This is a genomic window from Collinsella aerofaciens, from assembly GCF_015548375.1.
Taxonomy (GTDB): Bacteria; Actinomycetota; Coriobacteriia; order Coriobacteriales; family Coriobacteriaceae; genus Collinsella; species Collinsella aerofaciens_AB.
Map to the genome: position 1 here is coordinate 57,155 of NZ_JADMWW010000002.1, position 57,671 is coordinate 114,825.

The window sequence follows — 57,671 nt, forward strand, 5'->3', positions numbered from 1 at the left end:
CGTCAAAACTACGAAACGACACGCCTGCAGCACCAACCGAGCCTGCAAGTATCGCCTGGCTAAAGCCGTGCAGGTTTGCCTCCGCATTGGTACGACGAGCTTGAAAGTAAATAGCCTTCTTGCCTTGGATGAACTCTGTGATAAGGCGCGTTTTACCCACACGACGGCGGCCGTAAATCACAGGCATCTCAAAGGAGTCCGTGCCATACAGTCGATTGAGCTCGGACATTTCCGCTGTTCTTCCGACAAACATAGACCATCCTTCCTTTACGTTATAGCTAGCTATATTATACCTTCCTATAATATAGCTAGCTATAACGTAATTCGACAAGCGGCGCACACGAAAGGGGCGGTACACCACCGCACGTGGACCGTTCCGGAAAATGCATCCCGTTCTGGAGCCAAAAACTGGGCCGTAGTTTCCGCCAAGCATCCCATCCGGAAAGCGTGTCCCGTTCTGAGCCTGAATTCTGGGATGCACTTTCCGCTGAAGCTTCTACCGGAAAATGCATCCCATTCCGAGCGCTCATTCCGGGACACAGCTTCCGCATGCGGCCCCGTTGGGAAAGTTCATCCCGCTCTGAGGGCTCGTTCCGAGATGCAATTTCCGCTTGAGGCCCGATCCGGAAACGGTATCCCACTCTGGAGCCGAAATCTGGGACACAGTTTCCGCTTGAGGGCTGTTCCGGAAAGCGCGTCCCGTTCCGAGCGGCAATTCCGGGTCACGGTTTCCTCAGGTACAAGACGACGATCCTCCGCCCTTATCACATGCCTTCAAATATGCGATCCAGAAACACAAAACAGCAGATAGAATGCTCTTTTTCAAAAAGTACACGTCCCGAAACTTACCAAGACTTCATATCCAGCTACCGTTCACGGTCGCCGATTACCGCCCACCGATTCAAACAAGAAATATGTCGCCAAAAGCAGGTCATCTACCTGCATGGTTAGATTTTGGTCAGCTTTTGGTCAGCTGAGCGGCAAGTTCCAGCTGATACGTTTTTGCTACCCAAAAGGAGGCGGTAGCTCATGACCCATTGTAATGACCAGCTCATCGACCAACTGCTCACTCAAGCCGAACAAGAGGGGCGCTGTCTGATTCCCCCGAGCGCGGCGATCCGAAAAGCGCTCCTTCGGCGCATCGGCAGCGCGGTCGTCTCTCCCATGCCGGGTTTGTTCGCGCGCAAAATGCGCTGGGATGAGCTCAACCGGGCGCAGCGTCATTGCGAGATTATTCGCGCCCTTGCGATCATCCACCCCGATTGGACGTTCTGCTCGTTTTCGGCAGCTTGCCTGCTGAGGCTCGAGGTCTCGTGGCGACACCTGAATGTCGTGCATGTTTGCAGCTCGACAAAGCCGTCGGCTCGTCCGGGCGCACATATTCAGCGACACCAGATTGAGCCGGCCGGAGCAATACGCAGAGCCGGCATATCGGTGACGCCGCCCATCCAAACGGCCACAGATTGCCTGCTGCAAACTGGTTTTGCCGACGGCATGCCCATTGCCGATTCGGCGATCTCAAAGCTCGGCCTTGCGCCGGAACAGCTGATGGAGGCCGTTGAGCAACGAGCGGCTGCCCGCAATGGTCGCGCGATCCACACCGCCCTCGCAACGCTTCGATATGCCGACGCCCGCGCCGAGAGCGGCGGGGAATCGGTCGCCCGAGCCGTCATGATCGAGACGGGCTTTGCGCCCGACTGGCTTCAATACGAGCTGACGGACCCCTTCGATTCGGCCAAGCCCATACGAACGGACTTTGCCTGGGAGCGCCAGGCGCGGGAACTCACGCTGGGCGAGCTCGACGGGCTCATCAAATATACCGACCAGACCATGCTGGCCGGACGCACCACCGCCGAGGCGCTCGTTGCCGAACGACAGCGCGAGGCACACCTATCGCTCTACGGTCACCCTCTGCTGCGCTTTACCATGAGCGAAGTCCGCTCGGCAGGACTGCTCGCGAAAAAGCTGCAGACGGCAGGCATCCGGCAGACCGCGCTGCCGACATGGCTCAACGACGTGGAGCTGTAGGGGCCGCTGAACGGCGACTCGCCGCGTCGCATCTTGCCAATCTGGGACATGCTTTCCCAGCAGCCACGCTGGCGGAAAGTGCGTCCCAGTCTGGACGCTCAAAACGGGATGCACTTTCCGGATGGTAGGCCTAACGGAAAGCGTGTCCCAGAATGAACGCTCAAACTGGGATGCAGTTTCCAAGTGAACGACAACCGGAAAGTGTGTCCCATTCCAGGCGCGGATTCCGGGATGCACTTTCCGTTTGAAGCTCCAACCGGAAAGCGCATCCCATTCTGGAGCCGAAATCTGGGACGCAGTTTCCGTATGCGGAGGTGCTTCAAGCAAAAGGCCCCGGCTCACGATGGAGCTGGGGCCAAAGGCGCAGCTTATACAGTTGATGGCAAGCGCAGGCGGCAGTCAGCAATGGCTGTCCGCGCTCTACTCTACCCGCGGTGACGAGCGCGGCTGTACGGCGTATCCACCATGGGCAGATCCGGACGCAGCTTGCCGTCGAATGCGTGGTAGGCGTTCTGCACGGCGGGCGCCGTGGGGATCGTTGCGATCTCGCCGATGCCCTTACCGCCGTATGCCACGGGCAACAGCTCGTCCTTCTCCACGTAAATGGCGTGGATATCCGGAATCTCGGGCGCACGGAACAGCCCGAGCGTGCCGTACCTTGCCTGGGGTACGCAGTCCTTGAGCGGCCAGTCCTCGGTAAGCGCATAGCCCATACCCATGAGCACGCCGCCTTCGATCTGACCCTGGATGGAGATGGGGTTGACCACCTTGCCGGAATCGTGCGCGGCATAGACCTCGCTCACGCGGCCGTCATCATCCAAAATGACCACATGCGTGGCAAAGCCGTAGCAGATGTGGCTCTTGGGGTTGGGAACATCCGCACCCAGCTTGTCGGTCGGCTCCAGGTACACGTAGCCAAACTCGCATCCCTCGAGTGCCTTGATGGCGGCCGCGGGATCCTGAGGATGCATACCCTGGCCGGCGACGAGTTCCTGTGTACGCAGCTGATAGGCGTGACCGTCGTCGTACTCGATCTTGACGCCGTCGCCATGCGCACTCACGGGAGCATCGGGCGCGGGCTTGCCGGCCTCGATGTCAAGCATGGCATCGCGCAGCAGGAAGGCGGCGCCGCGCACGGCCTCGCCGGTCACGACCGTCTGACGCGAACCAGACGTGGTGCCGGAGTCGGGAGCGTTCTCGGTGGAGCACTCGCCGTTGGCGATGCAGCTCAGCGGCAGGCCGCATGCCTCGGCAACGTCCTGCAAAAAGACGGTGTTGCAGCCCTGGCCGATGTCGGACGTGGCGGCATAGACCACGGCCACGCCGTTCTCGATGCGGATCTTGCAGCGGCCGGCATCGGGCAGGCCCACGCCCACGCCGGCGTTCTTCATGGCGCAGGCGATACCGGCGTGTCCGGGATGCGCATAGTAGGCATCCTTGACCTCGAGCAGCGTCTCCTTCAGCGCCGTGGAGCAATCGGCGATCTGGCCGTTGGGCAAAACCTCACCCGGCTCGATGGCATTACGGTAACGAATCTCCCACGGATCCAGGCCGACCTTCTCTGCCAGCAGGTCGATCAGGCTCTCGAGCGCAAACTCGGACTGGCAAACGCCAAAGCCGCGGTACGCGCCGGCGGGCGGGTTGTTGGTGTAGTAGCCAAAACCGCGAATGTCGGTGTTCTGGTACTTGTAGGGGCCGACGGCATGCGTGCAGGCGCGCTCGAGCACCGGGCCGCACAGCGACGCGTAGGCGCCGGTGTCAAAGTTGATCTCGCAGTCCAGACCGGTAAAGTTGCCCTCGGCGTCGCAGCCCAGCGTAAAGGTGCCGTCCATGGCGTGGCGCTTGGGATGGAACGCGAGCGACTCGGCACGTGTGAGCTTGCACTTCACAGGACGCTGGAGCTTATAGGCAGCAAGCGCGGCCAGGTGCTGGATCGAAACGTCCTCCTTGCCGCCAAAACCGCCGCCCACAAGCATGGTCTCGACAACCACACGCTCGGGCTCGTTGTCCCAGCCAAACATGTGGGCGCACTCTTTGCGCGTATCGTAGGCACCCTGGTCGGTCGACTGCACCTTGACGCCGTTCTTGTACGGGAAGGCGACGGCGCACTCGGGCTCCAAGAAGGCATGCTCGGTAAAGGGCGTGGTAAAGCGCTGCGTCACGGTGAACGCGCTCTCCGCTAGCGCCTTGGCGGCGTCGCCGCGCGTCACGTGACGGCTCTGGCACACGTTGTCCTTGAGTTCCACCGTGTTGCCAAAGGCAAAGAAACTGTCATGCAGGCGCGGGGCGTCGGCAGCCCTAGCCTCGACAATGTTGCGCACGGGCTCCAGCGGCTCGTAATCAATCTTTACGAGCTTCTTAGCCTTCTCGAGCGTCGCCTCGTCCTCGGCAACCACCAGCACGATGGCGTCACCCACGCAGCGGGTGATATCGCCCTGGGCGATCATGACATCCCAGTCCTGGATAAGGTGGCCGACCTGGTTGACCGGCACGTCCTCGGCGCGCAGGATGCCCACCACACCGGGCAGGGCCTCGGCCTTGGAGGTATCAATGGAGAGCACGCGGGCGCGCGGATACTTGGAGCGCACGGCGCTAGCATAGGTCAGGCCCGGCTGATCGAGCTCGTCGATGTCGTCGGGATACTTGCCCTCGCCGAGCACCTTCTTGCGCACGTCGATGCGGAAGGCGCGCTTGCCCACACCGTAGTCGTCGCCGCGCTCCAGGTCCTCGTCGATCTGCTTTTCGCCGCGGAGCACCGCAGCTGCCAGCGAAATGCCCTCGATGATCTTCTTGTAGCCGGTGCAGCGGCAGACGTTACCGCGAATGGCGTACTTGATCTGCTCCTCGGTGGGCTCGGGGTCCTCAGCAATGAGCGCCGCGCCCGCCATGACCATGCCGGGGATGCAAAAACCGCACTGCACGGCGCCCACGGCACCAAAGGCGTACACAAAGGCCTCGCGCACGTCCTCGGGCAGGCCCTCGACGGTCACGATGTTGCGACCGGCGGCAAGAGCGGTGGTCAGTACGCACGCCTTGACGGCCGCACCGTCCACATGGATGGTGCAGGTGCCGCAAGCGCCTTCGGAGCAGCCATCCTTGGCGGAATGGATATGCAGGTCGTCGCGCAGGTAGCGCAGCAGCGGTTTATTCTCCGTCGTCGTGCGCTCGACGCCGTTAACGGTAAAAGTGAATTCCTGTGCCATGGTGATTCCCTTCTACACGCCGGCGGCGATGCCGGTGCGGTCGTGGATGGCGCCATGCGGGCAGACGACGGCGCACATGCCGCACGACAGGCAGTCCACGCCGTCGATATGGGCGCAGTTGTCCTCGATGCGGATAGCGCCGGCAGGGCACTTTTTAGCGCACATGCCGCAACCGATGCAGCTCGTGTCGCAGATCTTGCGAGCGATGGCGCCCTTATCGGTGTTGTTGCAGCGCACCAGAATGTTCTGGTAGCCGGGAACGAAGGCAATCACGCGCTGCGGGCACGCCATGCCGCACAGGCCACAGCCCGTGCACTTGGAGCGATCCACGCGGGCGATGCCATCGACCAGCGCAATGGCGCCGTAGGGGCAGGCCGTGACGCAGGCGCCACAGCCAATGCAGCCTTCGCTGCAGCGGGCGTCGCCGCCTGCGGAAGCGCAACCACTTCCGCAGGCAACGTAGGCCACGTTATGTTGAATGGATTTGGCCATAAGAGACTCGCCTATTTCTTAAGAAGGTACGAATAGTTGTCGCGCACGGCCCTGATGGTCAGGCGGACGGCCTCGGGAAGACCGGTGTTGACGGCATCGACCGAGACGGTGCGGACCGTGCCGGCGACGCGAACCTTAAAGTGGTCCTCGTCCACGGCCAGGAAGCCCTCGTTCTCGGAGTTCTCCATGTCCTGCTCGCTCCAGAACAGGGTGAGCTTGTCCTTGTAGGGACGACCCTCCTGGTAGGGGCAGAACACGGCGCAGTTACCGCATTCGTTGCACATGCCGTCGACATGGACGACCTGATGCTTGGCCAGGCCCGGCACCTTAATTGCCACGTTGGCGCGGTTGGGGCACACATCGCAGCAGACCTCGCACACCAAGCCGCAGCCCAGGCAGCGGGTCTTGGTGCAGTTGCGCTTGTCGCGGCACAGCGACCCCTTGCGCTCGTAGCAGGTGTCCTCGCGGCCGGCCTGCTCGTTGCAGTCGGCGTACTTGTTAAAGTCCACGCCGGCGATGGCGCGGGCGACCTCGGCGGCGTCGGCGATAGCCTCGACCACGGTGGCCGGACCGCGACGGCAGTCACCGGCAGCCCAAACGCCCTCGACGCCGGTGGAGGTGGCGGCAAGGCGGCCGCGACGGTCGTGCTCGACGCCCGCGGCGTCGTACAGGCTGGCATCGATGCCCTCGCCCACGGCGCAGATCACCGTGGTGGCGGGAAGCTCGACGGTCTCGCCCGTGGCGACGGGGCTGCGGCGGCCGCTTGCATCCGGCTCGCCAAGCCCCATAACGTCGCAGGTCAGCACGGCGCCGTTGAGTGCCTTGGGCGCCAGCAGCTCGCAGAACTCAACGCCGTCGGCAAGAGCAAGATCAAGCTCTTCCTCGTCGGCGGGCATCTGCTTCTTGGTGCGACGATACACCAGACGCACGTTCTTCACACCAGCCAGGCGCTTGGCCACGCGAGCCGCATCCATAGCGGTGTTACCGGCGCCAATGACTACGACATCCTCGCCCAGCTCGAGCTTCTCGCCCTTCTTGGCGGCCTCGAGGAACTCCAGCACGTCGAGCTCGGCACCCTCGCCCAAGCCCGCAGAGCCGGGCATCCAGGCACCGGTGGCCACGACCACGTTGGTAAAGCCCTGGGCCTTGAGCTCTTCAATGGAATCCACGCGAGCATTGAGCTGTACCTTGGCGCCAAAGGCCAAGCAGAGCTCGGCATCGTGAGAGATATCGTCACTGGCGATACGGAACTCGGGGATCACGTGACGGACCACGCCGCCGAGCGAATCGCGGGCCTCGAAGATGGTGACGGGCACGCCGGCACGCGTCAGGAAGAACGCCGTCGCCAGGCCGGCCGGGCCGCCGCCGATAACGGCAACGTTGCGCTCGCCGTCGTTGGCGATGGCCTGGGCGCGCAGCTTGGGCAGCACGGCCGTCATGGCCTCGCGGGCGGCCTTGAGCTTGCTGGCGCGGATCTGGGCGCCCTCGGGCTCGTAGAACGCACGCTCGCAGGCACGGCCGCAGGGATGCGGGCAGATGGTACCGGTGATGAACGGCAGGGCGTTGCGCTCGATGATGATGTTGAGTGCGTCCTCGTAGCGGCCCTCGTCAACAGCCGCCAGATAGGCGGGAATATCCTGCTGGATGGGGCAGCTCGTGCGGCACGGCGTGGTAAAGCAGTCGGAAAGCGGGCTCTTGCCGGCGACCTTGCGGTCGGGCAGCGGGCGCAGCGGCTTCTTGTAGAGCGGGTTGGTGAGCGAGTCGGTCTGGATCGCAGTCACGGCCTCGAGAGAGACGCCCGCGAACGGCTTGCCATCCAGGTCGGTAAACTCGCCAGCCATCTGGCTAAAGCGCTCGTAGCCACCAGGCTTGAGTACGTCGGTCGCCAGGGTGACGGGCCAAATGCCGGCATCGTACAGGGCGCGGATGTTGTAGACCGTAGCACCGCCAGAGTAGCTAATGCGCAGCTTGCCATCGAACTGCTCGGTAATGCGACGGGCGGCCTCGATGGTCAGCGAGAACAGCGAACGGCCGGACATGTACATCTCGGTGGAGGGCAGCTCGTTCCTCGTCACGTCGACGGGGAACGTGTTGGTCAGCTTGACGCCAAACTCCAGGCCGCGCTCGGCACACAGGGCAATCAGACGCTCAAACATGGGCACAGCGTCGACCCACTGCAGATCCTCGCGGAAGTGCGTGTCATCGAAGACGATGTAGTCGAAGCCCAGCTCGTTGAGGCGCTGGCGAGCAAACTCATAGCCCAGCAGCGTGGGGTTGCACTTGATGTAGGTGTTGAGACCCTTCTCGGTAATCAGATAGGTCGCGATGCGCTCGATCTCCGCCGGCGGGCAGCCATGCAGCGTGGACTCGGTAATGGAGTTGGAGACGCGCGCCGGGATGGACTCGACAAACGCGGCATCGACATTCTCAAACTTGTCCAGGTTAGCGAGCGCCCACGTGCGGCACTCGTTCCAAACCTCGGAGCCGCTGGCGTCCTTCATGCCCTCAATGTACGCATCGACCTTGGGGCTCTTGATGCCCTCGAGGTCATAACCCACGGACATGTTGAAGACAAAACCATCCGGGCTGCCCAGGCCGTACTCGCGAGCGATCAGGTGGCAGGCAAACCATGCCTTCACGTACTCGGCAAAGGCCTGCGGAACCTCGAGCTCGGTCGACCACTCGCAGTTGTAGCACTCGTCCTGCGCCACGATGCAGGGCTTGTTCACACACTTGGAGAGCTCCTCGCCGTCCATAACCTGAACGGTCTTGAGCTCAAAGAAGCGGGAACCGGCCACGTAGGATGCCACGATGTTCTGGGCCAGCTGCGTATTGGGACCGGCGGCCGGGCCAAACGGAGTCTCGATGCGCTCGTCAAAAATGGGAAGCGCGCCCTCCTGGTTGGTCGTGACCATCTTGCGCACGCCAAAGACGGCGCCCTGAGTCTTGTGCTCCTCGATGATCCAGTTCATCAGCTGCGAAAACGGGATCGGCCTCATGATGTCGCTCATAATGAGCTCCTCTCTGTAACGCCCGGCGAGACCGCGCGACGGGCGCAAATACGGTGTAGCGCTAGCACAGCGCCGGCGACCCCGCGGAGGCCGCCTATACGCGCGTCGAACGCGGCGAAACATCCGACGCGCGTGAATCTACTTGTAATTAGTAGGTGCGTTCGTTGAGCGTGCTCCAGAGCTTCTTGGACTCAGCCATGGTCCACGCGTTGATCTTGTCCTCATCAATGCCAACGAACTCGCGATCCTTGTACAGGACGCGGCCGTTGATGATGGTGGTGCGGCAGTTTTTGCCCATCATGCCAAAGAGCATGTGGCCGTCGATGTTCTCCTCGCTCAGCGGCGTAAAGGGCTTGTAGTCCATGACGATGACGTCGGCGGCAGCGCCGGCCTCGAGCACACCGAGCTTGCGATCGAAGTACTTGCTGGCCATCTTGGCGTTGTTCTCGAACAGCATCGTCATTGCCTCGCACCAGCCCACGTTGGGCATAGCGGCGTTGTGACGCTGAATGATCAGGAAGACCTTGAGGCTCTCGAGCATATCGTGGGTGTAGGCATCGGTGCCCATGCACACGGGGATGCCGCGGCGGAAGAACTCGAGCACGGGGGCGCAGCCTACGGCGTTGCCCATATTGGATTCTGGGTTGTTGACGAGCCAGGTGCCGGACTCCTTGACGATATCCATCTCGGCAGGCGTCACGTGGATGCAGTGGCCGAGCATGGTGTCGGGACCCAGCAGGTTGTGCTGCAGCAGGCGCTCGACGGGGCTGATACCACCGCGGTTGAGGCGGGAATCCCACACGTCGTTCATGCCCTCGCACACATGGATGTGGAAGCCGGTCAGGCCGTTGTTGGCCTCGGCCATCTTATCCATGGTCTCGTCCGAAAGTGTAAAGGTGGCATGTCCGCCAAACATGGCAGCGATCATGTGGTTGTCGTTGTCGCGACGCTCCTTGGCGGCCCACTGGGCAAATTCGGCGTTCTCGGCAATGGCCTGGTCGCATTTTTCCTGGCCGCGGCGATCGGAGACCTCGTAGCACAGGCACGAACGCATGCCCAGCTCCTGAGCTGCATCCTTAATGGTAAAGAGGCTTCCCGGGATCTCGCAGAAGCTCGCGTGGTGATCGAAGATCGTGGTAACGCCATCGCGGATGGAATCCAGAATCGTGGCATAGGCGCTGGCCTTGGTGCCGTCGAGCGTCAGGTTGTCGTCGATCTTCCACCACTGCTGCTCAAGATTCTCCAGGAAGTTGGTGGGGTTGCAGCCCTTAATGGCGAGGCCGCGGGCTAGACCCGAGTAGATGTGGGTGTGGCAGTTGATGAGTCCGGGCATGATGAGGTTGCCCCGGGCATCGACGTACTCGGCATCCGGGTACTTGGCCTTGAGCTCGCACTCGGGACCTACTTCGACGATCGTATCTCCGTCAATGGCGACCGCACCGTTTGGAATGAACGGGGCCTGAGCATTGCGGGTAAAGACGGAACCGTTAGCGACCAGAAGCATAAATGCTCCCTTCAACATCAGGGGCGGGGTTTGACACCTCTGACATGGCGGAGTGCGAAGCGCCGGCCTACACCGGAAACGGGCCCTCTCCCGTCAACGCTTCACCAAAGGGACAAACCCTTTGAAGTGCGGCTTGGCACCGCATGACGTCGGCGGACGAGGCGATGCGCCCGCCGACGAATAGCACCGAATTGGTTACTTCTTGCTCTCGGGCAAGACCAGATCCACGGCAGCGTCCTTGGCAGCATCGATGTGCTGAGCCACGACCGGCGTCTGCGGAAGGATCAGGTTAAGGACAATGGCCATGATGGCGGTGGGGGTTACGGCATTGGAGCCGATGACGGTGGGCACCCAGGTGGGCATACCCTCACCGGCAAGGCAACCGCTGGCCATCCAGATACCCAGGCCAAAGACGACGGAGGTACCGACGATGGTGGTGGTGCGCTGCGTGAGGCCCTCGCGGGTGAACATGCGCACGCCGTTCATGGTGATGGTGCCAAAGACGCCGACGGTCGCGCCGCCGATGACGGGCTGCGGGATAGCGGAAAGGACGGCAGAGAGCTGCGGGAACAGGCCGGCGATGGCAAAGACGGCCGCGATGATCACAAAGACCCACTTGTTGACGACCTTGTTGGAGCAGATGATGCCCACGTTCTGGCCAAGGGCGCTGGTGGGAAGACCGCCCAGCAGGCCGCCGACCATAGAGGTGAGGCCCTGGGACACGATAGCGCCGGAGAGCTCGCGCTCGGTGGGCATACGGTCGATGGAGCCCAGGCAGGCGGCAGAGACGTCGCCGATAACCTGGATGGCAACCATGGGGAACACGACGGCAAGGGTAATGCAGACCTCGGGATCAAACTCGAGCGCATAGGGCATGAGCTTGGGAAGGGCGAAGACCTGGGCGGTGGCGACGCTGGAGAAGTCGATCATGCCAAAGGGGATGGAGACGATCATACCAACGATCATGCCAAAGAACACGGATCCCAGCTTGAGCGTGCCCTTGCCAAAGTTGGCGAGCGCAAAGACCACGGCGAAGGTGATAAGAGCGACGCACCAGGCCTGCGGGGTGCCCCACAGCGGCGTACCCATACCGCCGGCCATATACTTGACAGCCGTGGGATAGAGAGAGACGCCAATGGAGAAGATGACCGTACCGGTCACGACAGGCGGGAACAGCCACTTGATCTTGCTGTAGGCCAGACCAAAGAGGACCGCGACGGCGCCGCCGACGATCTCGCCACCCAGCAGCGCACCAAAGCTAAAGCCCGAGGCACCCATGGCCTGCAGGGCCGGCAGAAACGCGAACGAAACGCCCATGACGATGGGCAGGCCGCCGCCGATGCGACGGAAGGGAGCGAAGGCCTGAAGGGCCGTGTCGATCGCCGAAAGAATGAGCGCGACCTGGATGATGTCGGTGCTCTGCTGGCTATTAAAGCCGTAGACGCCGGCCATGATGACCGCCGGGGTAATGATGCCGGCAAACGATGCCAGTACGTGCTGAAGGGCACACGGGATCATTTCCTTAACGGGAGGCATACCTTCGCGAGTGAACAGGGCTTCAGTGCCGTTCGTAACCGTCTCCTGGGTCATTTGACCACCAATCCTCGAAGTAGTTGTTTTCGCATCTAACGCTCTATTGTGACGCAGTGCGGGGTTGAGGTTGTGCCTTCATTGCATATCGTATTAAAGATGATTCTCATTCTCAATAATAATTTTTTGTTATCAGACTATTCTTCAGCTGAAATAACGCATTTCCGCAGGTCAGGAAAGTATCTGGTCAAAATAACATCTAACTTTTCTTTTGGTCGACCGTTTACCGCCAAATTCCTACCGTTCGTCTGTATTACGCAATGTACCTGCGAATATGCGAGATGGTGGGCAGCGTGTTACCATGAGAAAAAATTGTTATGAACATTTCCGTTTTCACCCAAAGGAGTTGCCCGTGAACGAGACCGTACGCCGCTTTTTGCCGATGGTCGATTTTCTGGAGCAGATACTCGGCAAAAACAGCGAAATCGTGCTGCACGATTTCTCGGATCCCGACCACGCCATCGTCGATATTCGCAACGGCATCGTGAGCGGCCGCAAGGTCGGCGGTCCCGCCACCGATCTGGCACTCAAGATCATGCACGACGCCAAGTATCGCGACCTGCCGTTTATTACGGGCTACGAGGGGCGCGGTGCCGGCGGCAAGACGTTGGAGTCGGCGACGTACTTTATCCGCGAGGATGACGAGATCGTCGGTATGCTCTGCGTCAACACCGACCTCTCGACCGTACGCTCCATCAACGCCATGGCGCAGCAGCTCATGGCGTGCTTCGACGCAGCGCCGACGCGCACGGAGCCCGCCCCTATCGAGGTCGAAAGCCTTTCGGAGTCCACCCAGGAGCTCATCGACCGCAGCATTGCCGAGTTGCTGAGCGCGCGCGGGCTGGATGTAGCGTCGCTTGGTCAGAACGACCGCGTGGACGTCATTCGCCACCTCAACGGCAACGGGGTGTTCATGCTCAAGGGCGCCGTGGCCTGCGCTGCCACCGCGTTGGGCATCTCGGAGCCCAGCGTGTACCGCTACCTGCAAAAAGTCCGCAAGGAGGGCTAACGAGCAAAATGGAGCGCGGGCAGTCTTTTTGGCTCCACAAGCGATCCGCCACTTGACAAAAGACCCTGCAGTTCACACGCTGCAGGGTCTTTTTGCATGCCATGTTTAGTTGTGGTCAACGCCTTAGAGAGCGGCGACGACCTCGATCTCGACCAGACCGCCGGCCGGAAGGGCGGCAACCTGGAAAGCGCTGCGCGCGGGGAACGGAGCCTCGAACTTGGAGGCGTAGATCTCGTTCACGGCAGCGAAGTCGGCAATGTCGGCCAGGTAGACCGTGGTCTTGACGACATCGGCAAACGTAGCGCCGGCGGCAGTCAGCAGGGCCTCGACGTTAGCAAGGGACTGCTTGGCCTGGGCCTCGACGCCCTCGGGCATCTTGCCAGTTGTGGGGTCGATGCCCAGCTGGCCGGACAGGAACACCATGTTGCCGGTCTGGATACCGGGGGAATACGGTCCGATGGCTGCGGGTGCGTTATCGGAAGACACGACGGTCTTGCTCATGTTTTTCTCCTTACGATCAGATAGAGAGCGTGAGCGCGGCGTTCGCACCGGGAGGCACAATTCGGTCTGAACACCGCGCTTGATTTGGGATAGTACTCAAGGTTTCTGTTTGATGCAAGAATATTATCAGCTGGAGAGAATATTTTATCGCCCAACGGCGCCCGTTGGCAGCTGAACGGTTCTCCACGGGGTCAGCCAGCCTAAGCTGCTGAAGACTTTATCCCGCTTGGAGCACGGGCATCGCCTGCCGCAACGGCACCACTATACTTTTGAATATCTGAGCATTTTGAAAGGCAGGATATGACCGCAACCGCCAGTCGAACCACCAACCGCAGACCCGAGCTTTTGGCGCCCGCCGGAGGGCCCGAGCCCTTTGCCGCCGCGCTCGCTGCCGGGGCAGACGCCATCTACTGCGGCATGGGCAGCTTCAACGCCCGCCGCAAGGCAACCAACTTTACCGACGAGGCCTTTGAGCAAGCCTGCCGCGCCGCGCATCTAGCCGGGTCGCGCGTCTACGTCACGGTAAACATCGTCATCAAGCAGTCTGAGATGGGCGATGCGCTGCAACTCATCCATCGCTGCTCCACGCTGGGCGCCGACGCCTTCATTATCCAGGACTGGGGTCTGTTCTTTGAGGTCAAGCGCACCATGCCCGGCATCGAGACACACATCTCGACCCAGGCGAACATCCACGACGACCGCGGAACCCTTTGGTGCCGTGAGCAGGGCGCCGACCGCGTGACTCTCTCGCGCGAGCTCTCCATCGACGAGATCGCCGCCATTCACAACGCCGCGCCCGATGTGGACCTTGAGGTCTTTAGCCACGGTGCCATCTGCTTTTGCTACTCGGGTCTGTGCCTGCTGTCGAGCTTTGCCATGGCTGGCCGCTCGGCCAACCGCGGCATGTGCGCCCAGCCCTGCCGCCTACCCTACAAGCTAATTGACGAGAACGGCCGCTCGCTCTCCCCTGCCGGACGCGAGCGCGCGCTGTGCCCGCGCGACACCAACACTTCGCAGCTTGTTCGCCGTCTGTATGACGCCGGCGCCGCATCGCTCAAGCTCGAGGGCCGCATGAAGGCCCCCGATTACGTGTATTCCATCGTCGACGTGTATCGTCATCAGATTGATGACATGCTGGCCGATGTTTCGACCTCTAAGGATGAGGATGCGGCCCGCCAGCGACAGCTCAAGCGCTGCTTTAACCGCGACTTTACGCACGCCTACCAAGACGGTACCTCGGGTGACGAGATGATGAGCTACGAGCGCTCCAACAACCGCGGCCAGATCGTGGGCACGGTGCTGGGCAGCCGCCCGGCCAACCGCGATGTGCGCGGCCTCAAGCCCGACGACCGCCGTCGGCGCGCCGCCATCGCCCGCATTGAGTTGTTTGAGCCCGTGGGCAAGGGCGACCTGCTGGAGCTTCGTCACGACAATGAGTTTGACCAGTTCCTGACCACCATTGCCGCCGATGATGCCGCCGCCGGTGACATCATCGAGTGCCGCGTGCCTCGCAGCATGCCCGAGGGCTGCCGCGTGCGCGTGATTCGAAGCCAGCGCGCCATTGACGCTGCCGGCGCCGCGCTCAAGCGCGATGTGCTGCGCCGCCGCGCCGTTGATGTAACCGTTGTGGCGCGTTTGGGCGAACCGTTTGCCGTCACGCTTACTTGCTGCGACGCCCCTTCGCTTACGGCCACGGCCACGGGCTTTACCGTCGAGGCCGCCAAGACCCGCGCGGTCGAGGCGTCCGATCTGGTAGAGCATGTGGGCCGCATGGGGTCCTCGCCCTTTGAGTCCGCGAGCTTTGATGTGGCGCTCGATAAGGGCTGCGGCATGGGCTTCTCCGCTGTGCACAAGGTGCGCGCCGCCGCCTGCAAGGCGCTGGAGGAGGCCATTCTGGCACCGTATGACGAGCGTGCCCGCACGCTCGAGCTGCCGGTGCTCGACAAATGTACGCGGCCCATGCCCGAGCACTACCGCGACGAGCCGCAGATCTGCGCCACCGTCACCTCGCTCGAGGCCGCCGAGGCAGCGCGAGCGGAGGGTGCAACGCGCATCTACATGACCACCGACGCGCTCGATGCGGCCGAGCTCTCCCCCGCCGATGCGTTTGAGCAGGGCATCGTGCCCGTGCTCGACGAGGTCTGCCGTGCCGTTGACCACGAGCGCGTCGACCCGTGGGTTGTTGCCGGCGCCACGGTCGCTATTGGCAACATCTCTGAGCTTGCCCTGGCCGCCCAGGTTGGCGCCACGGCCGAGATTCGCTCTTGCCTGCCGGTGCACAACACGCCCTGCATGGAGGCGCTTGCCGAGCGCGGGGCCGGTGCGTTTTGGCTCTCGCCCGAGATCACGCTCGACGAGATTGTCTCGTTCGGCGCCGCCGCGCCCGCGACTCTGGGCATCACCGTCTTTGGCCGCCCACGCGTCATGACAAGCGAGCATTGCATTCTGCAGGTTGCCAACGGCTGCATCCACGATTGCGCCAACTGCCGCCTGCGTGCCCGCAAGCTCTCGCTCAAGAATATCGACGGCAAGGTCATGCCCGTACGCACCGACATCCATGGCCGCTCTCGCTTGTACGATGCTTACCCCATCGACCTCACGCCGCAGGTACCGCAGTTGCTCGACGCCGGCGTCCGTCGTCTTATGGTCGACGGAACCTTGCTCGAGGCCGATGAGATTGGCCGTGCCGTCGCTCGCGTCCGTCGCGCCGTCGAGGCGGCTCAAGCCGGCCGCAAGCCCGCCGCCCGCCTGCGCGGCGCCACCTCGGGCTGCATGTTTGTGGGAATTAGCTAATCGAAAGGCTTACACGTGAACGAAGAACCTCAAGTCCTCTACTGCGACGCCTGGCTCATGGCTATCGATAAGCCTGCCGGCATGATCGTCCACGGTGACGGCACCGGCGAGCGCACACTTACCGACTACGCCAGCGACCTGCTGCTGGCGATGGGCGACGGCTTTGCCGCGACCGACATGCAACCGCTCAACCGCTTGGACCGCGACACCACCGGCGTGGTGTTGTTCTCGCTCGACAAGCGGACGCAGCCCGCTTTTGACCAGATGGTCATCGACCACGCATTCGAAAAGCACTATCTGGCGCTCGCCGAGGGCAAGATCGACTGGAACGAAAAGCTCATCGACAAGCCCATCGCCCGCGACCGCCACGACAGCCGCAAGATGCGCGTCGGCGCCAGCGGCAAGCCGTCTCAGACGCGCGTGAAGGTGCTCAAGCGCCTTAAGAGCCGCCGAGGCCTGCCCACGCGCTCGTATATCGATGTCGAGCTGCTCACCGGCCGCAAGCACCAAATCCGTGTGCACCTGGCAAACGAGCATCATCCCCTGGTTGGCGACGACCTATACGGAACGCCGCGCCCCTGCGGCCTGATGCTCCACGCCCACAGCGTGTCCTTCACGCATCCCGTAACCGGCGAGCACATCCACATCGAAGCCCCCTGCCCCTGGGAGCCCTAAACCACCACAATGGGGACAGGCACCTTTGTGGTGGTTTTGCCGCAATGGCCCAGCCACGGTCCCAAAACGTCTCGATCTGTAACAGTTAGAACCCATTTTCCGGCCTATCTGTTACAAATCGAGACATTCGAATCCCCCTCAAGGGAAAATCTCAATCTGTAACAATAACTCGGCAAAATCGGCCCAAGATGTTACAGATTGAGATATTCGGATCCCACCGGAGAAATCATCTCGATCTGTAACATCTGGAGCCCGCATTTTGACCTTCCTGTTACAGATTGAGACGTTATGGGACCAACAGGAAAAATATCTCAGCTTGTAACATCTGGAACCCATATCCCTCTCTTCCTGTTACAGATCGAGACAAATCCCCAAACAGCAAAAGGCGGCAACGTCCCTGGTGGACGTTGCCGCCTTTCCATTGGCAAGACCCTTCCGCTCCCGCTACTCGGTAGCCTTGTCGAGAGGCTTCTTAAGGAAGCTCAGAACCAAGCAGCCGACCACAGCGCCGATAGCAAGGGCCAACAGGTACTGCACCGGGTTCGTGATGACCGCGATAACCCAGGCGCCACCGTGCGGAGCGGGGCTCGCGCAACCAAAGAGCATCGACAGACCGCCGGCGGTCGCAGATCCCAGGATGCAGGCGGGCAACACGCGAAGCGGATCGGCCGCGGCAAAGGGAATGGCACCCTCGGTGATAAACGACAGACCCATGATGTAGTTCACCAGGCCTGCCTTGCGATCGGCCTCGGTCCAGCGGTTCTTAAAGAACGTCGTGGAGAGCGCGATGACCAGCGGCGGTACCATACCGCCCGCCATGACGGCAGCCATGATCATATTGCCCTGCAGCGTTTGCTCGGCAAGGGCCGCGGTGCCAAAGACATATGCGGCCTTGTTGATGGGACCACCCATGTCGGTCGCCTGCATGCCGGCGCAGATAATGCCCAAAAGAACGATACTCGTGCCCGAAAGACCGTTGAGCGCGCCGCTAATGGCGGTGTTGATAACGCCCATAATCGGGTTAACGGCCATCATAAAGAGACTCGTAAAGAGAATGCCCAGCACGGGGTAGATGAGCATGGGCTTGATACCGTCGAGCGACTCGGGTAGCACGCTTGCAGCCTTCTTGAGCGCATTGACGATAATGCCGGCGGCAAAACCGACCAGCAGCGCGCCCAAAAAGCCAGCAGAGACAAGCTGAGCCTGGGCATCGGCATCCATTGCCGTGGTGAGATAGCCCAACGTAAAGCCCTGCTTTGCAATCCAGCCACCCACAAAGCCCGCGGCCAAGCCCGGACGGTCAGCAAAGGACATGGCAATATAGCCCGCAAGGATGGGGAGCATAAAGTTGAACGCCTAGTTGCCCGCAAGGTTAAAGAAGGCCGCGACCGGAGTGCTGTGGCCGTATGCGCTCGTGCCCAGTCCCGCCTGGTCCAGCAAGAACGAAAGCGCCATGAGGATGCCGCCGCCAACAACAAAGGGGAGCATGTGCGAAACGCCGTTCATCAGGTCCTTATAGACCCTGCGGCCCAAACCCTCGGATTCGCCCTCGGCAGCCGCCTGTACCGCGGCGCCGCCGGACACATGATGAATAGGCGCATTGCCCGCAAGCGCAATATTGATAAGTTCCTCGGCGTCATTAATGCCACGCGTCACCGCACAGGAGTAAACCGACTTGCCATCGAAGCGATCGAGCTCGACATTTTTATCCGCCGCAATGATGACACCCTTGGCACCAGCGATGTCTGCCGCGGTCAGTACATTTTTAGCGCCGCCCGAACCCTGAGTCTCGACCTTAATGCTCACGCCCATCTTGGCTGCCTGGTCTTCCAACCCTTTGGCCGCCATAAATGTGTGAGCAATGCCCGTTGGACATGCCGTGATGGCAACGACATCGTAAGTGCCGCCCCCAACCTTCTCGTTTGCAGCTGACATGTTTCCTCCTTTTGCACAAGCAGGCCCAGCCCTCCCCTTCTGAGGGTCACAACCTGCGTATTACCTTGTGTTTGAGTGATTGATAGCGCCGAAGTGACGGCGCTTTTAAGCGATATCTATACGATGGCCCCGGCGGGCATGATCACGTCGTATGGAAACAGGGGTACTGGGAAATCATGCCCGACGGGGCCATCGGAACCACCACAATGGGGACAGGCACCTTTGTGGTGGTTTTGGCCTTACTTCGCCCTGTCGCTAGACCGTGATGACGTTGTCTATCGACTGGTACTTGGCTGGCACCTCGCCCGCGGTAATAATCGTTGCGTCGCGGAAGTCCGCGAATTTTACGGGAGCCACCATGCCAAACTTACTGGCGTCCGAGATTACGAAGCGTTTGGCTGTATGGCGCATCGAGATACGCTTGACCTGCGCTTCCTCGATATCGGGCGTCGTAAAGCCCTGCTCAGCGGCAATGCCGTTAGAACCCCAAAAGCCGCAGTTAAAGTTGTAGCGGTCTAGGGTTGCCAGAGCATCGGGGCCAACGAGCGCCTCGGTCTCGGGTTTAAGCTCGCCGCCCAGCACCACGGTGCGCATGCCGCGCACAGCGAGATGCTGAGCATGGAGCACGGAATCAGTCACATAGGTGACCGATTCGAGATGCGGAAGATGCTCGATGAGTCTGAGCGTTGTCGAACCCGAATCGATGTACACAAAGCTCTCGGGCTCCACGAGCGCTGCGGCGCGGGCGCAGATACGCTCCTTGTCGTCGTTATGGAGATCACTGCGCTCACTGATCGTTAGGTCGCGCGTCACGTGCGCGCGCTCAAGACTTGTCGCGCCACCGTGCACCTTGGCGATGCGGTGCGCTCGGTCGAGCGTCTGTAGGTCGCGTCGAATGGTAGAGGCCGTCACGCCCAGGGCCTCGGCAAGTTCCGGCACGGTAACCGAGCCGGCCTGCTGCACCATCGACACGATCGCATTGAGCCTATCTTCCGCAAGCATCGCTTACTCCTCCTCGGGGTAGACGACTCCCCAATCGGCGCGGAGCTTGGTCATGAGCTCCATCACATCAGAAGCATAATCCAGAAGCTCACGCTTGGAATCGTCGCCGGCGACGGCCTGCTCGAGGTCAGCCATCTCGTAGCACAGGGCATAAGCCTCGGTGCCAGCGTGGACCTCCTCACGGCGACCGTCCGCAGTCCACACGATGGTCGCATGGTCGGCGCGCGGATACTCGTTGACCTCGATATAGCACTTGTCGAAGCTAATGACCGAACGCTTGGGCTGCTTGGAGTGGAGCGTGAGGCTCACCACGCCCAGCTGCTGTTCGGCATTACGGCAGACGATGCCGCCTGCAACGTCCACGCCGGTCTTGCAGGTGTTACCCAGAGACACGACCTCGACGGGCTGGCTCGCCATAAACAGGCGCATGACGGACAGGGCGTATACGCCAATATCGAGCATGGCACCGCCGGCGAGGTTGCGATTGTAGAAACGGTTGGTCAGGTCGCCGTACTCCTTGTAGCTACCAAAGTTGAGCTGAGCGAGGTTCATGCGGCCAAACTCGCCGGCATCCATGCGGCGGCGCAGCTCTTGATACAAGGGCATGTGGAGCACCGTGGTAGCGTCCATAAGAACCACGTTGTGTTCGGCGGCAATGGCGCGGGCCTCTTCGAGCTCGGCGGAGTTGAGCGTGATGGCCTTCTCGCAGAGAACGTGCTTGCCGGCCGCCAGGGCGGCGCGCAGATAGGTGATATGGGTGTTGTGCGGGGTGGTGATGTAGACGGCGTCGATGTCAGGATCGGCGTAGAGATCCTCAACCGTGTCATAGACCTTCTCAACGCCATACTGTTCTGCAAAAGCCTGAGCCTTGGACAACGTGCGGTTGGCAACGCCCGCGAGCTTTCGGCCGGCAAGGGCAAGGGACTGAGCCATCTGGTTGGCAATAACGCCGCAACCGATCACAGCCCAACGGAGCTCGGGAGCCGTAAAGATGTCGTTAGGGAACGGCTTGTCCTGGACCGAAGCAAATGCTGCTTTGGCGGCTGCCGCGGCGTCGAGTGGAGCCTGCTTGGAATCTGCCATTATGTGTCTCCAGTGTCATAGAACGTCTTGCATTTCTGACAGCTCTATATTCGCACAAACACGCGCGTTTGTGCGCGTTTTTGCGTATCTCACCGCTAAACGGTCATTATTGCCCCGTAAACGGCGCATATATACGCATAGGTGCGTAATTAAACGCAATCTAACGCGCATAAACGCGCACACAAGCAATTTATACAGCACGACCCGCTCATTTATGCTTACCCAGTTAGGGTACTCATTTAAGTCTGTCCCAAATGAGTGGGGATAGAAAAAGGCCCGGGTGCCGTGGCATCCGGGCCTTTGCTAGCAACTTGATGTTGCGGGCAGCTTAGAACTTGTGGCCGCACTTCTTGCAGACGCGCAGCTTGTTCTTGCCGTCCTTCTCGTGACCGACGCGGGTAACCTTACCGCACTCGGGGCAAACGAGATTGACGTTGGAGGCGTCGATGGGAGCCTCCTGCGAAACGATGCCGCCCTGCTGGTTGGCAGCGTTGGGCTTGACGGCCTTCTTGACGACCGAAACGCCCTCGACAACGACCTTGTTCTCGGCGGGGAGAGCACGCAGGACAACGCCCTGCTTGCCGCGATCCTTACCAGAAAGAACCTGGACCTTATCGCCCTTCTTGATATACATATATCTCCCCTAACTACAGGGTCTCGGGAGCGAGCGAGACGATCTTCATGTACTTCTTGTCACGAAGCTCGCGAGCGACGGGCCCGAAGATACGGGTACCGACGGGCGAACCATCGTTGTTGATGACAACGCAGGCGTTCTCATCAAAGCGAATGTAGGAGCCATCCTTGCGGCGGATCTCCTTAACGGTGCGAACGACGACGCAACGGACAACGTCCTTCTTCTTGACGTTGGCGCCAGGGGTAGCCTCCTGGACAGCACCGATGAACACATCGCCGATGCCTGCATAACGACGCTTGGAACCGCCAAGCACCTTGATGCAGCGAATCTTGCGAGCGCCGGAGTTGTCGGCGACGTTCAGCATGGTTTGCATCTGAATCATGGTAGATGTTCCTCCGAACTAAGAACCGAAGAGAGGTGCGCAGCCTTTATACGGCCCGTGGTATGCAAGCCAGGCATACGCACATCTTCGGAAACGTACAAGTCGTAAGAGCGACTGCTTATTTAGCGCGCTCGACGACCTCGATGAGGCGCCAACGCTTCATCTTGGACATAGGACGGGTCTCCATAACGCGGACGGTATCGCCCACGCCAGCCGTGCACTCCTCGTCGTGAGCGTGCAGCTTCTTGGAGCTGGTCATCATCTTGCCGTACTTGGGGTGACGCTTGCGCTCGGTGATGGTGACAACAATGGTCTTGGCACCGGAGACGGAGGTAACGACACCCGTACGGACCTTACGCGAGTTACGCGAATCAGTCATGTTCTCTCCTTAGGTCCTACTCGGCGACAGCGGACTTCTCCGCTGCGATCTCGCGGGCGCGCTGCTCCGTGAGGACGCGAGCGATGTCCTTCTTCACGGTGTTGACGCGAGCGGTGTTGTCCAGCTGGCTGGTGGCCATCTGGAAACGAAGGTTAAAGAGCTCGGCGCGCATTTCCTTCAGCTTCTCAACGAGCTGAGCGTCCGAGAGCTCACGAATCTCTGCGGGCTTCATTAGTTCTCCTCCTTGCCGGCGGCGGCGTCCTCAGCAGCCCACTTGGCCTCGAGAGCGGCCTCCTCAGCCATCTCCTTCTCGATGCGCTGCTCAGCGTTCTTGGCAGCAACAATCTTGGTCTTGATGGGAAGCTTGTGCTGTGCAAGACGCAGAGCCTCGCGAGCGACCTCCTCGGGAACACCCTTGACCTCGAACATGATGCGGCCGGGCTTGACGACGGCCACCCACTCCTCGGGATTACCCTTACCAGAACCCATGCGAGTCTCGGCGGGCTTCTTGGTGATGGGCTTATCGGGGAAGATCGTGATGTAGACACGACCGCCACGCTTCATGTAGCGGGTCATGGCAATACGAGCGGCCTCGATCTGACGGTTGGTGATCCAATGGGCCTCGAGAGCCTGGATACCAAACTCGCCGAAATGCAGCTCGGTATTACCCTTGGCCTGGCCCTTCATGGAGCCACGCTGCACCTTGCGGTGAAGAATACGCTTAGGGGCAAGCACTACTGACCCCTCCTCTCGGAGTTACGACGACGAGGACGGGAAGAGCCCTCGAGTGCAGGGTTGGGAACAGGCTGGCCCGGGAGCTTCTCGCCCAGGTAGATCCAGACCTTCACGCCGCAAGCGCCCATGGTGGTGCTGGCGACAGCCGTGCCGTAGTCGATCTTGGCACGGAGGGTGTGCAGAGGCACGCGACCCTCGCGGTACCACTCACGACGGCCCATCTCGGCACCGCCGAGACGACCAGAGCACTGGATACGGATGCCCTTAGCGCCGGCCTTGCGGGCGGACTGGACAGCCTTGCGCATAGCGCGACGGAAGGCAACGCGGCCCTCAAGCTGCTCGGCGATAGACTGAGCAACGAGGTTGGCGTCGAGCTCGGGGCGCTTGATCTCGACAACGTCGACGGAGAGCTGGCCCTTGGAGACGCCAGCGACCTTCTCGAGCTCGGTGCGGAGGGTATCGATCTCGGCACCCTTCTTACCGATGACAACGCCGGGGCGAGCAGTGAGGATGATGACCTTCACCTTGTCGCCAGCGCGCTCGATCTCGACGCGGGAGACAGCTGCGCGGGAAAGACGCTTCTCGAGGTACTTGCGGATCTCGAGATCGTTACCGAGGGTCTTAGCGTAATCCTTCTCTGCGAACCAGCGGGAGCGCCAGTTCTCGGTGATGCCAAGACGGAAGCCGGTGGGGTAGACTTTCTGACCCATACAGCTTTACGCCTCCTTTCGAGGAGCAACGACGACGGTGATGTGGGAAGTACGCTTCAGAATGCGAGAAGCGGAACCCTTGGCGCGGGGACGGATGCGCTTAAGCGTCGGACCCTCGTCAACATAGGCAGCGGCGACAACCAGGTTGTCGGCACGCAGACCGTTGTTGTTCTCGGCGTTCGCAACGGCGGAACGGAGAACCTTCTCGACATCCACGGCGACGGCGCGGTCGCAGAAGTGGAGGATGTCGAAGGCCTGAGCGACAGGCTTGCGGCGGATCAGATCGACCACCAGGCGGGCCTTGCTGGGGGAAACACGCACGTACTTAGCGACGGCGCGAACCTCGGTGGCCTCAGTTTCAATAGACTTAGTTGCCATTTACGGTTAACCCCCTATTTGGCCTTGTGGCCACGGAACGTACGAGTCGGCGCGAACTCGCCGAGCTTGTGACCAACCATGGACTCGGTAACATACACGGGCACATGCTTGCGGCCGTCGTGGACGGCGATGGTGTGACCAACCATCTCGGGGAAGATGGTGGACGCGCGGGACCAGGTCTTCACGACGTCCTTCTTGCCAGCCTCGTTCATCGCGGTGATACGCGAGAGAAGGCGAGTCTCCACGAACGGGCCCTTTTTGAGACTTCTGCTCATAAGTGCTTTCTCCTAAAACTCGGTATCCGAAATTACTTCTTACGGCGACGAATGATGTGCTGGTTCGAGACCTTCTTCTTGCGCGTACGAAGGCCCTTCGTCGGCTTACCCCAGGGGGTAACGGAGGGACGACCAGAGGTGTGGTTCTTGCCCTCGCCACCGCCGTGCGGGTGGTCGACAGGGTTCATGACGGTACCGCGGACGGTCGGGCGCACGTTCATGTGACGCTTACGGCCGGCCTTGCCGATGACGATGTTGGAGTGATCGGCGTTGCCGACCTCACCGACGGTGGCGCGGCAGGTAACGAGGATGCGGCGCATCTCGGAGGAAGGCATACGGACGATAGCGTACTTGCCCTCCTTACCCATCAGCTGGCAGGAGTTACCGGCGGAACGGGCGATAGCAGCGCCCTTGCCCGGCTGGAACTCGACGGCGTGGATGAGCGTACCGACGGGGATGTCGGCGAGGGGCAGAGCGTTGCCCGGCTTGATGTCGGCGTCAGAACCGGACATGATGGTCTGACCGACCTCGAGACCCTTGGGGGCCAGGATGTAGCGCTTCTCACCGTCAGCGTAGTGCAGCAGAGCGATGCGAGCGGAACGGTTCGGATCGTACTCGATCGTGGCAACCTTGGCGGGCACGCCGTCCTTGTTGCGCTTGAAGTCGATCACGCGATAACGACGCTTCACGCCGCCGCCCTGGTGGCGGGTGGTGATGCGGCCGTTGTTGTTACGACCGGCCTTCTTGGGCAGGGGCTCGAGAAGAGACTTCTCGGGCTTGGTGCAGGTGATCTCGGAGAAATCGGAGATCGTCTGCCAACGCCTACCAGCGGAGGTCGGCTTAAGGTGCTTTACAGCCATTACAATCCCTTTCAATAGGAATCCGTTAGCCATCGCAGACAGGGATTCGAGGTTCTGCCTCGGGTGCGATGACACCGGACGTATACACGGTTCCGGGCGTGTCCATTTTATACGCCCAAAACCTTGAGCTCTCGCCTCCCCTATTTGGGAGGCATGAGCTCACTCAACAGCAGCGAGTCTTAGGCCTGGTTGCCAAAGACCTCGATGGTGTCGCCCTCGGCCAGCGTGACGATGGCCTTCTTCCAAGAACGGGTCTTGCCGGCGACATAGCGCACGCGCTTGGTCTTGGGCTTGACCGTCAGGGTGTTCACGCGAACGACCTTGACGCCGAAGATCTCCTCGACAGCGTCCTTGATCTGATACTTGTTAGCATCCTTGGCGACCTCGAACGTGTACTTGTTCTGCTCCATACCGGAGAAGGAACGCTCGGACACGATCGGACGGATGATGATCTCGTGGGCGGTCATTTATGCAAGCACCTCCCCGAAGTGAGCGGCGATGTCGGCGGGCATCAGCACGGCGTTGTTGTTGACGAGATCGTAGGTGTTGGCCTCGTCGGCAGTGATGATGAACGTCTTGGGAATGTTGCGGAACGACAGGTAGGCGTTGACGTCCTCATCGCGAACGATGATGGTCAGACGCTTGCCCTCAAGGCCGAGAGCCTTGAGCATGGCGACGGCAGCCTTGGTGGAAGGCTTCTCGAAGCCGTAGTCGTCGACGAGCACGAGCTCGCCATCGGCCAGCTTGGCGGACAGCGCGGAGCGCATAGCCAGCTTGACCTCCTTGTTGTTCATACGCTTAGCGTAGGAACGGGGCTTGGGGGCGAAGACAACGCCACCGTGACGCCACTGGGCAGCACGGATGGAACCCTGGCGGGCACGGCCGGTGCCCTTCTGACGCCAAGGCTTCTTGCCGCCACCGGAAACCTCAGAGCGGCCCTTAGCGGACTGGGTGCCCTGACGCCAAGAGGCCATCTGGCACTTGACGATGTGGTGCATAACGTGGATGTTCGGCTCGATGCCGTACACCTCAGCGGCGAGCTCGGCCTCGGCGACCTTCTTGCCCTCGCTGTTCTTTACTTCAAACTTTGCCATTTAAGTGTTCTCCTTGGTATGACGCTGGGCTAAATGGGCTGGGCCCTTAGGCCATACGGATGGCGACGAGACCATTCTTGGCACCCGGGACAGCGCCCTTGACCAAGATGAGGTTCTGCTCGGCATCGATGCGGACAACGGAAAGGTTCTTGACGGTAACGCGCTCGTTACCCATGTGACCGGCCATCTTGACGCCCTTGAGGACGCGCGCAGGATAGGCGCACTGACCGATAGAACCGGGGTGACGCTGGAAGTGAGAACCATGCGTCATAGGACCGCGGCGCTGACCCCAGCGCTTGATGCGACCCTGGAAGCCCTTACCCTTGGAGGTACCGATGACGTCGACCTTCTCGACATCAGCGAAATCAGCGACGGTGACGACCTCGCCGACCTTGTGCTCCTCGCCGTTCTCGACGCGGACCTCACGAAGGAAGCGAACAGGCTCGACGCCAGCCTTGGCGAAGTGACCAGCCATGGGCTTGTTCACGTTCTTGGCCTTGATGTCGCCGAAACCGATCTGGACGGCGTCATAGCCGTCGGTTGCCTGAGTTTTAACCTGCGAGACAGCGCAGGGGCCAGCCTGGATGACCGTGACGGGAACGACGTTGTCGTCCTCGTCCCAAACCTGGGTCATGCCAATCTTGCGGCCGAGAATCATGCTGATCAAGATATGATCCCAACTCTCGCGTGGTCTTGGGACAATGCGTACACCACCGAGCGTACGCCCCTAGAGGACCACTACTTACACGACGTGCTCCCCAGTCTTGTATTTCGCCCGGACTACCTGACAACCCTATTAAGCAGGCATTTTGTCCAGCCAGAATACTCCCCTGGTTTCACACAGCTGTTTAGTATACACGGCTGCGGGCGTATCCATCGAGATTCATATTTCACTCACATTGTTTACGCAGGTAAAGTGCGTGGCACGTTCCCAGTGTGCGGCGGAGGGGGCGGGCCTGAGACATATTAAGGTTGCTGCTCTACAGTCCTGCTCACGACGGAGAGCACATTAAGTGCTCTCCTGTTCGTGCGGAACTCGCGACAACCTTAATATGTCTCAGGCCCGCCCCCTCCGCCGCACACTGGGAACGCCACGTTGATGTCTGCTAAACCTTGCTCGCTCAGGCTAATGACTTTGTTGGGGGTCCACAATTTGTTGCAAGGTGAACTTGCATTGGGGCGTATCGTCCTCTTCTCGCGCATCGTCAAAACCGAAGATCATGATGGCGCAGTTGGGGAGTTTTGTTGGGAGCTCAAAGCCCTCTGGGGCTGCGGCCTTGATAAATTGGCGGCTGACGCTGCCGTGGCTTACTGCTAGGAGGGTTTCGATGCCCTCGGAGCCCATGAGATTGGTGAGGGCGCCTACCATGCGTTCTTGCAGTGCGCGGCTTCCTTCTCCTCCGAAGGGGACCAGGTCCTCGCCCGGATCCCAAACGTCGGTGGGCAGGGCGTCGTGGGGGCCTTCTTCGAAGGTGCCGTAGCTGCGCTCGATAATGCCTTCACAGGGCTCGACTGCGGCGTCCGGACCGAGGAGTTCGCATGCGACAAGACTTGCCGTGTCCATGGCTCGGCCTAAGGGTGATGAGACTACTTTGTCGGGGACGACGCCATGGACCTTGAGCCATGCGGCGGCTGTCTGTGCCTGTTGACGACCCAAATTGGTGAGCGGTGAATCGCAGCGACCCTGGACGAGCTTTTTGACGTTGAATTCCGTCTGGCCGTGGCGGAGCAGATACAGCTTCTTCATAGTCTCCCCTTCTGTATAACTTGCTTTGCCGGCACAGCCCTACTCGTGGGTATGCCCTACGTAGTCTTCGTCGATCGTAATCTTGGCAATCGACTTGGGATATTCCGATTCGACCCGTTGTGCCAGCGTGTGCTTTACGTCTTCGGCACTCATCTGCAGGTCCGAGGGTCGCACGCAGTCAAAGATCACATTGGTGTGCGTGGGGCCCGGCACGCAACGCAAATCGTGAATCGAAAGGCGTCTATCGATCTCCTGGGCCATAGCGTTGATGCACAGGCGCATGCTCGCCACATTTGAATCGTCGGTCACGATGGGATCGTAATGGAGCGTGACGATCATGCCGTCTTCATCCCTAAACGACTGCTCGATGTTATCGAGCGTGTCGTGACTTTCCAACGGGCTGTCCTCGGCCGCCATCTCGGCATGCGCACTTGCAAACTTCCTGCCCGGGCCGTAGTCGTGAACCATCAAATCGTGAACGCCCAAAACGCCGGGATAGCTCATGATCTTGTCTCGAATGTGCTTGACCAGCTTAGGATCGGGCGACTGGCCCAAAAGCGGGCTCACCGTATCCTGGATGAGCTCAAAACCGCTCCAGCCAATATAAGCGCCAACGGCAAGGCCGACCCATGCATCAAGATTGATGTGCGTCACCTGCGAAACAATTGCGCACGCCAGCACGGCGCCCGTGGCAAGGACATCGTTCTTGGAATCCTGCGCGGTCGCATGCAGCGTCTCGGACTCAATGCGATCGCCGAGCTTTTGGTTGAGGGCCGCCATCCAGAGCTTTACGACCATCGAAAGCACTAGAACTGCCACCAGGGCAAGCGAGAACTCGACAGGTTCGGGGTGGATGACGCGCTCGACCGAGGACTTCACCAGCTCAACGCCAATCAGCAGCACGAGCGCCGCCACGACCAGACCCGAGAGATACTCATAGCGACCGTGGCCGTAAGGATGCTCGGGGTCGGCCGGCTTGCTCGCCAGCTTAAAGCCCAGCACGCTCACGATATTCGAGCTGGCATCGGACAGGTTGTTCATGGCATCCGCCACGATCGAAACCGATCCCGACAGCACGCCAATTGCGCCCTTTGCAGCGCATAGTGCCACATTGGCGAGAATACACACCACGCCCGTCAACGTGCCCACGCGCGCACGGTCGCCCTGCGCACGCTTAACAATCCACTCAACCATCTACATCCGCCCCCACGATGCTATCTATATATCTATTGCTCAAACGGATTGTAGTGTAGCCACTTTGTCCCCCAGATACAAAAAGGCCGCAACCCACATGGGCCACGACCTTGGAATGTGACATGCAGGACTGTCCCTTTGTCGATCGATTTATGCGCTTGCTTCGGCCGCGCTCTTCGAGGTTTCGGGCAAATCGGCTCCGTCTTCTGCCGCCCGCCCCTTCGCCGGCACCACGCCAAAGCAGTAGCTCAGCGCCGCAGACACCGCAAATGCCACACCGCCGGCAGCGCAGCACCACAGCAGGTTCGAGATGCCGCCCGTGGCAAAGCCAATGACCATAAGGACATTCGTCATGCCGATGGTATAGGCCGTAACGTGGCCCACGGCCGCAACAAGGCCTCCGACGGCGCCGCCAATGGCCATGCACGTCAGGCACCTGCCATATTTAAAGCCGCAACCGTACAGCGCCGGCTCGCTTACGCCGCCAAGAACACCCGAGATTGAATAGCCCAGCATGAGCGCCTTCTCGTCCTTATCCGCAACGCGAAGCGACGCGCCAAAGGGCATGCCCCAAACGGCGAACGTTGCCATCGTCGCGGCGATCAGGATGCACGAATCCGTTCCCACACTCATAAACTGCGCATAGGCGAGCGATAGGACAACGTTGCTGACGCCGGCGATCTTTAGGAACTCCCAGCCCGCAGCAAGCCCCATGAGCGTGAGCAGCGACACGATGCCACCGGAATTGCCAAGCATAAACATAAGCTGGCCCAACAGCATGCCCAGATAGCTGCCCGCCGGTGCCGTAATACACAGCGAAACCGGAACCATGACAAGCATGGTCGCAAACGGAACAAACGAAAACGCCACGGCCCTAGGGATAACGCGCTTAAAGAAACACTCCACTCGCCATAGCACAGGCACCGAAAGGAGAACTGGAATAACAGTCGTCGTGTAATCGTTGACCGGCGCGGGAAGCAGACCATACACGGAAGTCATCGATGCCCCCGTCGTCGATGCGGCATCGACGAGCTTGAGCAGATCGGGCGCAATCAATACGCCGCCCAGCATCATACCCAGCTGCTCCGAGCAACCGAGCTGGCGGGCGGCCGCCCAACCAAGATAGATGGGCAAAAAGTAGTAGCCGGCGTTATAGAGCCAACTGTAGAACAGGCGATAGATTTCGGAATCGGCAGACCACAGGCCCAGCATGCCTTCGCCCATAATGACGGCGACGGTGCGGAACAACGCCGCGCAGACAATAAACGGCAGCGCCGACATCATGCTTTTGGACAGATAATCGACCACGGCCATGGCGTTTGATGAAACCGACGTTGTAAACGAGGTGTTAGAAACTTGTAGCATGGAACGCCTTTCCCAATATGACATGCGGGCTGTCCCCCTGTCACATCGTGCGGTACTGACCGATTGCGCGGTACTTTTCGTAGCGAAGGTTTGTGAGGGTCGCGTCGTCGAGCTGCCCAAGCGCATCGAAGGCATCAAATGCCGAGGACATGACGGCACCGGCGATCTCCTCATGCGACAGGCCCTTATCGTCAACAATGCCGTCAATGATGCCGAGCGCCAGCAGATCGGGGGCCGTGAGCTTAAGCGCCTCGGCGGCCTCATTCGCGCGCTCGGTATCCTTCCACAGGATCGACGCACAGGCCTCGGGGCTCACGACCGAATAGGCCGAGCTCGAGAGCATCAGGATGCGGTCGGCCACGGACAGCGCCAGCGCGCCACCAGAGCCGCCCTCGCCTGTCACCACCGAGACAATCGGCGTCTTAAGGCCGCTCATCTCCATGAGGTTCTGGGCAATCGCCTCACCCTGGCCGCGTTCCTCGGCACCGATGCCGCAAAACGCGCCCGAAGTATCGACCAGGCACAGAACCGGTCGACCAAACTTTTCGGCCTGGCGCATCAGGCGACGCGCTTTGCGGTAGCCCTCGGGATGTGCCATACCAAAGTTGCGACGCATGCGCTCTTTGGTCGTGGTGCCGCGCTCGATGGCGATGACCGTTACGGGGCGTCCGTCTTTCCAGCCAATGCCAGCCACCACAGCAGCGTCGTCGCCAAAGTAGCGGTCGCCGTGCAGCTCCACAAATCCATCCAGGCCCAGCGAGATCATCTCGCCTGCCGTGGCGCGATCTGCCGAGCGGGTCTGCTTGACAATCTCGAGCGCGGTTTTTGGTGCGGCCGAGCGCTTGAACAAGTGTCCCAGCTTTTTGCCGCGGCGACCCGTATGCACGATCTCATGCGGTGCCCCCAGGCCGGGCGCGTGCCCTTCGTGCAGCGCCAGCAGCTCGCCTACCGTGAGCGCAATCTCGCCACGCGGAACAACGGCATCGCAAAAGCCGTGCTCCAGCAAAAACTCGGAGCGCTGGAATCCCTTGGGCAGGCGCTTGTGCATGTTCTGCTCGATCACGCGCGGGCCGGCAAATGCCGTCAGGGCATCGGGCTCGGCCAGGATAATATCGCCCTCCATGGCAAAGCTCGCGGTTACGCCTCCGGTCGTGGGGTCAGTGAGCACCGTGATATACAGGCCGCCCGCCTCGCTATGGCGCCTAACCGCCGCAGAAATCTTGGCCATCTGCATGAGCGAGGTCACGCCCTCCTGCATGCGGGCGCCACCCGATACGGTAAAGCCAACGACCGGCAGTCCCAGCTCGGTCGCACGCTCAAATGTGCGGCAGATCTTCTCGCCCACCACGGAACCCATCGAGCCCATCATAAAGTTGGCGTCCATAAAGAAGAGCGCCGTATCGCAACCGCAGATTTTGCCCTTGCCGCACACAACGGCATCGCGCTCGCCCGAACGTTCGCTCACGCTCTTGAGCTTGTCGGCATAGCCGGGAAACGAAAGGAAGTCCTCCGGCGCCAGACTGGCATCCCATTCCTCAAACGTGCCCTCGTCAATCGTCATGTGCATGCGGTCGCGCCCGCTCACGCGAAAGTGTTTGCCGCAACGAGGGCAGACCTCGAGGTTGTCGTGCAGGCGCGCCTCATCGATCACGCGGCGGCACTCCGGGCACTTGATAAACACGTGGCGCGCGGGAAACTCGGCGCACGACTCGGTCATCGGTCCCTCGAGAACGTTGACCGTCTTCGCTTTTCTATTCATCAGCATAGAGATGCCCCATTAGATCGGTGTGATACATGCCCGACAAGAACTCGTCGTTTGCCAGCACGTCGAGCTGAAGCTCGCTGTTTTCGCTCACGCCCTCAATCACGAGCTCGCCCAGGGCCGAGCGCATCTTGCGAATGGCGCCGTCACGCGTGGGCGCACACACGATGAGCTTGCCGAGCATGGAGTCGTAGTACGGCGGAACTTTCGCACCGGCAAACATGGCGGAATCCCAGCGCACGCGCGGACCACCCGGCACACGCAACGCGGTGACCGTTCCGCATGACGGCAGAAAGTCTGGCGTTTCGGCATTGATGCGGCACTCCATAGCATGGTTGCGGACCGGCATGTCCTCCTGCTCAAAGGGCAGAGGCTGGCCGGCTGCCACGCGCAGCTGCCACTTGACCAAGTCGGTATCGGTCACAAACTCCGTAACCGGATGCTCCACCTGCAAGCGCGTGTTCATTTCCATAAAGTAGAAATTGCCGTCGTCCGAATACAGGAACTCGATGGTACCGGCTCCTTCGTAGCCGACGGCACGAGCCAGGTCACGCGCTGCCTTGTGCATGCGAGCACGAATGTCGTCGTGTCCGTCGAGGCACGGCGCGGGGCTCTCCTCGATTAGCTTTTGGTTGCGCCGCTGCACCGAGCACTCGCGCTCGCCGAGCGAAAACACATGGCCCTGCTTATCGGCCATAATCTGTACCTCAACGTGATGCGCCGGCGCGACGAACTTCTCCATGTAGCACTCGCCGTCGCCAAAAACGGCCTCGCCCTCGGCGCGTGCTTCAATAAAGGCCTTTGCCGCATCTTCCACGCGCTCGACCTTACGAATACCGCGACCGCCGCCGCCCGCACGCGCCTTAATAAGCACGGGGCAGCCAATGCGCTCAGCCTCGGCCGTTGCCTCCTCGGGACTTTTGAGCAAATCGCAGCCCGGCACGATGGGCACGCCCGCCGCGGCAGCCGTTCGACGTGCGGCGTCCTTGTCGCCCATGCTGTCGATCACCTTGGCCGAAGGACCAACAAACGCCAGGCCATACTTGTCGCAGTCGCGCACGAAGCTCGCCTTCTCGGAGAAAAAGCCATAGCCGGGATGAATTGCCTTAGCTCCCGACTTCACGGCACAGGTGAGCACGGCATCGTCGTTGAGGTAGCTCTCGGCAAGACGCGGGCCGCCGATGCAATACGCCTCGTCGGCAAGCTGCACGTGCAGCGCGTCCGCATCGGCCGTGGAGTAGACGGCGACGGTCTTGATGCCCATATCGCGGCACGCGCGGATAACACGGACCGCGACTTCGCCGCGGTTGGCGATGAGCACTTTGTCGAACATGAAGCCTTCCTTAACTTTCGTGCATGAGTGCAAAAGACATATCGGCGCGGCAGCAAACCTCACCGTTGACGCTCGCAGTACCCGTCGCAAAGCGGAACGGCCCGCGCGCACGCGTGATGGAGCACACCAGATCAACCGTGTCGCCCGGGCGCACCGGACGCTTAAAGCGCACCTTGTCCAGACTCGTGTAGAACGGCGTCGCGCCGCGCGCCTCCTCATCGCCCATCAGCAGCACGCAACAGTTTTGGGCGAGCATCTCGCACTGAATCACGCCGGGGACCACCGGGTTTCCCGGAAAATGCCCCTGCAAAAAGTACTCGTCGCCCGTGATCGTGATCTTGCCGTGGGCCTCGTCGCCCACCAGCTCGGCCTCGTCGAGCAAAAGCATCGGTTCGCGATGCGGCAACAGTTCCTTAAGCTCTTCTTTGTTCATGGATATCACCTATCCGATCCTCATGAGGCAGCTGCCGAACTCCACGAGGTCGCCGTCGGCCACGCAGATCTCGAGCACCTCGCCATCCGCCTCTGCCGTCACCTCGTTGAGAACCTTCATGGCCTCGATGATGCAAAGGGTCTCGCCAGCCTTGACCTTGGAGCCCACGTGCACAAACGGTTCGTCGCCCGGCGCCGGGGCAGCATAGAAAACGCCGACCATGGGAGCGGTCACCTCGGTGCCCTTGGGCTCCGGTGCGGCGGCAGGTGTCTGCGCGGCGGGCTCCGGTGCGGCAGGCGCGACTGTGGGAGCTGCAACTGGAGCGGCCATAGCGCTCGGCATGGGCATGGGCACGGCAACCGGCTGTGCGGCGCTCGCACGCTCGAGTTCGACCGCGGTGCCATCGGGCTCCTCAACGCGCACGCGCGTGAGGCCGCGGTCCTCCATAACATCGGCTATCTCGGCAAGTCTTTTGGAATCCATGCTCTAGCTCCTCGTATATCTACGCAGCGCGATGGCGGCGTTGTGTCCGCCAAAGCCCAGGTTGGTCGAAAGCGCCCAGGTAAGGTCGGCGCGAACTGCGCGATTGGGCGTGTAGTCAAGATCGCAGGCGGGATCGGGCGTGTGGTAGTTAATGGTCGGCGGCACCACGCCCTGCTCGAGCGCCATGGCGCAGGCCATGACCTCGATGGCGCCCGTGGCACCGATCATGTGGCCGGTCATCGACTTAGTCGACGAGACGTGCGCGGCGCGCGCCGCGTCCTCGCCGAGCGCACGCTTAATGCCCGCCGTCTCGGACGAATCGTTGAACTTGGTAGATGTGCCGTGGGCATTGATGTAGAGACCCTCGGAAGGCCTGACGTCGCCCTCGGTCACCGCCAGCGATATCGCGCGGGCAATGCCGGCAGCCTCGGGATCAGGGCTCGTGATGTGATAGGCATCATCGGTGTTGCCGTAGCCCACGACCTCGGCATAAATGTGCGCACCGCGCGCCTGTGCATGCTCCATGCTCTCGAGTACGAGCACGCAGGCACCCTCGCCCATCACAAAGCCGTCGCGGTCTGCATCGAACGGACGGCAGGCCGTCGCGGGATCGGGGTTGGTGGTCAATGCGCGGCAGGACGTAAAGCCCGCAACGGCATCGGGGATAATGGCCGCCTCGGCGCCGCCCGCGAGGATCGCGTCGGCATAGCCGTGCTTGATGGCGCGGAACGCCTCGCCCACCGCATGGGCCGAGGTTGCGCACGCGGTCACCACGGGCAGGGTCGGGCCCTTTGCCTTGTGGCGGATTGCGATATTGCCCGATGCCATGTTGGGGATCATCATCGCGATCATATAGGGCGATGCGCGGCGGGGCCCACGTTCGGCAATCGTATGGACGTTGTCGACGAGCGTCGTCATGCCGCCCACGCCCGAGCCCACGTAGACGCCCAGGCGCTCGCGATCGATGGCGCCTTCGACATCAAAGCCCGCATCGTGCATGGCTTCGTCCGAAGCCGCCATCGCAAACTGAACGCAGGGGTCGAGATGCTTGGCGTCACGCTTGCCAAAGTACTCGTTGCCGTCAAAGCCCTTGACCTCGGCTGCCACCTTGACGGCAAACGCATCGGTATCGAAGTGCGTGATCGGGCCGATGCCGCACGTGCCGGCGCACATGGCCGCCCAGGTGGCAAGCGCGGTGTTGCCGAGCGGCGACACGGCACCGATACCGGTGATTGCAACTCTCTGTTCCATCATGGTCTCCTCATCCAAGCCGTTCTTCGGCCCTGGTTTCTACATCGCCATTCCGCCGTCGACGCGTACGACTTCGCCCGTAATGTAGGCAGCCGCGTCGCTCGCCAAAAAGCGCACCACGCCGGCCACTTCCTCGGGACGCGCCATGCGCCTCAGGGGAATCTGCTCCTCGCACGCCGCACGCACCTTATCCGATAGCTTTGCCGTCATATCGGTCTCGACAAACCCGGGTGCGACCGCGTTCACTCGTACGCCGCGGGGCGCAAGCTCGCGCGCCACCGCCTTGGTCAGGCCGATCACGCCCGCCTTGGAGGCAGCGTAGTTGGCCTGCCCGGCATTGCCCATCAGGCCCACGACCGAGCTCATGTTGACGACGCAGCCGCCGCGCTGACGCATAAAGGTCTTGGTGAGTGCGCGCGTCGTGTTAAACGTTCCTTTAAGATTGACATCGAGCACGCGATCGAAGGCGTCATCGCCCATGCGCATGAGCAGGCCATCGCGGGTGATGCCAGCGTTGTTGACGAGCGCCCAAATGGAGCCAAAGTCGTTGAGGACCGCTTCCACGCACGCGTTGACGGCAGCGGGGTCGGCCACGTCGCATTGATATGCGCGTGCCGCGGCGCCAGCCGCCTCGCAGGCTTCGCACGTCTCGCGCGCCGCATCGACGCTTCCGGCATAGACGACGGCGATATCGTAGCCGTCCTCCGCCAGACCGACAGCGCAGGCGCGGCCGATACCCCGCGAGCCGCCCGTGACCAGTGCCACGCGACGTGAGTCGTTGCGCTCGAGCGTGCCGTTGTTCAAGTTGCCCATGTCATTCCTTTCGGGTTACAGCCCTGTGGACTATGCGAGCTCGTCGGCAATAGCTGCGACCTGCTCGGCCGTTTCGCATGAATACACGCGAACGTCGCTCAACGTACGCTTGACCAGGCCAGACAGCGTTTTGCCAGGGCCAACCTCAATAAACGTGTCGATACCCTGATCCTGCAGAGTGTGCAGCGTGTCGACCCAACGCACGGCATGGCTCACCTGGTTGGCCAAGACATCCGATGCCGCTCGCGGGTCCGCCGGATAGGGCGCCGCCGTCATATTTGCCATAACAGGAATGAGCAACGGGGACGGCGCGTGACCGGCATCGATATATGCAGCAAGGCCACAGGTCGCCTCGGCCATATAGGGGCTATGGAATGCACCCGACACCGCGACCTTCATGGCCCGGCCACCAGCCTCTTTTACCAGGACGTCGAGGGTCTGCAACGCATCGGGCGCTCCGGCCACAACCGTCTGCTGGGGGCTGTTGTAGTTGACCGGCCAGCAGTCCTCGCCTGCCTGTTTTGCCAGGCCCTCAACTTGCGCCGCATCGAGCTTGATGACGGCGCGCATGCCGCCGGGGTGACGCTCAGCCGCCGTGGCCATAAGCGCCGCGCGCTCGCACACGAGCTCAAAGCCCGCTCGCGTATCGAATGCCCCCGCAAAGGTGAGCGCGGCGACCTCGCCCAGCGAGAATCCCGCACAGGCGGCAGGCACCACGCCGCGCTCGCGCAGGGCGGTAGCCGCTGCCAAGTCGTGCACGAACACGCAAGGCTGTGTGTTCTCGGTCTGCGAGAGTTCCTCCTTGGAGGCGCTCCGGCACTGCTCACTGGTTCCCGGACGCACCTCATCGGCAATGACGAACACCTCGGCAGCCGCCGGCGATGTCTCGATCAAGTCGACGCCCATCGCGGGGTGCTGGGCACCCTGGCCGGCAAACAAAAACGCTACGCCACCCATGCGCACGCACCCTTCAGGACGTGCTCGGCGCCATCGACCAGGTCGTCAACGATTTCGCGTGCGCTCTGGCGCTCGTTGACCATGCCGGCAATCTGCCCACACAGATACGAACCCTCTTCGTAATTACCATCCTTTGCAGCCTTGCGAAGAGCGCCCGTACCCATGGCCCCGAGCTCCTCGGCACTTGCGCCCGCTGCCTCACTTTTGGCGTAGGCATTGGTGAAGGGGCTCTTAAGCGCACGCACCGGATGTCCCGTCGAACGGCCAGTCGCGCGCGTCGAGGTGTCTCCCGCCTTGAGCACCAGCTCTTTGTACTGCTCAGAAACAGTGCATTCGTTTGCAACGAGGAAGCGTGTACCCACCTGGACGCCGGCGGCACCGAGCATAAAGGCCGCTGCCACGCCGCGACCATCGGCGATACCGCCAGCTGCCACAACGGGGATATCGACCGCGTCGACAACCTGCGGAACGAGCGCCATCGTCGATGTCTCGCCAATATGTCCACCAGATTCAGTGCCTTCGGCAACCACGGCGGCGGCCCCGCGACGCGCCACGAGACGCGCCAGCGCCACCGAGGCAACGACCGGGATGACCTTGATGCCCGCATCGTTCCAAGCTTTCATGTACTTGGTGGGATTACCGGCACCCGTCACGACGACCGGCACTCGCTCGTCAATCACGACCTGCGCGACCTCGTCGGCAAACGGGCTCATGAGCATGACGTTGACGCCAAAGGGTTTATCCGTCCTGGCGCGCAGCTCGTGAATCTGGTCGCGCAGCCAGTTGGCGTCGGCGTTCATGGCCGCGATGATGCCTAAGCCACCCGCCTCGGACACTGCGGACGCCAGCGAGGCATCGGCAATCCAGGCCATACCGCCCTGGAACACGGGCTTTTCGATGCCGAGCAGATCGCAGAGAGGAGTCTTGAGCATCTCTACTTCTCCAATGCCGCCTCGACCGTATCGGCGAACTCGCCGACCGTCTTGGGGTTCTCCTCGGTATCGAGCTGGATGCCAAACTCGTCCTCGACGGCAACGAGGATCTCGACGGTGCCCAGGCTGTCGAGACCAATCTCCTCGAGCGTGGACTCGGGCTTCATCTCGACATCGTCAAGACCGGCGGTCTCGCGGATAACGTTGCAAACGCGCTCGAAGGTCTTCTGATCTGCCATGGTAGTTCTCCTTTGGTTGTGCCCTAGGGCGTTTTTATTTCCTATGTGCGACTACTTCCAACGAAGCAGATAGCCACCTATATCCAGACCGGCGCCAAATCCAACCAAGGCGATGGTGTCGCCTGTGTGAAGTGCACCGGCGTTTGCCAGCCGGTCGAGGGCAAGCGGAATGCATGCGCTCGAAATGTTGCCGGTCTCGCGCAACGTGCGAACCACGCGCTCGTCCGGCACGCCCAGGCGCTTGACCGCCTGGCTCAGGATTCGTTCGTTAGCCTGATGGAATACAAAATGATCGATGTCTTCGACCAAAATGCCCGCATCGATCGCAAGCTTATGGACCGTGTCGCAGATGGCGTTGACGCCGAACTTGAACACGCGGCGGCCATTCATGGACAGCACGCTCGCGCTATCTGCGGAAGCCTTAAACGGCGAGGTACCGACCAGACCGGGAACGCGCAACGTCTCGACGTCGGGCGCCGTCGAAAGCTCAACGGCAAGGGGACTGTCTCCCCCAGCCTCAATCACTGCGGCGCCTGCCCCATCGCCAAAGAGCACGCAGGTGGCACGGTCGGTCCAGTCGAGCGCGCGCGTCATCTGCTCGGCAGCAACGACAAGCACGCGCTCGGCGCGACCGCGGGCGATATAGCCCTCGGCGACATCGAGCGCAAATACGAAGCCGGCACAAGCCGCCGAGACATCGAAGGCAGGGCACGTCGCGCCTAGTCGCTCAGCAACGGCACACGCCTCAGCGGGAACAAGGTGGTCACCCGTCGTCGTCGAACAGACGATCAGATCCAGCTGGCTCGCGTCGATTCCGGACACCTGGAGTGCCCGCTCACTCGCCGCTACGGCAAGGTCGTCAAGTGACTCGGTGGTGCAGACGTGGCGGCTCTTGATACCCGTGCGGGTAAAAATCCACTCATCCGAGGTATCGAGGAACTCAGACAGCTCGTCATTGGAAACGCTGCGTTCAGGAAGCGCCGAGCCTGTTCCAAGAATCGTGAAACCCATCACTAACCTCCTTTGAGTTGTTGACGTGTTTACATCGACCAAGAGAGGATAACGCATTTCAGTCTTTGTTGACGTGTTAACATTAAATTGTCCAAATGCGACAAAGGCTTCACATTGTGTCTATCTCTCGACACCATTGCGTCATTCACTTATTCAATAAGGAGGTAGCAGCCGCTATGGATGCCCAATTAACGATTGTCGACGTAACCGGATCGACCAACGATGACCTGCTCGAGGCAGGAAAACAGGGTGCGCCGCACGGCACAGGACTTGCCGCCCGCGCGCAAACGGCAGGACGCGGCCGGCGCGGCCACAAGTGGGATTCAACCGCCGGCAACCTATTGCTTTCGATTGTCCTGCGTCCATGCGTTAATCCCGCAAAGTACTCTGGTCTTGCCGCCGTCAGCGGCCTAGTGGTGCTCGAAGCACTCGAAAAGCAAGGTCTTGCAAACGAGATTGGCCTCAAATGGCCCAACGACCTGGTCGCGCGAGGACGCAAACTCGGCGGCATTCTGGTCGAGGCCGCACGCGATAACGAAGGCAAACCTTTCGCCGTCTGCGGCATTGGCGTCAACGTAAACTACACGCCCCAAGAGGTGCCCGATGGCGGCCTGGCGGCAATTGGCCTCTCGGACCTCAACGAGAGCGTTCCCGCCGTCGACATGCTCCTCGATGAGGTCTATCACGCAGTTATAGACGCTGTAGATACCTGGGCAGAGCGCCTCAACGCCAAGGAAGAAGACGCCTCTCCGCTCGCGCCCGTCCACGACGAATATATCGCTCACCTCAATTGGATCGGGAAGCACGTTATCGCCCGCTCCCCCGCTGGAGACGAGCTGGCACGAGGCATATTTAGAACGGTCGACGATTGCGGCCGCGCATGCATTGAGACCGAGAGCGGCTTGTGCGTCTTCCACTTCGAAGAAGCATCCTTGCGCCCCCTGAGCGAATAGGGCGCCGCAGCCGCCGGCTCGGCAGACGAATTCGCTATCCCAAAATCTAAACTCAAAACAAAAGGGCCCCGCTACCGTAACGGCAGCGGGGCCCTTTAAGCTATGAGCGATATCGCTTAGAGCTTGATGTCGATGTCGACGCCAGCGGGGAGGTCGAGACGCATGAGCGAATCAACGGTGCCCGAGGTGGGGTCGAGGATGTCGATGAGGCGCTTGTGGGTGCGCATCTCGAACTGCTCACGGGAGTCCTTGTTCACGTGCGGCGAGCGGATAACCGTGTACAGGTTGCGCTCGGTGGGCAGGGGGACAGGACCGGAAACGCGAGCGCCGGTCTTCTGAGCGGTCTCGACGATGAGCTTCGCGGACTGATCGACGACCTCGTGATCATAGCCCTTGAGGCGAATGCGGATCTTCTGGGTAGCCAACTTAAACCTCCAAAGAGTGCGAGAGATGTTCTCGCAGGATTACGTAACAGGGAGCTCGAACTTAGGCGTTCTTGCTCATGACCTCGTCCACGATGGACTTGGGCGCAGGCTCATAAGAGTCGAACTGCATCGTGTAGGATGCACGGCCCTGGGTCTGGGAGCGAAGGTCGGTAGCGTAACCGAACATCTCGCCCAGCGGCACCTTGGCACGGATGAGCTTGCTGTTCTTGCGATCCTCCATGCCCTCAATCTTGCCGCGGCGACCGGAGAGGTTGCCCATAACGTCGCCCATGTACTGCTCGGGGGTCTCGACCTCGACAGCCATGATCGGCTCGAGCAGCTGCGGATCGGACTTCTTGAGGGCGTCCTTGATAGCCATGGAACCGGCGATCTTGAAGGCGGCCTCGGAGGAGTCGACCTCGTGGTAAGAACCGTCGAACAGGGTGACCTTGACGTCGAGGACCGGGAAGCCGGCGATAACACCGGTGTTCAGGGCCTCCTGGATGCCCTTGTCGATGGACGGGATGTACTCCTTGGGCACGACGCCGCCGACGATAGCGTTGACGAACTCGTAGCCGAAGCCCTCCTCCATCTTCTCGAGCTTGATGACGGCGTGGCCGTACTGACCGCGACCGCCGGACTGACGGACGAACTTGCCCTCAGCCTTCTCGACGTCGTGACCAGCGGTCTCGCGGTAGGCGACCTGGGGCTTACCAACGTTAGCGTCAACTTTGAACTCACGGAGCAGACGGTCAACGATGATCTCGAGGTGCAGCTCGCCCATGCCGGCGATGATGGTCTGGCCGGTCTCGTGGTTGGTGGACACCTGGAAGGTCGGGTCCTCCTCGGCGAGCTTGGTCAGAGCCAAGGACATCTTGTCCTGCTCGGCCTTGGTCTTGGGCTCGATGGCAACGTCGATAACGGGCTTAGCGAACTCGATCTTCTCGAGGACGATCTCCTTGCCCTCGGCGCACAGGGTGTCGCCGGTGGTGGAGTTCTTGAAGCCGACGCAAGCGACGATGTCGCCGGCGGCAGCGTCGTCACGGTCGATACGCTCGGCGGCGTTCATCTCGAGGATGCGGCCGAGGCGCTCGCGCTGACCGTTGGAAGCGTTGACCACGTAGGAGCCGGACTCGGCGCGGCCGGAGTAAACGCGGACGTAGGTGAGCTTACCGACGAACGGGTCGGTCATGATCTTGAAGACCAGGCCGGAGAAGGGCTCGTCGAAGGAAGGATGACGCTGGATCTCCTCGCCGGTGTCCGGATCGGTACCGGTGACGGCCTCGACGTCGAGCGGGCTGGGCAGGTAGTCGACGACAGCGTCGAGCAGCTCCTGGACGCCCTTGTTCTTGTAGGCGGAGCCCACGAAGACGAGGTTGAGCTCGTTGGCCAGAACGCCCTTGCGCAGAGCAGCCTTGAGCTCCTCGACGGTGAAGTCCTCCTCCATGAGGATCTTCTCCATGAGCTCGTCGTCAAAGCTGGCAGCAGCGTCGAGGAGCTCCTCGCGCTTGGTGGCAGCGATGTCGGCAAACTCAGCCGGGATCTCGTCCATCGGCTCGGGGTAGGTCATGCCCTTCTCGTCGGCCTTGAAGTCCCATGCAGTCATGGTAACGAGGTCGATGACGCCCCAGAAGTTGTCCTCGGCGCCCATCGGGACCTGAGCGGCCACGGCGTTAGCGTCGAGACGATCCTTCATGGTCTCGATAGCGTTGAAGAAGTCAGCGCCCACGCGGTCATACTTGTTGATGAAGGCGATGCGGGGGACGTTGAAGGTGGAAGCCTGACGCCAAACGGTCTCAGACTGGGGCTGAACGCCGGCAACGGCGTCGAAGACGGCGACAGCGCCATCGAGGACGCGCAGGCAGCGCTCGACCTCGGCGGTGAAGTCAACGTGGCCCGGGGTGTCGATGATCTGGATGCGGTAGTCCTTACCGTCCTTGTTCCAGAAGCAGGTGGTAGCAGCGGAGGTAATGGTTACGCCGCGCTCCTGCTCCTGAACCATCCAGTCCATGGTGGCAGCGCCCTCATGGACCTCACCGATCTTGTGGGTCTTACCGGTGTAGTAAAGAATACGCTCGGTCGTGGTGGTCTTACCGGCATCGATGTGAGCCATGATGCCGATGTTACGGGTATCGGAAAGCTTGTACTTAGGCTTAGCCATGTTAGTTCCTTACCTTAACTTACCAACGATAGTGAGAGAACGCGCGGTTGGCCTCGGCCATCTTGAAGACGTCCTCACGCTTCTTGACGGAAGCGCCCAGGCCGTTGGAAGCGTCGAGGATCTCGTTGGCGAGACGCTCGGCCATGGTCTTCTCCTTGCGAGCGCGGGAGAAGTTGACGATCCAGCGGATACCCAGAGCGGTGGAACGACGGGAGTTGACCTCCATCGGGACCTGATAGGTAGCGCCACCGACACGCTTGGGCTTAACCTCGAGCGTGGGCTTGACGTTGTCCATAGCCTTCTTGAAGGTAGCGAGAGCGTCGCCACCCTCGGACTTCTCGGCAACGATCTCGAAAGCGGTGTAAACGATGCGCTCAGCGGTGGCCTTCTTGCCGTCAAGAAGGACCTTGTTGATGAGCTGAGTCACCAGGCGGTTGTTGTAAACGGCGTCAGGCTGAACCTCACGACGATTAGCTGCTGCACGACGCGGCATGTGAAATCTCCTTAAGTGTCTACCGTGCGGCGCTTAGGCGGCACACGGCGAAAGTATCAAAACGTTATCTGGCTTATTTAGCCTTGGGGCGCTTAGCACCGTACTTGGAACGGGCCTGCATACGGTTCTGGACCGGAGCAGCGTCGTAGGCGCCACGGATGACGTGATAACGGACACCAGGGAGGTCACGGACACGACCGCCGCGGACGAGCACGATGGAGTGCTCCTGCAGGTTGTGGCCCTCACCCGGGATGTAAGCAGTAACTTCGATGCCGTTGACAAGGCGAACACGGGCAACCTTACGAAGAGCCGAGTTCGGCTTCTTGGGGCTCGTGGTGAAGACGCGGGTGCACACGCCGCGCTTCTGGGAGTTGTGCTGCAGAGCAGCGTTCTTGGACTTCTTGGGCACGGAACGACGGCCCTGGCGAACCAGCTGGTTAATAGTAGGCAAAGCGTACTCCTTCTCGAATGATTCCAGCTTTCTGTAAAGTGCAACGGCTTGAATCGAGGGGTCAGCATCCCCCTACGAAACACGCAGTTCGATAGGATACGTGGCGTTAGCTGTGCCGTCAACAGACCACGCCGCCGGGCGTATCCCAAAATGAGCATATTTCCGCAAAGCCTACACAAAAGGAATCCCCTTCTGTGCGCGGGGGCGGATTCCCGGTCCGGGCGGCCCGCTGTTTAAGTTTGCTGCTCTACAGTCCTGCGCAAGACGGAAAGCACATTAAGTGCTTTCCTTTGCGTGCGGAACTCGCGACAAACTTAAACAGCGGGCCGCCCGGACCGGGAATCCGATGTGCTCGTCGGGGCAACGTTACCTGCCAAAAAGGGACAGGTTTATTTTGATCGGTTTTATCTGGGGAAACGTCGCGCTCCAGCGGTAATCTGCTCTCATCTGTCGCATGGAAATCGGCGGCGTTTCCATTTAACGCAAAAGAGGCCGCTTCCCCTAGTAGAAAGCGGCCTCAGACCTTACGAATAGACGATGGTAAAGGGTACTTTTGTTTCGGTCTCCCCTGTTGACGTGCACCTCGTGCCCTCAAGCGTTACTGAGACCACTTGTTCGACATCAATCAACTTCGTTGGCACCCAGATGTTCTCTCCGCTATTGCGCCCATAAGAAAAATATAAGTTGAACACCCCTGCGTCGTCATCTTCGATAATCTGCTCCGATCCATCCTTGTAGCTGACGGTCAGCTTATTATCAACTGCTTCATAGCCCAAATCATCGATGTGCGTCTGGATGGAAAACGGGCTAATCTCAAGAGGCGAGTCACCGGAGCGGAGTTCCTTTGTATCGACGTACGCTCCAATATTGAACTCGGGTGTCGACGCCTCAAACCGCCTCGCACTCTCACCTTCACCCTCGGTCCAGTGGATATTCCAGGTGACCGCATGTTGCAAATCTCGCTCGCGATCCATAGCGGCAAAGTACATCGTGCCATTAATAACAGTATCGCTTGATGTGTCCTTATCAATTGTGCTGCGTGTGTCAGGCCATTCCTCGCCGAACTTCATATCGGGCGTGCCGATGCCCTGTTCTTCTTCACCATAGAGAACAAGTTCGCCAATCTCTGCTGCTGGCTTGTAGTAGTTAACTCCATTTGGATTGGACAACGTAAACGTCACGGCTCCGCAGCCGTTTTGGTCGATTGCCATCTCATGGATATCAAGCGTATAGCCGTTACCCTCGACGGACAGATTAACCTTCTGGACTGTGCCCCCCAGGCTTTGGGGCGCAATGCCGTCACCAAACTCTCTGGTGTAGGTGTATTTAGCCCCCGATGAGCCGCCGTTGGTCCAGGTAATGGAATCCCCATTGCCGTGGTTTCCCCAGGCTGAGGCAAAATAGCTGGAATTGATAACGGCGTAGGCGACCCCTCCGGTCGCCAACACTCCGGCGAGACATCCGATTACGGCAACATAGAGAGACTTCGCGTGGCCCTTTCGATGAAGCGGCTCACCCGCAGCGGTATTTAGGACGCGATCTGCAAGATCACTATCGGCTTGGATGGACTCGAAGGCCTGCTTGATTTGATTGGATTTCACGGTCGCCCTCCTCTAGGATGAACTTGAGCTTCGACCTGCCGCGAGCCAAACGCGTTCGAACGGTCGCGGCTGGTACATGCAACAACTCGGCAATCTCTGAGGTCGAAAAGCCCAGATAGTAATAGAGCACGATGGGAACGCGGAATCGTTCCGGAAGTCGCATGACGTCTGACAGGACCGCTTTGGTCTCATCCTGCACCGCCGAAAGCGAATCGGCCAGGTTCTCAATATCCTCCACACGCCTCCATGGCTTTCGAAAGAGCGATTTACATTCATTGATCGTGACCCGGATAAGCCAGCGGCGAAGATGTTCCCAACTTTCAAAGTGTCCATCGCTTTTAAGCAACTTAAGAAAGACATCCTGGGCAATATCGTCGGCATCGGCACGATCGCGCAGGTACGTCAATGCGATTCGAAACACGACATCACGGTGATCCTCGACCGCCTGTCTAAATGCTTGTTCTTCCATAATCACCTCCCGGTGACGTTAATGATTCTTGCTGAGGCCCTCACCATAGATACGCTTTGACCGAACGAAATGTTTCAAATTCAAGCAGGAATAACCTACCAAAATAAACCTATCCCCTTTTGGCAGGTTTTCTTCAACAAAAAAGACCCGCTTCCCTGTTGGGAAACGGGTCTTTGGAAGGACGGTTAACGTACTTGGAAATTACTCCTCGTCGTTGTCCTTGGCCTCTTCGGCGTCGTCGGTGTCCACGAGCTGGTTGAGCAGCTCATCGAGAGAAGCCATGTCCTCGTTGATGGCACCGTTGGCGGGAGCCTTCTTGTCGTCGATCGGGGCGCCCAGGAGCTCCTCGTCGGCGTCGGCGTGATGCGTCGGAGCGGAGGTACCCAGCAGGATATCGTCCGGACCGTCGGGGCTAAAGACCATCTGCAGCAGCTGCGAGAGGTCTTCCTCGTCGGCAACGTCGTCGTTGTTCTCGAGGATGTAGAGCAGATCGTGGGCCTCGAGGCCGTCACGGAGCTCCTCGATCGCCTTGGCACCGATACCATCGATGCGCAGCAGATCCTCCTCAGACTTGCCGACCAGGTCGCCGACCGTCTCGATGCCGACCTCGCTGAACTTGTTGGTCCAGCGCTGCGACACGCCCAGGTCGTCGAACAGGTACAGGCGAGCCTTCTCGGCGGAGATGGTGTGACCATTGCGGGTGAACGAACCGTCAGCACCGCCGAACTCGTCGTAGCCGGCCCAGTCGAGCTGCTGCGGGAGCTGCTCGTCCAGGTCCTTGAGCTCCACAGGAGCCCACTCGGGCAGCGACTTGGCGTTGGGCGAAGCCGGGCCGTCGATGTCCACGTAGCCGTCGGCCGTGCGATACGTCAGCTTGGCGTTGGCGTACGGCTTGAGGCCGGTACCAGCAGGGATCTTCTTACCGACGATGACATTGGACTTAAGGTCGAGCAGATGGTCGACCTTGCCCTCGATGGCAGCCTCGGTAAGGACGCCGGCGGTACGGATGAACGAAGCGCTCGACAGCCAGGAGTCGATGTTGGACGCGACCTTGAGCGTACCCAGGATGACAGGCTCGGCCACGGGAGCCTGACCGCCCAGACGGGCAACGCGCTCGACCTCGTCGGCGAACTCGTAGCGGTCGACGTACTGACCAAGCAGGTACTTGGAGTCGCCGGGGTTGGTGATCTGAACACGACGCAGCATCTGACGTGCGAGCACCTCGATGTGCTTGTCGTTCAGGTCGACGCCCTGGCTGGTGTAGACGTCCTTGACGCTCTCGACGAAGGTGTGCATCGTCGACTCGATGTCGGTCAGCTTGCGCAGGTTGCGGAAGTTGACGAAGCCCTTGGTGATCTGGTCGCCGGCGCGAACCTCGCAGCCGTCCTCGATCTCAGGCATAAAGCGCACCGAAGCGGGGACGCGACGCTCGTCGAGGACACGGGTGTGATCCTCGGAGTCGGTGAGCGTCAGCACGTACTCGGACTTCTCGGGCTTAATCGAGAGGTGGCCAGAGTACGGAGCCAGCTCGGCCTCGCGACCCAGGATCTTCTCGTTGACGTTGCCGACGATATCGAACATACGGCTGACCGTAGGCAGACCCTGCGTAATATCGTCGACGCCAGCGACGCCGCCGGAGTGAATGGTACGCATCGTAAGCTGCGTACCGGGCTCGCCGATGGACTGGGCGGCAATAATGCCGACGGCAGTACCGATGGCGACCGGACGACGGGTGGAAAGATCCCAGCCGTAGCACTTCTGGCACACGCCGTACTTGGAGCGGCAGGTGAGCAGCGCGCGAAGCTTGACCTTCTTGAGGCCCGCATCGACCATCTTCTGGATGTCGGCGACCTTCTCGATGTAGCCGTCCTGCTCAAAGAGCACGGTGCCATCGGGAGCCACGACGTCCTCGATGAAGCAACGGCCGACGAGGTCGGTGTTGAGGTCGGTGGTGCCAGGGATGATGAGGTTGTAGGTGACGCCCTCGTGCGTACCGCAATCCTCCTCGCGGACGATGACGTCCTGGGCTACGTCGACCAGACGGCGGGTCAGGTAACCAGAGTCCGAGGTGTGGGATGCGGTATCGACCAGGCCCTTACGGGCGCCGTAGGTCGAAATGAAGTACTCGAGCGGCAGCAGGCCCTCGCGGAAGTTCGCCTTAATGGGAAGGTCGATCGTCTCGCCGGACATGTCTGCCATCAGGCCACGCATGCCACCGAGCTGACGCAGCTGGGTCTTAGAACCACGGGCGCCGGAGTCGGCCATCATGTACAGCGGGTTCTCCTCGTCGAACATGTCGAGCATGAGCGCTGCAACCTTGTCGGTACAAGCGGTCCACTCGTTAACGACTTCGATGTGGCGCTCCGTCTCGTTGATGAAGCCCTCCTCAAAGTATTCGTTGATCTGGTCGACGTTGGCCTGGGCGCGATCGAGCAGCTCCTGCTTCTCGGCAGGGATGAGAGCGTCCCACACCGAGATGGTGAGGCCGGCGCGGGTAGCGTAGTGGAAGCCGGAGTACTTGATGGCGTCGAGGATCGGGCCGACCTTGGCCTCGGGGTAACGATCGCAGCAGTCCGCAACCAGCTTGGCCACGTCGCCCTTGACCATCTTGTAGTTCATGAACTCATAGTCTTCGGGCAGGCACTGGCGGTTGAAGATGATGCGGCCGATAGAGGTCTCGAAGCGCGCGGTCTTGTTGCCGGTGACGTCGTAGTCGACAAACTCGTTCTTGCCGTTCTTGACGCGGAAGATACGGGTGCCGTCCTCGTTGATGACGTTGGCGTCGGCAGCGGACACGCGGACCTGGATCTTGGCCTGCATGTCGACCTCGGAGCGGCAGTCATAGGCGTGCAGCGCGTCGTCGAAGCTGGCGAACACGTGGTTCTCGCCCGGCAGACCGTCGCGGACCTGGGTGAGGTAGTACACACCAATGATCATGTCCTGCGAGGGGATGTTGACCGGCTTGCCGGATGCCGGCGAGCGCAGGTTGTTCGCAGAGAGCATGAGCACGCGGGCCTCGGCCTGAGCCTGGCTGGACAGCGGCACGTGGACAGACATCTGGTCGCCGTCGAAGTCGGCGTTGAAGGGCGAGCAGACCAGCGGGTGCAGGTGGATAGCCTTGCCCTCGACCAGCACCGGCTCAAAGGCCTGGATGGACAGACGGTGCAGGGTCGGTGCACGGTTGAGCAGCACGACGCGACCGTCGATGACCTCTTCGAGGATGTCCCACACAAAGGTGGCACCACGGTCGATAGCGCGCTTGGCGCCCTTGATGTTCTCGACCTTGCCAAGCTCGACCAGGCGCTTCATGACGAAGGGCTTGAAGAGCTCCAGCGCCATGGTCTTGGGCAGACCGCACTGGTGCAGCAGCAGCTTGGGGTCGGTAACGATGACCGAACGGCCGGAGTAGTCGACACGCTTACCCAGCAGGTTCTGACGGAAACGACCCTGCTTGCCCTTGAGGGCCTCGGCGAGCGACTTGAGCGGGCGACCGCCACGGCCAGAGACCGGGCGACCACGACGGCCGTTGTCGAACAGGGCGTCCACGGACTCCTGGAGCATGCGCTTCTCGTTGTTCACGATGATCGCGGGGGCGTCCAGGTCGAGCAGGCGCTTGAGTCGGTTGTTACGGTTGATCACGCGACGGTACAGGTCGTTGAGGTCGGACGCGGCGAAGCGGCCGCCGTCGAGCTGGACCATCGGGCGCAGATCGGGCGGAATGACCGGGATGACATCCAGGATCATGTTCGCGGGGCTGTTGCCGCCCTTCAGGAAGGCGTCAACGACCTCGAGGCGCTTGACGGCCTTCTCGCGCTTCTGCTTCTGGGAATCCTCGTCGGCGATGATGGCCTTGAGCTTCTCGGCCTCTGAAGGAAGGTCGATGGCAGCGAGCAGGTCGCGGACGGCCTCGGCACCCATGCCACCCTTGAAGTACATGGAGTAGTAACGGGTCATCTCGCGGAACAGCGGCTCATCGGAAATGAGGTCGCGCTCGCTGAGCTTCATGAAGGCGTTGAAGGCGTCCGTGCGGAGCTGCTTCTCGTCCTTGCACTCTTCCTCGATGTCGACGATGCCAGAGGCGATCTCCTCGGGGGTCAGCGGCTCCTCGTCGGAGAACTCGTCAAAGTTCTCGGGGTTGCCCTGCTCCTTGAGGGACTCGATCTGGCGGGCGCACTCGGCATCGATCTCTTCCAGATCGGCGGCGAGCTCCTCGCGCAGGTCGTCGGCGTCGGCCTCGCGAGCCTCGTAGTCGACCTCGGTGATGATGTAGCTGGCAAAGTACAGAACCTTCTCGAGGTCCTTGGACTTGATGTCGAGCATACGGCTCATCGGGAAGCTCGTGGGGCTCTTGAAGTACCAGATGTGGGACACGGGAGCGGCGAGCTCGATGTGACCCATGCGGTCGCGACGCACCTTGGCCGAGGTGACCTCGACGCCGCAGCGCTCGCAGACGATGCCCTTAAAGCGGATGCCCTTGTACTTGCCGCAGGAGCACTCCCAGTCCTTGGCGGGACCGAAGATCTTCTCGCAGAACAGACCGTCCTTCTCGGGCTTGAGGGTACGGTAATTGATGGTCTCCGGCTTCTTGACCTCACCGTGCGACCAGGAACGGATCTGGTCGGCGGAGGCAAGGGAGATCTTTACCGAGTCAAAATCAGTAGCTTCGAAATCTGCCACAGTCAACTACTCCTTATCAGTGGTCGTGGCGGCGACAGCCTCGGGTGCCTCGGCGGTCTCGGCATCCTCGGCCTCGACGTCGGCGTCAACGCCGGCGAGCGCAGCCAGGTCGTCGAGAGCAGAGGTCTCCTCGGCGGTCACAGGGGCGGAGGCGTCCTCGTCGGCATCGTGCATGGGCTCGATGTCCAGTGCGAGGGAGCGAATCTCCTTGACGAGAACCTTGAAGGACTCGGGGATACCCGGGACAGGAACGTTCTCGCCCTTGACGATGGACTCGTAGGTCTTGACACGGCCCACGGTATCGTCGGACTTGACGGTCAGGATCTCCTGCAGGACGTTGGAAGCACCGTAAGCGTACAGTGCCCAAACTTCCATCTCGCCGAAGCGCTGGCCGCCGAACTGAGCCTTGCCGCCCAGAGGCTGCTGGGTAACCAGGCTGTAAGGGCCGGTCGAACGGGCGTGGATCTTGTCGTCGACCATGTGGCCGAGCTTGAGGATGTAGGACGTACCCACGGTAATGGGCTCGCGGAACTCCTCGCCGGTGCGGCCGTCGAACAGGCGGGTCTTGCCGCGCTCGTCAAGCTGGGTGACGAACTCGGGGCGCATGTGATCGCCAAAGGCAGCGGTAGCCTTGTTGAGCATGTTCTTGTTGGCACGACGGATGACCTCGGCGATCTCGTCCTCCTTGGCGCCGTCGAAGACGGGCGTGGCGGTGAAGAACGGACCGGGGACGTACTTGTCGGAGTCGGCCTGCTCGGTATCCCAACCGCACGCAGCAGCCCAGCCAAGGTGGCACTCGAGCAGCTGGCCGACGTTCATACGCGAAGGAACGCCCAGCGGGTTGAGGATAACGTCGATCGGGGTACCGTCAGCCATGTAGGGCATGTCCTCGACCGGCAGAACGTTGCAGATAACACCCTTGTTGCCGTGGCGGCCGGCGATCTTATCGCCCTGCTGGATCTTACGACGCTGGGCGACGTAGACGCGCACCTGCTCGTTGACGCCGGGGGCCAGGTCGTCGCCGTTCTCGCGGCTAAAGCGGACGACGTCGATGACGCGGCCGTAAGCGCCGTGAGGCATCTTAAGGGAGGTGTCGCGGACGTCGTGGGCCTTGGCACCGAAGATGGCGCGCAGCAGGCGCTCCTCGGCGGTCAGAGCGCTCTCGCCCTTAGGCGTGACCTTGCCGACCAAGATGTCGCCAGGGCCGACCTCGGCGCCGATGCGGATGATGCCGTCCTCGTCGAGGTTGGCAAGCATGTCCTCGGAGAGGTTCGGGATCTCGCGGGTGATCTCCTCGGGGCCGAGCTTGGTGTCGCGGGCGTCGATCTCGTGACGGGTGATGTTGATGGTCGTCAGCAGGTCCTCGGCCACCAGGCGCTCGGACACGACGATACCGTCCTCGTAGTTAAAGCCTTCCCACGGCATGTAGGCTACGGTGAGGTTCTGACCCAGTGCGAGCTCGCCGTGATCGGTCGAAGGACCGTCGGCCAGAGGCTCGCCCTGCTCAACGGTGTCACCAACGCGAACGAGCGGACGGTGGTTGATGCAGGTGGACTGGTTGGAGCGCTGGTACTTGGCCAGGTGGTACTCGTCCATGCCGCCGGCATGCTTGACGATGATCTTGGCGGCGTCGGCAAAGATGACCTCGCCGGCGTTCTTGGCCAGGGTGACCTCGCCGGAGTCCAGAGCGGCGCGACGCTCCATGCCGGTACCGACATAGGGAGCGGCGGGGTGAACCAGCGGCACGGCCTGACGCTGCATGTTGGCGCCCATCAGCGTACGCTTGGCGTCATCGTGCTCAAGGAACGGGATCAGCGTGGCTGCGACGGAGAGCATCTGACGCGGCGAGACGTCCATGTAGTCGACGTCCTCGACGGGCACGTCGGCGGGAGCGCCGAAGGAGCCGTCGAAGTCGCGGGTACGGGCGATCACGGTGTGCGGACGGACGATCTTACCCTCGGCATCGGTCGTGATGAACTCGTTGGTCTTGGGATCGAGCGGCGTGTTGGCCGGCGCGATGACGTGCTTCTCTTCCTCGTCAGCGGTCATCCAGTCGATCTGATCGGTGGCAACGCCGTTCTCGACGCGACGGAACGGGGCCTCGATGAAGCCATACTCGTTGACGCGGGCGTAGAGGGCGAGCGAGCCGATCAGGCCGATGTTGGGGCCTTCGGGGGTCTCGATCGGGCACATGCGGCTGTAGTGCGAATTGTGAACGTCGCGGACGGCCGTCGGCACGTTGGTGCGGCGGCTGGAGCCGGACTTGTGGCCGGCAAGACCACCAGGGCCGAGTGCGGACAGACGGCGCTTGTGGGTCAGACCGGTCAGGGGGTTCGCCTGGTCCATGAACTGCGAGAGCTGCGAGGAACCGAAGAACTCCTTGATGGAAGCCACGATCGGACGGATGTTGATGAGCGACTGCGGGGTGATCTCGTCGATGTCCTGGGAGCTCATGCGCTCACGGACGACGCGCTCCATACGGCTCATGCCGATACGGAACTGGTTGGCGACGAGCTCGCCGACGGTGCGGATACGGCGGTTGCCGAAGTGGTCGATGTCGTCGACCTTGAAGCCCTGCTCGCCGGCAGCGAGGGACAGCAGGTAGCGCAGCGTCGCGACGATATCCTCGTCGGTGAGCACCGTGACCTCTTCCTCGGTGGTGAGGTTGAGCTTCTTGTTGACCTTGTAACGACCGACGCGGGCCAGATCGTAGCGCTGCGGGTTAAAGAGCAGGCCCTCGAGCAGGCTGCGGGAAGCGTCCACGGTGGGAGGCTCGCCCGGGCGCAGGCGACGGTAGATCTCGATGAGGGCGTCCTCGCGAGTGAGGGCGGTGTCGCGCTCCAGGGTGCGCTTGATCACATCGGAGTTGCCGAGCAGCTCGATGATGTCGTCGTTGGTGACGGCGATGCCAAGGGCGCGCAGGAACATCGTGGCGCTCTGCTTGCGCTTACGGTCGATGGAGACCATGAGCTGGTCGCGCTTGTCGACCTCAAACTCGAGCCAGGCACCGCGGGACGGGATGATCTGGGCCTTGTAGATCTGCTTGCCCGAATCCATCTCGGAGCTGTAGTACACACCCGGGGAACGGACGAGCTGCGAGACGACGATACGCTCGGTACCGTTGATGATGAAGGTGCCCTGATCGGTCATCATGGGGAAGTCGCCCATAAAGACGAGCTGCTCCTTGATCTCGCCGGTCTCCTTGTTGGTGAGACGGACGTCGGTCAGAAGCGGGGCCTGATAGGTCATGTCCTTCTCGCGGCACTCCTCGACGGTGTGCGCGGGGTCGCCGAACTGATGCTCGCCGAAGGTAACCTCGAGAACATGGTTCTGGCTCTGGATGGGGCTGGATTCCTTGAACGCCTCACGAAGGCCCTCGTCCTTAAAACGCTCAAAGGATTCCCTTTGAACAGAGATAAGGTTGGGGAGCTCCATGGCCTCCGGGATTTTCCCGAAGCTGACGCGCTTGCGCTCAGTGGCAGTGTATGCGTAGGTCACCAGGTTTTTCCTCCTTCACGGAAATGCTCGGTGGGTTGGCGAGGCATAGCTTCGCCAGTTATCGCAACCTAATAGTTTATCAGGTACCGACCGTTGGGCAAGAAAAGCCTTGACGCGATTGAGTTTTTGGAGTAGCAAAGTTTTTCGACAGAAAACACGCAGGTAGATGTATGTGTATCGAACATCTGTTCATATATTTTCTGTGAACAGAGAGCCGGCAATCGCAGCTCTTATAAAAAACGGGCGCGAACCGAGGTCCGCGCCCGTAAATGTCGATGCCCGAAGGCTTACTTGCGCATCAATCCGCCGCGCTCGTCGATGGCATCCCAGAAGGCATCGGCAAAGCGGGGGTCGCTTGCGGCCATGAGGGCGTTGGTGGCCATCCAGCCAGAGGGAGTGCCGGTGTCGTAGCCCGACAGCGGGTCAATGACGACGGCATACATGGCCTCGCGGTCGAGCGAACGGGCCATGGCGTCGGTGAGCTGGATCTCGCCGCCCTTGCCGGCCTGCTGATCTGCCAGCAGGTCCATGACCAGCGGGCTCAGCAGGTAGCGACCGACGATGTACAGATTGGACGGAGCCGCCTCGGGAGCGGGCTTCTCGACCAGACCGCCGATACGCCAGACAGCGCCCGGCTCTGCATCGGCAACGTCCTCGGCGCCCTCGAGCGAACCGACGCGCTCGCCGGCGATAACGCCGTAGCGGCTGACTTCCTCGGGCGAGCAAGCAGCGACGGCGATAACCGAAGCGCCACCGTGCTCCTTGGAAACGGCGAGCATCTTGTCGCAGATGTCGCGGTTAGGCACAACGTAGTCGCCCAGAAGAACCAGGAAGTTCTCCCCTGTCACGGCGTCGGCAGCAGAGCGGATAGCATGGCCGAGGCCCTTGGGCTCGTACTGATAACGGAAGTCGACCGGCATACCGCCAGCGTGGGCGACGGCATCGGCATAGGCGTTCTTGCCGCGCTCGCGCAGCAGGTTCTCGAGCGAGCGATCGGGCTGGAAGTAGTTCAGCAGCTCGGGCTTGCCGGGAGAAGTAACGATGATGGCATCGTCGACCTCCTCGGGGTCGAGCGCCTCCTCAACGACATGCTGAATGACGGGCTTGTCGAGCACCGGCAGCATCTCTTTGGGCGTGCACTTAGTGCCAGGCAGAAAACGCGTGCCAAGACCGGCGGCGGGGATGATTGCCTTCATGTTATTCAAAGATCCTTTCGCAGGCGCAAAAGCGCCCCATGCGTGCGGCACACAGCCGCAGACCAAATTGCGATACCTAAGCATCTTACCGCTGGAACTATATGTCGCTACAAGGCAGAGACAATTCTTCAGCAGGTCAACGCAAATTATTGCTCGAATGGTGCAATTTTATTGCCCAACGGCAGGGCGCCCGATACGACGCAAATCACAGAACATGGCAGTTTGAGCAACCGATGTCGAGGGACCGAAAAACAAAAAAGACGGGGCTCGCAATGCGAACCCCGTCTGCAAAGAAATCTGGCGAGAAAGCCTGATTACTTGAGGGTGACAGCAGCGCCAGCAGCCTCGAGCTTCTCCTTGGCAGCCTCGGCGTCCTCCTTCTTGGCACCCTCGAGAACAGCCTTGGGAGCGCCCTCGACGACCTCCTTGGCCTCCTTCAGGCCAAGGTTGGTGAGCTCACGGACGGCCTTGATGACCTGGATCTTGTTGTCGCCGAAGCCCTCGAGCACGACGTCAAACTCGGTCTTCTCCTCGGCCTCAGCAGCGCCAGCAGCGGGAGCGGCGACAACAGCGGCAGGAGCAGCGGCGGAAACGCCGAAGGTGTCCTCGATAGCCTTGACGAGCTCGGAAGCCTCGAGAAGGGTCATTTCCTTAAGAGCATCGATGATCTCATCGGTGGTAAGCTTAGCCATTTCTAAGTCCTTTCGGTTTCCGTGCGGATGCACGGAGATCAGTTAAAACACGGCGCGAATGCGCCAGGGGTGCGGCGTTGCCGCCGCGGGTGAAAACAGCGACTAGGCTGCCTTCTGCTCGGAGACCTGCTGGATCGAACGAGCGAGACCAGAGGAAACGCCGTTGACGCAGACAGCGATGTCGCGAGCGAAACCGGAGATGAGACCGGCGATCTGGCCGAGAAGCTGATCCTTGGTGGGCAGCTCGGCGATAGCCTTAACATCATCAGCGGAAACGGCCTTGCCGTCGGAGATACCGCCCTTGATCTCAAGGACGCCCTTGGACTTAGCGGAGAAGTCCTTAAGGGCCTTAGCGGCCTCGACCGGCTCGGTCTCGTAGAACACATAAGCGACGGGGCCGGCGAGAATCTCGTCGATCTCGGGCTGCTCCTGGTTCTTGAGGGCGATCTTGACCAGGTTGTTCTTGTAGACCTTCATCTCGGCGCCGCACTCGCGAAGCTGATGACGCAGCTCCTGAGCCTGCTTAACCGTCAGACCGTTGTAGTTGACGACGAACAGACCGGCGTTCTCGGCGATACGGGACTCGATCTCTGCAACCTTGTCGATTTTGTACTGCTGGGGCATGAATTACACCTCCTCGAATTCTTTCCGGGCACGGTCCGCCACAAGGACGTGACGGGGGCATGTCCAAAAAGAAAGCCCCCGCGCTGCATGAGCGACGGGGGCGAGAAGACATATCTACTCGACCACCTCGGCTGGCGGGAAGTCCCATTAAGCTCGCGGGTAAGACCCGTTTGCGCCGGCTGTCTCTGGCAGCGGATTCGTGCGTGAACCGAAAGTATTATGGCGGGGACCCCGGCGTCGGTCAACGGAAAACCGGGCTGCACACAATTCCACCATCCGGCCGCACCGCCGAAGGCCAGGCGCAAGGTTTTCGCTCGGTCAGGTCCTGGGCTCGCACGAAGAGCACATTAAGTGCTCTTCGGCTCGTGGGGAATCTACGAAAACCTTGCGCCTGGCCTTCGGCGGCGCGGCCCGCGGTGACTTTGGGGCAGCCCGGTTTCCCGTTGGCCGGCGCCCCCACGCATAATCCTTATGTCGGTGGGCTGATGTGTTGCGTCCCTGATGGCTATAGGGTTGAGACGAAGGTGGACAGGCGGTGGAGGCCTTCGTCCAGGTTTTCGTCGGAGACGCAGTAGCTTAGGCGGATGTGGCCTTCGGTGCCGAAGCAGTTTCCAGGGACTAGGGCTACGTTTGCCTCT

Annotated in this window: 52 protein-coding genes and 1 pseudogene (2 of these 53 running past the window's edge); 5 read left to right on the forward strand and 48 right to left on the reverse strand. The window is 60.9% G+C overall.

Annotation, left to right across the window (positions count from 1 at the left end):
* Nucleotides 1-253, reverse strand: the 5' portion of a protein-coding gene (locus I1969_RS01525) for an ATP-binding protein (RefSeq protein WP_195232279.1). It extends 1,139 nt beyond the left edge of the window; only the first 253 of its 1,392 coding nucleotides appear in the window; its start codon is at nt 251-253; its stop codon lies off the left edge, out of view.
* 776 nt (nt 254-1,029) lie between these two features.
* On the opposite strand from I1969_RS01525, the gene I1969_RS01530 reads away from it, so the two are divergent.
* Nucleotides 1,030-2,028: a hypothetical protein gene (locus tag I1969_RS01530; RefSeq protein ID WP_195232280.1), complete on the forward strand. Its 999-nt coding sequence runs from the start codon at nt 1,030-1,032 to the stop codon at nt 2,026-2,028.
* Between the two features lie 425 nt (nt 2,029-2,453).
* On the opposite strand, the gene xdh is transcribed toward I1969_RS01530, so the two are convergent.
* The 5 genes from xdh to I1969_RS01555 all read right to left on the reverse strand — a co-directional run bounded on the left by xdh (nt 2,454) and on the right by I1969_RS01555 (nt 11,828).
* Entirely contained in the window at nt 2,454-5,231 is a 2,778-nt protein-coding gene (xdh, locus tag I1969_RS01535) for a selenium-dependent xanthine dehydrogenase (protein WP_195232287.1), read from the reverse strand.
* 12 nt (nt 5,232-5,243) lie between these two features.
* On the reverse strand, nt 5,244-5,723 hold the full coding sequence (locus I1969_RS01540; protein WP_055285180.1) for a 4Fe-4S binding protein: 480 nt from the start codon (nt 5,721-5,723) through the stop codon (nt 5,244-5,246).
* An 11-nt stretch (nt 5,724-5,734) separates the two neighbouring features.
* Nucleotides 5,735-8,734 (reverse strand): putative selenate reductase subunit YgfK, encoded by a 3,000-nt coding sequence (gene ygfK / locus I1969_RS01545; protein WP_195232289.1) that lies wholly within the window; start codon nt 8,732-8,734, stop codon nt 5,735-5,737.
* 148 nt (nt 8,735-8,882) lie between these two features.
* Entirely contained in the window at nt 8,883-10,238 is a 1,356-nt protein-coding gene (ssnA, locus tag I1969_RS01550; RefSeq protein ID WP_195232291.1) for a putative aminohydrolase SsnA, read from the reverse strand.
* A gap of 195 nt (nt 10,239-10,433) precedes the next feature.
* Entirely contained in the window at nt 10,434-11,828 is a 1,395-nt protein-coding gene (locus tag I1969_RS01555; protein ID WP_006235052.1) for a uracil-xanthine permease family protein, read from the reverse strand.
* Nucleotides 11,829-12,180: 352 nt separating this feature from the next.
* On the opposite strand from I1969_RS01555, the gene I1969_RS01560 reads away from it, so the two are divergent.
* Nucleotides 12,181-12,837: a helix-turn-helix transcriptional regulator gene (locus tag I1969_RS01560; RefSeq protein ID WP_271748017.1), complete on the forward strand. Its 657-nt coding sequence runs from the start codon at nt 12,181-12,183 to the stop codon at nt 12,835-12,837.
* 123 nt (nt 12,838-12,960) lie between these two features.
* On the opposite strand, the gene I1969_RS01565 is transcribed toward I1969_RS01560, so the two are convergent.
* Nucleotides 12,961-13,338 (reverse strand): RidA family protein, encoded by a 378-nt coding sequence (locus I1969_RS01565; RefSeq protein WP_195232293.1) that lies wholly within the window; start codon nt 13,336-13,338, stop codon nt 12,961-12,963.
* A gap of 300 nt (nt 13,339-13,638) precedes the next feature.
* On the opposite strand from I1969_RS01565, the gene I1969_RS01570 reads away from it, so the two are divergent.
* Both I1969_RS01570 and I1969_RS01575 read left to right on the forward strand, forming a co-directional pair.
* Entirely contained in the window at nt 13,639-16,131 is a 2,493-nt protein-coding gene (locus I1969_RS01570; protein ID WP_195232295.1) for a U32 family peptidase, read from the forward strand.
* A gap of 15 nt (nt 16,132-16,146) precedes the next feature.
* Entirely contained in the window at nt 16,147-16,806 is a 660-nt protein-coding gene (locus I1969_RS01575; protein WP_271748018.1) for an RluA family pseudouridine synthase, read from the forward strand.
* A 444-nt stretch (nt 16,807-17,250) separates the two neighbouring features.
* Here I1969_RS01575 and I1969_RS10975 read toward each other — a convergent pair whose 3' ends face one another.
* From I1969_RS10975 to I1969_RS01715, 29 genes and pseudogenes are all read right to left on the reverse strand, one after another.
* A complete protein-coding gene (locus tag I1969_RS10975) occupies nt 17,251-18,150 on the reverse strand; it encodes a PTS fructose transporter subunit IIC (protein ID WP_229028193.1) in 900 nt (299 codons plus the stop codon).
* Nucleotides 18,151-18,162: 12 nt separating this feature from the next.
* On the reverse strand, nt 18,163-18,741 hold the full coding sequence (locus I1969_RS10980; RefSeq protein ID WP_229028194.1) for a PTS fructose transporter subunit IIB: 579 nt from the start codon (nt 18,739-18,741) through the stop codon (nt 18,163-18,165).
* A gap of 255 nt (nt 18,742-18,996) precedes the next feature.
* Nucleotides 18,997-19,743 (reverse strand): DeoR/GlpR family DNA-binding transcription regulator, encoded by a 747-nt coding sequence (locus I1969_RS01585; protein WP_195232297.1) that lies wholly within the window; start codon nt 19,741-19,743, stop codon nt 18,997-18,999.
* 3 nt (nt 19,744-19,746) lie between these two features.
* Nucleotides 19,747-20,826, reverse strand: a complete 1,080-nt coding sequence (locus I1969_RS01590) for a Gfo/Idh/MocA family protein (RefSeq protein WP_195232299.1) — start codon at nt 20,824-20,826, stop codon at nt 19,747-19,749.
* A 328-nt stretch (nt 20,827-21,154) separates the two neighbouring features.
* Nucleotides 21,155-21,460: a 50S ribosomal protein L24 gene (gene rplX / locus I1969_RS01595; RefSeq protein ID WP_006235043.1), complete on the reverse strand. Its 306-nt coding sequence runs from the start codon at nt 21,458-21,460 to the stop codon at nt 21,155-21,157.
* A 13-nt stretch (nt 21,461-21,473) separates the two neighbouring features.
* On the reverse strand, nt 21,474-21,842 hold the full coding sequence (gene rplN, locus I1969_RS01600; protein WP_006235041.1) for a 50S ribosomal protein L14: 369 nt from the start codon (nt 21,840-21,842) through the stop codon (nt 21,474-21,476).
* A 118-nt stretch (nt 21,843-21,960) separates the two neighbouring features.
* The gene (gene rpsQ, locus I1969_RS01605; RefSeq protein WP_006235040.1) at nt 21,961-22,221 is read right to left on the reverse strand and encodes a 30S ribosomal protein S17; all 261 of its coding nucleotides are present in this window, start codon (nt 22,219-22,221) and stop codon (nt 21,961-21,963) included.
* A gap of 16 nt (nt 22,222-22,237) precedes the next feature.
* The gene (rpmC, locus tag I1969_RS01610) at nt 22,238-22,453 is read right to left on the reverse strand and encodes a 50S ribosomal protein L29 (protein ID WP_006235039.1); all 216 of its coding nucleotides are present in this window, start codon (nt 22,451-22,453) and stop codon (nt 22,238-22,240) included.
* 86 nt (nt 22,454-22,539) lie between these two features.
* Nucleotides 22,540-22,956 (reverse strand): annotated as a pseudogene (rplP, locus tag I1969_RS01615) (50S ribosomal protein L16); the annotation flags it as partial.
* Nucleotides 22,956-23,666 carry a 30S ribosomal protein S3 gene (rpsC, locus tag I1969_RS01620; RefSeq protein WP_006235037.1) on the reverse strand — a complete coding sequence of 237 codons (711 nt, stop codon included), beginning with the start codon at nt 23,664-23,666 and terminating at the stop codon, nt 22,956-22,958. The pseudogene rplP and the gene rpsC, both read right to left, overlap by 1 nt.
* Before the next feature lie 6 nt (nt 23,667-23,672).
* A complete protein-coding gene (rplV, locus tag I1969_RS01625) occupies nt 23,673-24,044 on the reverse strand; it encodes a 50S ribosomal protein L22 (RefSeq protein WP_006235036.1) in 372 nt (123 codons plus the stop codon).
* 14 nt (nt 24,045-24,058) lie between these two features.
* A complete protein-coding gene (rpsS, locus tag I1969_RS01630; RefSeq protein WP_006235035.1) occupies nt 24,059-24,319 on the reverse strand; it encodes a 30S ribosomal protein S19 in 261 nt (86 codons plus the stop codon).
* 32 nt (nt 24,320-24,351) lie between these two features.
* The gene (gene rplB / locus I1969_RS01635) at nt 24,352-25,179 is read right to left on the reverse strand and encodes a 50S ribosomal protein L2 (protein ID WP_161144898.1); all 828 of its coding nucleotides are present in this window, start codon (nt 25,177-25,179) and stop codon (nt 24,352-24,354) included.
* 179 nt (nt 25,180-25,358) lie between these two features.
* Nucleotides 25,359-25,646: a 50S ribosomal protein L23 gene (gene rplW, locus I1969_RS01640; protein ID WP_006235033.1), complete on the reverse strand. Its 288-nt coding sequence runs from the start codon at nt 25,644-25,646 to the stop codon at nt 25,359-25,361.
* Nucleotides 25,647-26,273 (reverse strand): 50S ribosomal protein L4, encoded by a 627-nt coding sequence (gene rplD / locus I1969_RS01645; RefSeq protein WP_006235032.1) that lies wholly within the window; start codon nt 26,271-26,273, stop codon nt 25,647-25,649.
* Nucleotides 26,274-26,319: 46 nt separating this feature from the next.
* Nucleotides 26,320-26,940, reverse strand: coding sequence for a 50S ribosomal protein L3 (rplC, locus tag I1969_RS01650; RefSeq protein WP_035137484.1), 621 nt, complete (start codon nt 26,938-26,940; stop codon nt 26,320-26,322).
* Between the two features lie 459 nt (nt 26,941-27,399).
* Entirely contained in the window at nt 27,400-28,020 is a 621-nt protein-coding gene (locus I1969_RS01655) for a histidine phosphatase family protein (RefSeq protein ID WP_195232301.1), read from the reverse strand.
* A 39-nt stretch (nt 28,021-28,059) separates the two neighbouring features.
* The gene (locus tag I1969_RS01660; protein WP_195232303.1) at nt 28,060-29,214 is read right to left on the reverse strand and encodes a cation diffusion facilitator family transporter; all 1,155 of its coding nucleotides are present in this window, start codon (nt 29,212-29,214) and stop codon (nt 28,060-28,062) included.
* 150 nt (nt 29,215-29,364) lie between these two features.
* Entirely contained in the window at nt 29,365-30,579 is a 1,215-nt protein-coding gene (locus I1969_RS01665) for a PTS fructose transporter subunit IIB (RefSeq protein WP_195232305.1), read from the reverse strand.
* A gap of 40 nt (nt 30,580-30,619) precedes the next feature.
* The gene (gene accD / locus I1969_RS01670) at nt 30,620-32,344 is read right to left on the reverse strand and encodes an acetyl-CoA carboxylase, carboxyltransferase subunit beta (protein ID WP_195232307.1); all 1,725 of its coding nucleotides are present in this window, start codon (nt 32,342-32,344) and stop codon (nt 30,620-30,622) included.
* Complete coding sequence (locus I1969_RS01675) at nt 32,331-33,674, reverse strand: acetyl-CoA carboxylase biotin carboxylase subunit (protein ID WP_195232309.1); 1,344 nt, start codon at nt 33,672-33,674, stop codon at nt 32,331-32,333. Before I1969_RS01675 ends, accD begins: the two co-directional genes overlap by 14 nt.
* 10 nt (nt 33,675-33,684) lie before the next feature.
* Nucleotides 33,685-34,107 (reverse strand): 3-hydroxyacyl-ACP dehydratase FabZ, encoded by a 423-nt coding sequence (fabZ, locus tag I1969_RS01680; protein WP_006235025.1) that lies wholly within the window; start codon nt 34,105-34,107, stop codon nt 33,685-33,687.
* 9 nt (nt 34,108-34,116) lie between these two features.
* Complete coding sequence (gene accB / locus I1969_RS01685; RefSeq protein ID WP_022094191.1) at nt 34,117-34,590, reverse strand: acetyl-CoA carboxylase biotin carboxyl carrier protein; 474 nt, start codon at nt 34,588-34,590, stop codon at nt 34,117-34,119.
* 3 nt (nt 34,591-34,593) lie between these two features.
* Nucleotides 34,594-35,841 (reverse strand): beta-ketoacyl-ACP synthase II, encoded by a 1,248-nt coding sequence (gene fabF, locus I1969_RS01690; RefSeq protein ID WP_195232311.1) that lies wholly within the window; start codon nt 35,839-35,841, stop codon nt 34,594-34,596.
* A gap of 39 nt (nt 35,842-35,880) precedes the next feature.
* The gene (gene fabG / locus I1969_RS01695; RefSeq protein WP_195232313.1) at nt 35,881-36,654 is read right to left on the reverse strand and encodes a 3-oxoacyl-[acyl-carrier-protein] reductase; all 774 of its coding nucleotides are present in this window, start codon (nt 36,652-36,654) and stop codon (nt 35,881-35,883) included.
* A 30-nt stretch (nt 36,655-36,684) separates the two neighbouring features.
* The gene (locus I1969_RS01700) at nt 36,685-37,611 is read right to left on the reverse strand and encodes an ACP S-malonyltransferase (RefSeq protein WP_195232315.1); all 927 of its coding nucleotides are present in this window, start codon (nt 37,609-37,611) and stop codon (nt 36,685-36,687) included.
* Complete coding sequence (fabK, locus tag I1969_RS01705) at nt 37,599-38,543, reverse strand: enoyl-[acyl-carrier-protein] reductase FabK (RefSeq protein WP_195232322.1); 945 nt, start codon at nt 38,541-38,543, stop codon at nt 37,599-37,601. The genes I1969_RS01700 and fabK overlap by 13 nt, the downstream gene beginning before the upstream one ends.
* Nucleotides 38,544-38,545: 2 nt before the next feature.
* On the reverse strand, nt 38,546-38,782 hold the full coding sequence (locus tag I1969_RS01710) for an acyl carrier protein (RefSeq protein ID WP_195232331.1): 237 nt from the start codon (nt 38,780-38,782) through the stop codon (nt 38,546-38,548).
* A gap of 51 nt (nt 38,783-38,833) precedes the next feature.
* Complete coding sequence (locus I1969_RS01715; protein ID WP_138374771.1) at nt 38,834-39,793, reverse strand: 3-oxoacyl-ACP synthase III family protein; 960 nt, start codon at nt 39,791-39,793, stop codon at nt 38,834-38,836.
* A gap of 176 nt (nt 39,794-39,969) precedes the next feature.
* Here I1969_RS01715 and I1969_RS01720 point away from each other — a divergent pair, with 176 nt between their 5' ends.
* Nucleotides 39,970-40,746, forward strand: a complete 777-nt coding sequence (locus tag I1969_RS01720) for a biotin--[acetyl-CoA-carboxylase] ligase (protein WP_195232333.1) — start codon at nt 39,970-39,972, stop codon at nt 40,744-40,746.
* A 116-nt stretch (nt 40,747-40,862) separates the two neighbouring features.
* Here the strand turns inward: I1969_RS01720 and rpsJ are convergent, their stop codons facing one another.
* From rpsJ to I1969_RS01780, 12 genes are all read right to left on the reverse strand, one after another.
* A complete protein-coding gene (rpsJ, locus tag I1969_RS01725) occupies nt 40,863-41,171 on the reverse strand; it encodes a 30S ribosomal protein S10 (protein WP_022094184.1) in 309 nt (102 codons plus the stop codon).
* Nucleotides 41,172-41,232: 61 nt separating this feature from the next.
* Nucleotides 41,233-43,332: an elongation factor G gene (gene fusA / locus I1969_RS01730; protein ID WP_022094183.1), complete on the reverse strand. Its 2,100-nt coding sequence runs from the start codon at nt 43,330-43,332 to the stop codon at nt 41,233-41,235.
* A 19-nt stretch (nt 43,333-43,351) separates the two neighbouring features.
* Entirely contained in the window at nt 43,352-43,825 is a 474-nt protein-coding gene (gene rpsG / locus I1969_RS01735; protein WP_006235013.1) for a 30S ribosomal protein S7, read from the reverse strand.
* A gap of 73 nt (nt 43,826-43,898) precedes the next feature.
* Complete coding sequence (rpsL, locus tag I1969_RS01740) at nt 43,899-44,276, reverse strand: 30S ribosomal protein S12 (protein ID WP_006235012.1); 378 nt, start codon at nt 44,274-44,276, stop codon at nt 43,899-43,901.
* Between the two features lie 524 nt (nt 44,277-44,800).
* Entirely contained in the window at nt 44,801-45,877 is a 1,077-nt protein-coding gene (locus I1969_RS01745; RefSeq protein WP_195232335.1) for a DUF4179 domain-containing protein, read from the reverse strand.
* Nucleotides 45,828-46,346 (reverse strand): RNA polymerase sigma factor, encoded by a 519-nt coding sequence (locus I1969_RS01750; protein ID WP_195232337.1) that lies wholly within the window; start codon nt 46,344-46,346, stop codon nt 45,828-45,830. The genes I1969_RS01745 and I1969_RS01750 overlap by 50 nt, the downstream gene beginning before the upstream one ends.
* 201 nt (nt 46,347-46,547) lie before the next feature.
* Complete coding sequence (locus tag I1969_RS01755) at nt 46,548-51,023, reverse strand: DNA-directed RNA polymerase subunit beta' (RefSeq protein ID WP_172676298.1); 4,476 nt, start codon at nt 51,021-51,023, stop codon at nt 46,548-46,550.
* A 6-nt stretch (nt 51,024-51,029) separates the two neighbouring features.
* A complete protein-coding gene (gene rpoB / locus I1969_RS01760; protein ID WP_199408987.1) occupies nt 51,030-54,521 on the reverse strand; it encodes a DNA-directed RNA polymerase subunit beta in 3,492 nt (1,163 codons plus the stop codon).
* Nucleotides 54,522-54,808: 287 nt separating this feature from the next.
* On the reverse strand, nt 54,809-55,717 hold the full coding sequence (locus tag I1969_RS01765; protein ID WP_195232339.1) for a UTP--glucose-1-phosphate uridylyltransferase: 909 nt from the start codon (nt 55,715-55,717) through the stop codon (nt 54,809-54,811).
* Between the two features lie 314 nt (nt 55,718-56,031).
* The gene (gene rplL / locus I1969_RS01770; RefSeq protein WP_006235005.1) at nt 56,032-56,409 is read right to left on the reverse strand and encodes a 50S ribosomal protein L7/L12; all 378 of its coding nucleotides are present in this window, start codon (nt 56,407-56,409) and stop codon (nt 56,032-56,034) included.
* Between the two features lie 102 nt (nt 56,410-56,511).
* Entirely contained in the window at nt 56,512-57,033 is a 522-nt protein-coding gene (gene rplJ, locus I1969_RS01775; protein ID WP_055250258.1) for a 50S ribosomal protein L10, read from the reverse strand.
* A 505-nt stretch (nt 57,034-57,538) separates the two neighbouring features.
* Nucleotides 57,539-57,671, reverse strand: the final stretch of a protein-coding gene (locus I1969_RS01780; RefSeq protein ID WP_195232347.1) for a pyridoxal phosphate-dependent aminotransferase. Its footprint extends 1,004 nt past the window's final position; the window shows 133 of its 1,137 coding nt (coding positions 1,005-1,137); the start codon falls outside the window, past its right edge; the stop codon is at nt 57,539-57,541.

Bases quoted from the DNA above. Each gene is read 5' to 3' on its own strand.
- I1969_RS01530 (WP_195232280.1), top strand. From the start codon at position 1,030: ATGACCCATTGTAATGACCAGCTCATCGACCAACTGCTCACTCAAGCC.
- xdh (WP_195232287.1), bottom strand. From the start codon at position 5,231: ATGGCACAGGAATTCACTTTTACCGTTAACGGCGTCGAGCGCACGACG.
- I1969_RS01540 (WP_055285180.1), bottom strand. From the start codon at position 5,723: ATGGCCAAATCCATTCAACATAACGTGGCCTACGTTGCCTGCGGAAGT.
- ygfK (WP_195232289.1), bottom strand. From the start codon at position 8,734: ATGAGCGACATCATGAGGCCGATCCCGTTTTCGCAGCTGATGAACTGG.
- ssnA (WP_195232291.1), bottom strand. From the start codon at position 10,238: ATGCTTCTGGTCGCTAACGGTTCCGTCTTTACCCGCAATGCTCAGGCC.
- I1969_RS01555 (WP_006235052.1), bottom strand. From the start codon at position 11,828: ATGACCCAGGAGACGGTTACGAACGGCACTGAAGCCCTGTTCACTCGC.
- I1969_RS01565 (WP_195232293.1), bottom strand. From the start codon at position 13,338: ATGAGCAAGACCGTCGTGTCTTCCGATAACGCACCCGCAGCCATCGGA.
- I1969_RS01570 (WP_195232295.1), top strand. From the start codon at position 13,639: ATGACCGCAACCGCCAGTCGAACCACCAACCGCAGACCCGAGCTTTTG.
- I1969_RS10975 (WP_229028193.1), bottom strand. From the start codon at position 18,150: ATGCTCCCCATCCTTGCGGGCTATATTGCCATGTCCTTTGCTGACCGT.
- I1969_RS10980 (WP_229028194.1), bottom strand. From the start codon at position 18,741: ATGTCAGCTGCAAACGAGAAGGTTGGGGGCGGCACTTACGATGTCGTT.
- I1969_RS01585 (WP_195232297.1), bottom strand. From the start codon at position 19,743: ATGCTTGCGGAAGATAGGCTCAATGCGATCGTGTCGATGGTGCAGCAG.
- I1969_RS01590 (WP_195232299.1), bottom strand. From the start codon at position 20,826: ATGGCAGATTCCAAGCAGGCTCCACTCGACGCCGCGGCAGCCGCCAAA.
- rplX (WP_006235043.1), bottom strand. From the start codon at position 21,460: ATGTATATCAAGAAGGGCGATAAGGTCCAGGTTCTTTCTGGTAAGGAT.
- rplN (WP_006235041.1), bottom strand. From the start codon at position 21,842: ATGATTCAGATGCAAACCATGCTGAACGTCGCCGACAACTCCGGCGCT.
- rpsQ (WP_006235040.1), bottom strand. From the start codon at position 22,221: ATGACTGATTCGCGTAACTCGCGTAAGGTCCGTACGGGTGTCGTTACC.
- rpmC (WP_006235039.1), bottom strand. From the start codon at position 22,453: ATGAAGCCCGCAGAGATTCGTGAGCTCTCGGACGCTCAGCTCGTTGAG.
- rpsC (WP_006235037.1), bottom strand. From the start codon at position 23,666: ATGGGTCAGAAAGTCTACCCCACCGGCTTCCGTCTTGGCATCACCGAG.
- rplV (WP_006235036.1), bottom strand. From the start codon at position 24,044: ATGGCAACTAAGTCTATTGAAACTGAGGCCACCGAGGTTCGCGCCGTC.
- rpsS (WP_006235035.1), bottom strand. From the start codon at position 24,319: ATGAGCAGAAGTCTCAAAAAGGGCCCGTTCGTGGAGACTCGCCTTCTC.
- rplB (WP_161144898.1), bottom strand. From the start codon at position 25,179: ATGGCTGTAAAGCACCTTAAGCCGACCTCCGCTGGTAGGCGTTGGCAG.
- rplW (WP_006235033.1), bottom strand. From the start codon at position 25,646: ATGACCGCCCACGAGATCATCATCCGTCCGATCGTGTCCGAGCGTTCC.
- rplD (WP_006235032.1), bottom strand. From the start codon at position 26,273: ATGGCAAAGTTTGAAGTAAAGAACAGCGAGGGCAAGAAGGTCGCCGAG.
- I1969_RS01655 (WP_195232301.1), bottom strand. From the start codon at position 28,020: ATGAAGAAGCTGTATCTGCTCCGCCACGGCCAGACGGAATTCAACGTC.
- I1969_RS01660 (WP_195232303.1), bottom strand. From the start codon at position 29,214: ATGGTTGAGTGGATTGTTAAGCGTGCGCAGGGCGACCGTGCGCGCGTG.
- I1969_RS01665 (WP_195232305.1), bottom strand. From the start codon at position 30,579: ATGCTACAAGTTTCTAACACCTCGTTTACAACGTCGGTTTCATCAAAC.
- accD (WP_195232307.1), bottom strand. From the start codon at position 32,344: ATGCTGATGAATAGAAAAGCGAAGACGGTCAACGTTCTCGAGGGACCG.
- I1969_RS01675 (WP_195232309.1), bottom strand. From the start codon at position 33,674: ATGTTCGACAAAGTGCTCATCGCCAACCGCGGCGAAGTCGCGGTCCGT.
- fabZ (WP_006235025.1), bottom strand. From the start codon at position 34,107: ATGAACAAAGAAGAGCTTAAGGAACTGTTGCCGCATCGCGAACCGATG.
- accB (WP_022094191.1), bottom strand. From the start codon at position 34,590: ATGGATTCCAAAAGACTTGCCGAGATAGCCGATGTTATGGAGGACCGC.
- fabF (WP_195232311.1), bottom strand. From the start codon at position 35,841: ATGGAACAGAGAGTTGCAATCACCGGTATCGGTGCCGTGTCGCCGCTC.
- fabG (WP_195232313.1), bottom strand. From the start codon at position 36,654: ATGGGCAACTTGAACAACGGCACGCTCGAGCGCAACGACTCACGTCGC.
- I1969_RS01700 (WP_195232315.1), bottom strand. From the start codon at position 37,611: ATGGGTGGCGTAGCGTTTTTGTTTGCCGGCCAGGGTGCCCAGCACCCC.
- fabK (WP_195232322.1), bottom strand. From the start codon at position 38,543: ATGCTCAAGACTCCTCTCTGCGATCTGCTCGGCATCGAAAAGCCCGTG.
- I1969_RS01710 (WP_195232331.1), bottom strand. From the start codon at position 38,782: ATGGCAGATCAGAAGACCTTCGAGCGCGTTTGCAACGTTATCCGCGAG.
- I1969_RS01715 (WP_138374771.1), bottom strand. From the start codon at position 39,793: ATGGGTTTCACGATTCTTGGAACAGGCTCGGCGCTTCCTGAACGCAGC.
- I1969_RS01720 (WP_195232333.1), top strand. From the start codon at position 39,970: ATGGATGCCCAATTAACGATTGTCGACGTAACCGGATCGACCAACGAT.
- fusA (WP_022094183.1), bottom strand. From the start codon at position 43,332: ATGGCTAAGCCTAAGTACAAGCTTTCCGATACCCGTAACATCGGCATC.
- rpsG (WP_006235013.1), bottom strand. From the start codon at position 43,825: ATGCCGCGTCGTGCAGCAGCTAATCGTCGTGAGGTTCAGCCTGACGCC.
- I1969_RS01750 (WP_195232337.1), bottom strand. From the start codon at position 46,346: ATGGAAGAACAAGCATTTAGACAGGCGGTCGAGGATCACCGTGATGTC.
- I1969_RS01765 (WP_195232339.1), bottom strand. From the start codon at position 55,717: ATGAAGGCAATCATCCCCGCCGCCGGTCTTGGCACGCGTTTTCTGCCT.
- rplL (WP_006235005.1), bottom strand. From the start codon at position 56,409: ATGGCTAAGCTTACCACCGATGAGATCATCGATGCTCTTAAGGAAATG.
- rplJ (WP_055250258.1), bottom strand. From the start codon at position 57,033: ATGCCCCAGCAGTACAAAATCGACAAGGTTGCAGAGATCGAGTCCCGT.